This is a genomic window from Baekduia sp., from assembly GCF_035996765.1.
In the GTDB taxonomy this organism is placed as follows: domain Bacteria; phylum Actinomycetota; class Thermoleophilia; order Solirubrobacterales; family Solirubrobacteraceae; genus Baekduia.
The window spans coordinates 1-42,721 of sequence record NZ_DASYJG010000032.1; the positions used below are offsets into that span (position 1 = coordinate 1).

The following is a 42,721-nucleotide window of genomic DNA, read 5'->3' on the forward strand; positions in this document are numbered from 1 at the left end:
CCGCCGGCCAGCAGCGCCTCGCAGATGCGCCCCTGGCGCGCGAGCAGCGCCTTTCGCCGGAACAGCTCGCGCAGAGGCGCGAGGTCGCCGTCGGTCTCACCGGGAAACGCGCCGCCGAAGCCGCTGCCGGCTCCGACCGCCGCGTTTATCTCCGCGCCGGTGTAGTGCCCGTCGAGCACGACCGACACCTCGCCCACCCCGGGGATCGCACGCAGCGCGTCCTGCGCGTCGGCGACCATCAGGAAGGCGAAGTTCGGTGCGCACTGGGGGGTGGGCAGGCGCAGGTGCACGTCGACGTTGCCGTTCTCCGAGACCCGGCATGAGCTCACGAACCGGAGTGCCGTGATTGGTTCGTCGAGCTCGGGATCGTAGACGGCGGAGAGCGCCTCGAGCACCTGCGCCCGCCCGGTCACGCGGCGCCCTCTACGAGCTGCGCCGCGTTGGGGTCGGCGGGGGCGCTATCGGTCTCCGGGAGGCGGAATTCCGGCGGCACCTCGACGCCGTACAGCCGCGCTGCGTTGAGGCCGAGGACCTTCTTCTTCGCCTCGGTCGTCCAGCGCGGGAAGTCGGAGAACGTGTCGTCCGGGTAGTCCCAGTCGACGAGCCCCTCGACCTGCCACTTCGGCTCCCAGATGCCGTAGTCGCTGCCGAACAGCATCTTGTCCTCGCCGACCCAGAACAGCAGCTCGCCCATGACCTTGGCAAAGAAGCGCGGGCGGGCGTGCATCAGGCCGCCGACGACGACCGACAACCCCGCATACACGTTGGGCTCCTGCGTGGCCATGAAGCAGAAGTCCTCGATCCGCGGCAGCCCCACGTGCTCGACGATGAAGTTGAGCTCGGGGAACGAGGTCGCGGCGTGGTCGACGTCTGAGACGTCAAAGGCATCCTTGTCCAGCGGCCAGATCGTCGGCCCCTTGTGCACGTGGATGTTCTTGATGCCCAACTCCACGCAGAGCTCCAGGAACGGCACCGCGTCGGGATCCTTCAGCGTCCATCCCCGAGACGCGCCCAGCCATTCGGCCGTGTAGAGCTTCACGCCCTTCAGGCCATACCGCGCATGGTCCTCGCGCAGCTGGCGCAGACCCGCCTCGCCCTCGCGCGGATCCCAACGGCCGTTGACGATCAACTTGCCCGGGAAGCGCTCCAGCAGCGACGCGTTCTTGGTGATGTCGTTGAACCCGTCGGTGTACCACTGGCGCAGGTAGGTCGACTGAAAGACCGCGTGGTCGACGTAGCCCTCGGTGAAGACGTCCTTCTCGAAGTCCTCGGCCGAGTACTTCATGAAGTGCTCGATCGTCCAGTGCGTCGCCGGCGGCCCCAGGCCCTGGTAGGCGTGGAAGCACTCGATCCAGCCCTTGGCGTACTCCTCCTGGCCCTTGACCCAGTTCTCCGGGCTGGCGTCCCAGAAGTGCAGGTGGCTGTCGAAGATGAAGTACTTCTCTCCATCCTTCTCGTACATGGCTAGACCTCCACCACCGGCAGGTCGAAGCTGATGTACTCGGCCGCGTCCTCGGGGTTGGCGAACATCAGGACGCGGTCGTCCAGCACGACCATGCGGCCGTAGTGGGTGGACATGATCTCCTCGAAGTCGTCCTGACCGAAGTCAGCCCAGCCGAGCGCGTCGGCGATCTCTTGGAAGTCGAAGTCGATCTTGTTAATGCCGTCGACGCGGATCATCGAGGGCAGCTCGCGGATCGTGATGTCCTTCTTGCCGTTCATCACCTGGGCGACGACGTAGCCCACCTGGTTGTTCATCAGGGTGACGCCGGCCTGGTTGGACGAGGTCCTGTCGGACTTGAAGTCGGTCATGCGCGGATCTCCTTGGGGATGTCGAGTGTCAGGTCTTCCAGCAGGTCGGCCATGCGGGCCTTGGAGCGCTGCAGCGAGTCGTCGAAGCGCACGTGCTTCTCGGCGACCTGCGACCAGATCGGCTGCAGCTGGTGGGCGGCCTCAAGGCTCACGGGGATCCACTCGGCCAGCCACTCGTCCATGAGCGCCTTGTTGGCAGCGCCGTGCTCGGGGTCATCGGCGAGCATCCGGAACAGCGCCCGAGCGCCGCGCTGCTCGCGCGCCGTGTCGGCCTCGCCGCAACCCATGACCGTCGGGGTGACGAAGTCGCCCTGCAGTGCCGCGGCCTGCATCACGAAGCCACTGCGGAAGAGCTCGCCGACCAGCGGCTCGAAGACGACCGCGGTCGCGAAGAAGGCTTGCGCCCAATCGCGGATGCCGGTGAGCTTCTCGACGTTGGCGCGCGTGCCCTGCCAGAGCGGATCGTTCTGCCAGACATCGACATGCGCGGAGCCGTCGAAGCCGTCGATCTCCTCGGAGACCTCCAGGTTGTAGAGGATGATGTCCTGGGCGAAGCGCAGCTTGTGCAGCGCGCCGACGGCCAGCGCGTTGTTGATCATGTTGGTCGGCGCGTCGCGTTGGGCCGGCGTGTAGACATGCATACCGAGCCCGTGCTCGACATGCGCCCACGCCGAGACGTGGCGCTCCACGACCTTGGCCCACGAGCGGCTCCACGCGGCATAGGCGCCCGCCGCCTTGGCGTTGGCCAGCGTCTGGCTGATCTGCCGCACCGTGTTGGAGTTGTTGCGGTAGATCGACTGCTCCCACTCCTCGTTGGGATCGAGGAACTCGTGCCAGTTGGCCGACTTCAGCGCGGTCCACTCCTGCGGGTAGCCGGAGGAGCCGTCGGCGAAGGCATAGACCCAGCCCTGGGTGAGGTGGCGCTCGGGGTCGGGCTGCACGTCGACGGTGACGTCCTCATAGACGCTCGCCCGTCGCTTGCGCGGCTCGAAGTAGTTGTAGGACCTGCTGCGCGAGGACGGGAACTCCTTGGCCCCGGCCTCGGCGTCGGTGAACACCGGCTGCGGAACGCTGCGCTTGGGCGTGACGGTCTCTGGGGTCATCGGTGGGCTCCTTGCCGCGGTCAGTCCGCGGTGGTCGTGAACTTGTCGAAGTAGATGCGCGCCTCGGGGCAGCCGCGGCGCTCGAGCAGGGCGATGGCGGCGTCGACCATCGGCGGGGGCCCGCAGAGGTAGGCGTCGACCTCGGTGAGGTCGTCCTCCAGGCGGTCGACGACGTCGGTGATCAACCCCGCTTCGCCGTCCCACCCGTCGGTGCTCTCCGAAAGCGCCGGGACGAACGTCAGATCCGGCAGCGCGCCGGCCAGCCGCTCGAGCTCGTCCAGCACGAAGAGGTCATCGGCGGTGCGCGCGCCGTAGTAGAAGGTCGCCGGGCGCGTCGAGCTCTTCTCCTCCATCGAGCGCAGCAGCGACATGATCGGTGCCATGCCCGCACCGCCGGCGATGAAGACCAACCGCCGCGGCGAGGAGTCGCGCAAGGTGAAGACCCCGTAGGGCCCCTTGCACCTCAGCGCATCACCGACCTTGATGCCGTTGCTGTTGGCGCTCTCGGCCAGCAGCCCGGAGAAGTGGCCGCCCTCGTAGAGCTTGATCATGAACTCGAGGCGATCCGGCTGCCCCGGCGTGTTGGCCATGGAGAACGAGCGGTGCTCGCCTTCGACCCCCGGAATCGAGATGTCCATGTACTGCCCGGCGCTGAACACGAGCGGGTCCGGCAATCTCAGCACCAGCCGCCGGATGTCATGTGTCAGCGCTTCCACCGCCTCGACCTCGGCGGTGGCGGTGACGATCGGCACCCCGCTGCGGATGATCTCCTCGTCGTAGTTGATGAGCTCGATCTCGACGTCGCTCAGCGCATGGGCGCGGCAGAGCAGCGTGTAGCCCTCGGACTCCTCGAAGTCGGGGAGTGCGAACGTCGAGTAGCGGTCGAGATCGACCTCACCATCCAGCAGGAACGACTTGCAGGCCGCGCACTGACCCTCCTTGCACCCGTGCATCAACATGATGCCCTGGCGGAAGGCGGCGTCGAGGATCGTCTCGTCCTCGTCAACCTCCATCTCGATGCCGACCGGCTCGAGGCGTGCGATGTGCTTGTCACCCATGGGTGTGCGCGGCCTGTTCCGTCGCTCAGGCGGCCGCCGGGCGACCGGCCGGGCCGCCGGCCTTGTACTTGGCGACGTGGGCGTCGCGCTCCTCCGGTGACATCTGGTTGAGCAGCACGTTCGGGCTGTTCAACGTGACCCCACGTACCTCGTCCAGCGTCCACATCTTCTTGGGGTCGAGGTCCAGATGCGGCTGCGGGACGAGCGTCTTGCAGTCGTCGCGGACGTACCCGAGGTCCTGCATGATCTCGGCGACGTCCATGCCGTGGTAGAGCGTCTCCCACTCGCGCTTGCCTGACAGCTTGCCCATCGACGGCGTCGCCCGGCCCTCGTACTCGGGCCGGAAGGCCACCGCGTCGGTCCAGTGGCAGGTCTCCGAGCAGTAGGTCCGGACCTGACCGTCGACCTCGTCGACCACCATGTCCTCGCGGATCAGGCACGGCACCATGCACGACCAGCAGCGGTGCGGATACTCATAGCCCGACAGCTCCGGCTCGAACGCGATCGGCTTGTGCCCGTTCTTCTTGGACAAGTCGGCGTAGCGCTCCCACCACTTGCCGTACTTGTCATACCAGCCCGGGTACTTGAACTCGAACCACTCGAAGTCGTCGTCGTCCATCGCATCGATCCGCCAGTAGTTGGCAAACCAGCCGGTGGCGAAGAACTGGGCGACCTCGTGGACGTAGCCCTTGTTCCAGATCCGGTCCCATGCCTCTTCGACGAGGTCATGCGGGATCGTCAGGCCGTACTTCTCCAGCGGGACGAGGTAACTGCGGTAGTAGTCGTCATAGATCCAGCGGCGCCATGACTCGGCATAGCTGTCGCGGTCCTTGCGACGGTCCTTGGTGCCGTACTCGATGAACGTGCCGATCGCCGCGTCGACGACGGCGTGGTTGTTCCACCAGGCGTAGCGCAGGTCGCGCTCCAGCAGCTGCCGATTGCGCTCGTCGGCAAGCGCCATCAAGATGATGGAGTAGCCGTTGGAGATGTGGCGCGACTCGTCGGACTGCACCGAGTGAAAGACCGTCGGCAGCAGGTAGTCGCCGTTGGCCGCCGCCTCGCCGGGCATCGCCACGAACAGGACGTTCGTGAACGCCGTCTCGGCCACGATCGTCAGGTAGACGTTGGCCGCGGTGATCGCGTCACCGGTGATGAACCCTTCGCCAAACTGACGGCCGATCGTGCCGGCGTAGCAGTTGGAGAACGCCTTCTCGGAGATGTCGAACCCGGCGGGATCGATGTAGTGGTTCATGTACAGCCGCTTGAGGTTCATCTGGATCGTCGAGTGGCGCACCTCGTCGATCATCTGGATGGCGAGGCCGTTGTGGACCTCGGGGTTGGGCACCGCGTTGATCGCGAGCGGCATCGCGCGAGCGGCGGAGATCTCCGGGAACGGGATGATGGACAAGAACAGCTTCTGCCATTCCATCCAGCGCTCCTGGACCTGGCGGAACATGTTGCCGCGGATGGCACCGTCCATCGCGCCGAAGACGCGGTTGTCCTTCTCCTCCTCCATCGGGAAGTAGGAGCGCAGGACCTGCTTGAGCGGGTCTTTCTTGGGGGCCTTCTCGAACGTGTAGTCGGTCGGGTACTTGTCGACCGGCTCCACGAACGTCGGGTCCCACGACAGCTCCTGGATCTTGTTGTGGGCCTTCGTGATGCTTGCCCTACTCATGGTGAGAGGTCCTCTCCTTACGACGAGGTCGTGGACACTGCAGTGGACTCCGACACTAGGGTCGGAGGCGCCGGGCGCTCAAGAACGACGGGGTCTTCCGAGATCGCTGGAACGGCGGGGCCTCCGAGGACCTCCGCGGCCTGCTGGGCGACGTCGCGCAGGGTCGCCGAGAGGCTCTCGCGCTCCAGCTCGAAGCAGCGCGCAGACATCGAGATGCCCAGCGCGGCGACCGTCTGGCCGCCGGCCGTCCGCACTGGCGCCGCCAAACAGCAGAAGTCCGCGCCGAACTCTTCACAGTCAAAGGCGATCGCACCCGCGCGGATCTCCGCGAGCTGCTGGCGCAGCAGCTGTGGATCGGTGATCGTGGCGGGCGTGAAGCGCCGCAGGCCGCGAGCGAAGTAGCGCTCCAGCAGGCTCTCGTCCAGCAGCGAGAGCGCGACCTTGCCGAGCGCCAGCGCGTGGGCGTTCTCGCCGATCCGCGCGCCAAGGCCGGGGATCCGCGGCATGCCCTGGCGGCCGCGGGCAAGGGGAATGACCACCTGGCCCGAGTGCGCCGCGGCGAGATAGACCCGCTTATGGGTGCGAGCGAAGAGCTCGTCGAGGATGCCGCCCAAGCCACCCGGCAGATCGCGGCCACGAGCTGCCGGCACGAAGCCCGTCGCCTCGCCGACGAGGTGGTAGGCACCGCTGTCGGCGTGGACGGCAAAGCCCTCCTGACAGAGCGTGTCGAGCAGGTTGTAGGCCGTGGAGGCGCTCTTGCCGAGCGCCGCGGCGACCTCGTCGGCCCGCATGCCAGCCGGCGCGTGGGCCAGCAGCGACAGCAGATGCAGGACGGTACGCGCGGTGCTGACACCGCGGCTGCGCGGTGCCGCGCTCGCAGCGCGACCGACGGGGAGGTGCTCGGTGATGCTCGGCTCCTTCCTGAGGAGACCGCCCGGACTGGGTCCGGTGCTGACCCACCGCTCGCAGGTTGCACAGCGGCACCGTCAAGTGCACCACCGAGGGCGTTACAGGTCCGCTACAGCGCCATCGCCGAAGGAGCGGCGCAGCGCAGCGGTCCGCGCGGCCGCAAGGCTGCGGCGCGGATCGGTGTAGTCCAGCGCGGCGAGCAGCCGGCGCCAGGCGATGAGGTCGTGCTCACCCGAGGGCGAGCGGACCCAGGACCAGAGCGCGTCGGCGTCGTCGGAGGTGATGACCGCCTGGCGCAGCCACGCGTCAAGCTCGTCGCGGGCCCGCTCGATTCCCGGTGCGTTGGAGTCCGGCAGCAGCGGGCCGCCGTAGGCCGCGGCCGCATCGGCGATCGCGTTGCGACCCAGCAGCGCGCGGACCTGACGCACGTCGCTGTCGATCTCGCACGTCAAGTGATATGCCTCGGGCTCGATCGCGCCGTGCAACAGGCGCCGCAGGCGCGACATCTCGACACGAATGCTCGCGGGATGGCCTTCATCACCGTAGAGATCGGCACAGAGCACGTCCGCGCTGGCCCGCCCGCCGTGCAACAGCAGGAGCATGAGCAGCTCGATGTGGCGCGGGCGCAGGTGCAGCGGCGCGCCGTCCAGGCTGATCCGCGGCGGCACGTCGCCGAGGACATGCAGCTCCAGGCGCGGCGGCGCCGGGCTGGCGAAGCGCGCGCGGCTGGGCCGCACGACGTAGAGGTCATCGTCCTCGACCGGCTCGGCGATCGCCTCGATGCCGGACGGCAGGTACAAACGGCCGCCGCCGACCGGGATCGCGGCGACGTCGGTCAGCGACCAGTGCTGCTTGGGATCGAGCAGGACGCGGCCGCTGCCGGTGATCAGCGCGGCGCCCTGGGCCTCGGGACCGAGGCGGTTGCCGTAGCGGGCACGCAGCCGATCGTCGCGCTCCTGCAATCCGCGGCGCAGCAGCTCCTCGACGGCGCGCGCTGTGGCGACGACCACCGAGAGGCTGTGCGGATGCACCGAGCTGATGTCACCCGTCAGGTCGATGACGCCCAGCAGGCGGCCGGTGTCGGGATCGGTGATCGGCGCCGCCGCGCAGGTCCAGCGCTGCACGGGCTCGGTGAAGTGCTCGGCGGCGAAGACCTGGACGGCATGCTCGGCGGCCAGCGCCGTGCCGACCGCGTTGGTTCCGGCGCCGGACTCGCTCCACAGCGCACCCTCGACGAAGTTCATGTCGTCGGCCGCGCGGCTGCGCAACTGCGCGTCGCCGTGGATGCGCAGCAGCATCCCGTCGGCGTCGCTGATGACCAGCAGCTGGTCGGCCTCGACCGACGCCTCGGCCATGCACTGGGCGATCAGCGGCGCAGCGGCCGCGAGCGGATGGGCGTCCCACCGCGCACGGGCGCCCTGCAGCTCGAGCACCGACGGCGCGGCCTGGCGGCCGGTGGGGTCGACGCCGGCGTCGCGCGAGCGCAGCCACGAGTCGGCGATCGGGCCGCGCAGCGGGGGCGTCCCGGCGTCCTCGCTCTCCTGCGCCGGCCGGCCACCGACGAAGTCCTCCCAGGCGTCGCGCAGCTCCCGGGCGCGCTTGGCCGGGATCGTGGTCGCGTCGACCGCTACCCAGGGACTCCGGGACACCCGGAACCCCTCCTTGCTACGAAGTGCCGGCGGTGGGACAAGCCGTTCTCCCCTGACGTGTGCCGCCGCTCCAGCATTGCGGGAAGACGGCGGACTTCTTGGCACGTGGTGTCAAACCACACTAGCGTCGGTGCCCACCGAGGTCGAGGGCCAACCGCCTTGATCGGCAGGTCCCTGCCAGGCGGCATGGTCTCGCGTGTCGACCCGTCCCTTCTTCGTGTGTGAGGAGCCACGTCGCCATGTCCGCTGTCGCCCAGCAGTCGCCGTCCACCCCGAGCCCCGCGGTCGCGGAGCCCGCCGCACCGGCGGCCGTCGCGGCGACCGGCGACCCCGCCGTCCTCGGCCTGCCGATCTTCGTCGTGGGCTCCATCGCGCTGGCGATGGGGCTCGTCGGCTACGTGTCGCCGGCCGCCGCGGGCAGCGCCATCCCGATCATCCTCGCCGCGACGGGCATCGGGCTGTTGATCAGCGCCGTGTGGGCCGCAGCGCTGGGGCAGACGCTGGTGGCGTGCATCTTCGGGCTGTTTGCCGGATTCTGGCTGAGCTACTCGGTGCTCGTCATTGGTCTGAACCACAACTGGTTCGCGATCCCGCCCGCAGACGTCACCCATACGATCGCGTCGTTCCAGATCTCCTGGGCGATCGTGATGGGCGCGCTGACGCTCGCCACCCTGCGGCTGCCGGTCGTCTTCACGGCGATCGTCGGGCTGGTGGTGATCGCCTTGGTGCTGTTGATCTTCGGCACGCTCAACACCGACACGACGCTCACCAAGGCAGCTGGCGTGGTCTCGTTCGGCTTCGCAGCACTTGGCGTCTACGCGTTCCTCGGCGCCGCGTCGGCGGCGACCGGTGGCAAGGCCTACCCGTTGGGTCCGCCGCTGATGAAGTGACGGCGACAGCGGTCCGGCGCCGCCGCGCGCAACTGGTCCTGTGCGGTGCCGCGCTGTCGCAGTACGTTGACGTTCATGAGCCCGCGCGTCGCCCCCGCCACCGGTCTGCAGGCCCGGATCGCCACCTTCTTTGCCCGGCGCCAGTACGGCGCAGAGATCGTCGAGTCGACCGGCATCTACGCCCAGAACCCACGGCTGATGTACTGGTTCGTCGGCTTCAACCGGGCGGTCGAGAAGCCCAAGCGCGTGCCCGAGCGCCTGCGCGAGCTCGCCGTCCTGAAGGCCGCGACGGTCGTCGAGTGCGAGTTCTGCATGGACATCGGCTCGGAGTACGCGCGCCGCACCGGGTGCAGCGACGCCCAGCTGCTCGCACTCCACGACGCCGAGGCCTCGGGGCTCTTTGACGCCGACGAGCTGTTGGTCATCACCTACGCGCGGGCGATGTCGGTCACGCCACCCGAGGTCGACGATCAGTTGGTCGCGGCGCTGCGCGACCGCTACGGCGACCGCGGCGTCCTGGAGCTCACGCACCTCATCGCCTGGGAGAACGGGCGAGCGCGCACGAGCGCCGCCCTGGACATCGGCGCCGGTGGCTTCTCCGAGGGCAAGGCCTGCGCGATCGCCGCGAGCAACGGCGCGGTCCGGGCAACCGTCGGTTAACGAAGAAGGGCCACATCGAGGATGCGGCCCTTCATGCTGCGTGTATCGGGATGCCGAGATTCGAACTCGGGGCCTCTCCGACCCGAACGGAGCGCGCTACCAGGCTGCGCCACATCCCGTACCGGGCCAGTCTACTCAGACGTCCCTGCGACGGCCTTGTAGTAGCGGACCGCCAGACCGGTGACCAAGGTCTGGAAGGCGGCATCGAGGGTCGTCGCCTCGCGCTGCGCCCACCGGGCAAGGCCCTCGTCTTCTATCGCCTGGGCCTCGGCGATCACGTCATCGCACAACTCAGGATGACGGTCGGCGAAGAACGCGCCGATCGAGTAGAGGCCGGTGTCGGTGAGCGAGCCGAGGAGGTCGGCGTCGGTGGGCTGGCTCAACGCCTGCCCGCCCGTCACTTGCCTCCGAGCAGGCCGCCGACCGCGCCGGTAACTCCCTGGGTCACGTTGTCAACGGTACTGCCCACCGCGGCTCCTGTCTGCTTGACCGCGTCGCCCGCCTGGCCGCCGACGGTGTTGCCGACGACGTCGGTGGTTCCCGAGACGACCTGGCCGGCGGTCTGGGGCGGCGGGTTGCCCGACGGCTGGGTCAGCGCGCCGAGGTTGGGGTCGACGAGCGGCGCCGTGGAGCCACCGCCGGTCGCGCCCGTCGCCGTGTCGGTTGCGGTGTTCGCCGCGCCGCTGACCGCGCCCGCGGCCTGCTGGACCGCCCCGCTTGCCGCGCCGCCGCCGGCCGGCTTGCTCGCGGCCGACGTCGTGGCACCGCCGCCCGCGGAAGCCGAAGACGCGCTCTCGCTCTTGCCGGCGCCACTACCGGAGGTTGAGGGCGCCGCCGCGCCGCCACCCGTCCCGCCGGCAGCACCGCTACCACCACTGAAGCCCGAACCGCCGGCGGTGCCTCCCGTCTTCCCCCGACCCTTCCCGCTCGACCCATGACCCGAGCGCGTCGCGCCGGTCGAGGTCGCGATCGTGTGCCGCGCCCCGCTGGTCGTCGTCGAGCCGCTCGCGGTCGGGGCCTTCGCCACGCTGGCGGGCGCCGCGTGCACGATCGGCGCGTCATGGTGCTTGCCACCACGGGCCGCGTGATCGACCGCACCTGCGCCGACACCGGCGATCGCCACCGCGGTCGCAACGGCGGTCACCTTCATCCAGCCCGCCATCGTCGGCTCGCCGTACTGGGCCGCAGCCATCGACATCTGCGCCAGCGCCGGCCCGTGGTGGGCCGCATGCGCAGCGGCGACGTCGCTGCCGCCGTCGCCGCCGAACCACCGCTTGCGCAGGATCGCGGGCAGCGGCAGGAACGCGGCGATCTTCCCGCGCACGGTGCGCCGACCGAGCGCCGCCGCATCCATCCCCGCCATCACCGCGTGCTTGCGGCACGGCTGGCAATGCGAGATGTGGCTGCCCACACGCCGCTGATCGCGCGTGCCCAGCGCGGCCGCCGACAGCGTCGCGCGCTCGATGATCTCCTGGATCCGCAGACACCGCGCACCGGTACGCAGGTCCTGGTACTCCTCGGTCAGGCGGCGGCGGGCACGAAACAGCGTCGACTCCACTGAGGGCCGGCTCATGCCGAGCCGCTCGCCGATCTCGCGATAGGAGAGGCCCTCGAGCTCACGCATCACCAGGATCTGGTGATGGGCGTCTGACAGACCGTCGAAGGCGCCGCAGAGATCGTCGAGCTGCTGCTTGCCCTCGACCGCCGTCTCCGGCGACGGGCTGATCGAAGCGAGCTTGCCGTGGTCGGCCGGCGCGAGACCTTCCTCGGCGTCGATGCTGACCTCCTCGGTGCGCCGAGTGCGCCGGAACGCATCGATGCACGCGTTCTTGGCGATCTCGTAGATCCACGGCTTGAAGGCGATCGGCCGATCGGTCTGGCGCATGCGCCGCAGCGCCGAGACGAAGACCTCCTGCGTGAGGTCCTCCGCGCGGCCGTGATCTTGGACCATGCCGAAGATGTAGGCGCTGATGCGCCGGTCATAGCGGTGGTACAACCGCTCGAAGGCGTGGTCGTCCCCAGCCCGGACGGCCTGCACCAGATCGTGGTCGGTGACGTCGGTGCGACTCCGCGCTGTAGCGGAGATGCCCGGTGCGGCGAGCGTTGCCAAGATCCCGTTCCCTGTCTCTCCCCTTGTACACGGCTCCCACAGCCGCCACACGGGAATGTAGCGTTTCCCTTACCGGTATGCCACAAATCACACAAATCATCGCCTACCTCGATCAGCTGCTCGCGGTCGACGCGTTTCGCGACTATGGCCCCAACGGCCTCCAAGTACCCGGCCGCCAGGAAGTTCAGACCATCGTGACGGGCGTCTCAGCGAATGGACTACTCCTGGACGGCGCGGTAGCCGCCGGCGCCGACCTCGTCCTGGTCCATCACGGCCTCTTCTGGCGTGGCGATCCGCAGCAGATCACGCCGATCCTGCACCGCCGCCTGCAGCCGCTCTTCGCCCACGACATCGCGCTCGCCGCCTACCACCTGCCGCTGGACGCCCACCCCGAGCACGGCAACAACGCGCTGCTGGCCGCGGCGCTCGGCGGCCTCGACCCGCAGCCGTTTGCCGAGATCGGCATCCAGGTGCGCTTCGACGGCGACGGCCTGACGATCGACGAGCTGATCGCGCGATTGCGCACAGCGGTCGGGGACCGTGAGCCGTTGGTCGTCCCGGCCGGTCCGGAGCGGATCCGCACGCTGGGCATCGTCACCGGCGCGGCGAGCGACAGCATGCTCGACGCTGTCGCCCTCGGCCTCGATGCCTTCGTCACCGGCGAGCCCGCCGAGCGCGCGTTCAGCATCGCCACCGACGCGCAGCTCCACTTCCTCGCCGCCGGCCACCACGCGACCGAGACCTTCGGCGTGCGCCGCCTGGGCGAGCTGCTGGAGCGCGAGTTCGGCATCCGGCACACATTCATCGACATCCCCAACCCGATCTAACCGGCGGTGCGCACGAGCTCGCCCAGCGCGCGCACGGCCGGCTCGACCGACGGCTCGGGCAGGTTGGCGTAGCCGAGCAGGACGCGGGCGACGTCGCCGTGTTGGAAGCCGTAGAGCCCGACGCCGTGCTCCCACGCCGCCGCCATCAGCGGCCCCAACGCGACCTCGGCCGGCAGGCGGCCACAGACGTGCAGCCCGGCAGGGATGCCCTCGACCTTCAGCTCGGGCAGCTCATCGGCGAGCGTGGCGATCATCAGGTCGCGACGGCGGCGGAAGCTGCCGCGCATGCGGCGCAGGTGGCGATCCAGCTCGCCGTGTTCGATGAAGCGCGCGAGCGCGAGTTGGTCGACCTGCGGGCTCCCGGAGTCGGCGAGCACCTTCGCCTCGCCGACGGCCTCCAGGAGATCGGGCGCCACGACCATCCAGCCCACCCGCAGCGCCGGCGCCAGCGTCTTGGACGCCGAGCCGAGGTAGGTGACCCGCGCGGGCGCGAGCGCCTGCAGCGCACCGACCGGGTCGCGGTCAAAGCGGTACTCACCGTCGTAGTCGTCCTCGAAGATCCACGCCTCACGCGCCGCGGCCCAGTCCACCAGCGCCGCGCGGCGCTCCGGCGCCAGCGCCATCCCGAGCGGGAACTGGTGAGACGGCGTCAGCAGCACCGCGCCGACGTCGGCGTGGTCGAGCGCTTCGACCACCAGCCCGCCGGCATCGACCGGGATCGGGACCACGCGCAGCCCCTCGCGCGCGAAGACCATGCGATGCAACGGGAAGCCGGGATCCTCGACCGCCACGCGGGCGACCCCCGCGCGATGCAGGGCGCGCGCCAGCAGCGTGATCGCCTGCGTGATGCCCGTGCACACGACGACGTTGCCCGGCTCCGCCGCCACGCCCCGCGCGCGGCCGAGGTAGGCCGCAAGCGTCACCCGTAATGCCGGGGCACCCGACCGGTCGCCGTAGCCGAGGCCGACATCGGGGACGTCGCGCAGCGTCTCGCGCAGCGCGGCCAGCCACGCGCGCCGCGGGAACGCCGAGAGGTCGGCGGCCTCGGTCCGGAAGTCAAAGCGCACCGGCGGCGCGATCCGCTCCTCGGGCGGCTCGGCGGGCTCGTGGCGAGCGACGCTGGCCACCCGCGTCACCGCGCCCGGCCGCGCCACGAGGAAGCCCTCGGCGACCAGTTGCGCGTAAGCCTCCACCACCACCCCGCGCGAGACGCCGAGCTCGCCGGCCAGCGCACGCGTCGAGGGCAACGGCGTGCCGGCGTGCAGCGCGCCGCGACGGATGCCGTCGCGCAGCTGATCCTCGAGCTGAACGCGCAGCGAGCGATCGCCGTCGCGATCGACGCTGACCAGCAGATCGAGGCCGAGGCGCTCGGTGGGCGTCATCATCAGGACTCTTGCATGTGCGCCTCCCGTCGCCTTACGGACCGGAAATTGTGCGTTCGGCCAACAGGCTTGAGGCCGTCCGTGGAGCGCGCTACGTTCCCTCCGTCACCAACTCCCTACATAGGAGGCATGCCGATGGCTATTCACCTGACGCCGACTGAACTGGCTCGCGAGACCGGTCTCGAACGGCGTGACGTCATCGCCAAGTGCATGGAAATGGGCGTTCCGATCTTCCAGGGCCGCATCGACAAGACCCTGTTCCTCGCATCGCTTGAGGACCTTTCCGGAGTCCACGGCACGAGGGCCGAGGCCACCGCCTAGCGCGGGGTCCACAATGCCGCTCGCGCGCAAGGCGCGCGGACCTTAGACTCCTCTGCTGACACGGTGTCAACGCAGCAGGAGGAGCATCATCATGGAGGCTGGCACCACGCCCGCTCGCGGGACCGGGTCGACGACGATCGCCGACCTCTGCGCCCGAGCAGCCGAGCAGTTCGCCGACCAGGTCGCGATCAAGCACAAGGTCGACGGTCAATGGCGAGACGTCACGTTCGCGCAGGTCGGCGAGATCGTCACCGAGATCGGCCTGGGGCTGATCGCGCTGGGCCTCCAGCCCGGCGAGCGCGTCGCCATCCTCTGCAACACCCGCCCGGAGTGGGCCTACGCGGACTTTGCGATCTCCTCCGCCGGTGGAGTCGTCGTCCCGATCTACCCCACCAACTCGGCCGGCGAGTGCGAGTGGGTCGCCGGCAACTCGGAGTCGGTCTTCGTCGTCTGCGAGGACGCCGAGCAGGTGGCCAAGATCGTCGCCGTGCGCGAGCAGCTGCCCGCGCTGCGCAAGATCATCGTGGTCGACCCGTCCGGAGATGTCGCCGATGCGATCTCGCTCGACGACCTGCGCGCCCGCGGCAACCGTCGCGACGCGCACCTGCTCGCCGACCGCACCGCCGCCGTCGGCCCCGACGATCCGTTCACCTTCATCTACACCTCGGGCACCACGGGGCCGCCCAAGGGCTGCGTCCTGACCCACGGCAACTACCGCTCGGTCCTCGACATGGTCGCCGCCCGCGGCCTCTTTGAGGGCGGCGACGACCTCGTCTACCTCTTCCTCCCGCTGGCCCACGCCTTCGCGCTGCTCGTCCAGCTCGGCGCGGTCGACCGCGGCACGGCGATCGCCTACTACGGCGGTGACGCCAAGGCGATCATCGGCGAGCTGATGGAGGTCAAGCCGACCTACCTGCCGTCGGTCCCGCGCATCTTCGAGAAGTTGTACACCTTGGCCCAGCAGCAGCTGAGCGCCGAGGAGCTGGAGACCGTCCGGACGGTCGGCGGCCAGATCCAGGACCTCGAGGTCCGCGGGGCCGCGGTGCCCGACGCGCTGCGCGAGCAGTTCGCCGAGGTGGCGCCGAAGGCCGAGTTCGTCCGGGGCCTCTTCGGCGGCCGGATCCGCGAGGCGGTCACCGGTGCGGCGCCGATCGCCCAGGAGATCCTCGAGTTCTTCTGGGGCTGTGGCATCCCCGTGATGGAGGGCTACGGGATGACCGAGACGTCGACCGTCGCCACGAGCTCACGGCCCGAGGACCACCGGTTCGGCACGGTCGGCAAACCGCTGCCCGGCGTCGAGGTCAAGATCGCCGAGGACGGCGAGTTGCTGATCCGCGGCGCGAACATCTTCGGTGGCTACTACCGCAACGACGACGCGTCGTTCGGCGCGGTGGACGACGGCTGGCTGCACACCGGCGACCTCGGCTCGATCGACGCCGACGGCTTCATCTCGATCACCGGCCGCAAGAAGGACATCATCATCACGGCGGGCGGCAAGAACCTCACGCCGGCCAACCTGGAGAACGACCTCAAGCAGACCCGCTGGGTCTCCCAAGCCGTCATGCATGGCGACCGCCGGCCCTACCCGGTGATGCTGATCACGCTCGACGAGGAGGAGATCGTGCCGTGGGCCGAGGCCCACGACATCGAGGATCGGTCGATCCCGGCGCTCGCCAACGACGCGCAGGTGCGCGCGCTGATCCAGGCCGAGCTGGACGCCGCCAACGCGAAGTACGCGCCGGTCGAGCAGGTCAAGAAGTTCGCGATCCTCGACCACGACCTCTCGCAGGAGACCGGCGAGCTGACGCCGACGTTGAAGGTCAAGCGCAACGTGGTCAACGAGAAATACGTCGGCTTGTTCGACGAGCTGTACAACTGACGCCGGACCCTGAATCGAACCCTGAAGCGGGGCATCTGGCCAACGGCGCGGAACGAGGTCGTACTCTGTAGCTGTGCGCACGGATCCCACCGACAACGGCGGGCTGTTCCTCGGCCGCCGTCCAGGAACGGCGCCGACGAAGTACCGCGCGCTGCCCGAGCGGGGAACGCTGGCACGTCAACGCATCGACCGGGCGCTCGCGCACCTGCTGCTCACGGCCGAGATCGTCATCACGTTGCTGTTCTGGGGCCCGATCCCCGCCGGCGCGCTGTGGATCGCCGGACGTGTCCAGTACTGGACCGGCAACGTCGGCTTCGCGATCCTCGTCGCCTTCGCCGTGATGATCGCGGTGCTCCTGGGCGGCCTGATGCTGCTCAAGCGCGTCGACCGCGCGTGGATCCTCGTGCGCCGTGCCGCAGGCATCGACCAGCGTTCGGGCGTCATGGGGCGCGTCTTCGCGATCACCGCGATCGTCTGCGCGTCGATCTTCCTGTTCTGGTTCTTGATCATCAACGGCCCCGGCTCCTCGAGCTTCTCGGGTCAGGGCGGGTAGATGGCGGGCGAGCGTAGAGGACTTCTCGGCTACTACAAGCAGTTCGAGGGGCTCTCGGAGGAGGAGGTCAACGCCGATTTGCGCGACCAGGCCGCCGAGCGCCGCGCCAAGGCGCTGTCGCGTGTGGAGCCGCTGGACCTGTCGCGCACGACGTGGCCCGATTACCCGCACCCCGCGATCGTCAACGCCATCACCTTCGCCGCGCGGCGCGGGCTGCACCGCTACCTAGATCGCTCGAGCGCCGAGCTGCGCTCCGAGCTGGCCCATCGCCACGGGGTGGCCGAAGGCCGGCTGGTCGTCGGCGATGGCGTCGCGCAGCTGATCTCCGAGGCCGCCGCCGCGCTGCTGGAGCCCGACGACGAGCTGATCACGCCGTGGCCGTCCTACGCGCTCTATCCGGTCGTCGCGCGCCACGCGCGCGGGGTCGCGGTGCCGATCACGAGCTTCTCGGTCGACGGCATCCTCGAGGCGGTCAACGAGCGCACGCGGCTGGTCGCGCTCTGCAACCCGAACGATCCAACCGGCGAGCTGCTCGGGGTCGACGAGCTTGCGCGCCTGCTCGAGGCGCTGCCCGAGCGCACGGTCGTCCTGCTCGACGAGGCGCTGCGCGACTTCGCCGACGCCGAGCCGCTGGACGCGACGCTCGCCCTCTTGGAGCGCTTCCCGCGCCTGCTGATCTTCCGGACGTTCTCCAAGGCGTGGGGGCTGGCCGGGCTGCGCTGCGGCTACGCGCTGGGCGGCCCGGGCGCGGAGCCGCTGCTGGAGCAGCTGGCGCCCGAGCTCGGCGTCAACGAGCTGGCCCAGGCCGGCGCGCTGGAGGCGATTCGCACGGTCGGCGGCGTCATCGAGCGCCGCCGCGCGACGATCGCCGCACACCGCGAGCGGCTCACCGCCGAGCTGCGCGAGCGCGGGCTCGACGTCGGCGCCTCACAGGCCAACGTCCTCTGGCTGCCCGCGCCGGGACCGCACGGGGCCTCGGACCTCGCGACGCGGCTGAGCCACTCCGGCATCGTCGTGCAGACGGGCAACGGCGTCGGCGCCCCAGACCGCGTGCGGCTGACCGTGCCGCACCGGCCCGAGGACGTCGACCGCTTTCTGCGCTCGCTGGACGCCATCTCCGGGTAGCCCCCGGACATGCTCATCGCCGGCGTCCTCGCCCTCTGCATCGTCCTGGCCATCCTCGCGTTCCTCGCGCCACGGCTGTCGCGCCATCCGCAGCGGGGTGCGAGCCGGGCGTTCGGCATGGGCGCGCGCGGCGGGTCCAAGGCGCCGGGCAAGCTTGGCAAGTGGTTCGCCAAGCCGTTTCAGACGTCGCAGAAGGCCGTTAATCGCAGCGCCGAGGGTGGGCGCCGGGGGCGGGGGAAGCTGCCGCTGTAGATGGCCGGGTGGCGCACGCGTCGAGGGCGCTCAGCGCAGGCGTTGGCCGATGGTGCGCAGCGTGGTCTGTCGGCACCGAGGGCGAGAAGCGCTGGGGCTGCGCAACCGCGGCTGGTGTGGCTGGCGCTCGCGGCAGCGCGACCGGGCGATTCGGAGCCGAACCGCTGGTTCCTCGCGAACGACACCGAACCCGCGATATGCGCGGGTTCGATGTCGTCGAGTCCCCCACGAGCCGGGGTGGGCCTGTCTGCGGACGCATGATGTCCGCAAGGAGGCCCACCCCACCGCGAAGCGCAGCGGCCGGCGGACGTGGGCCCGGACACGGACGTATGCCGTCCGCAAACAGGCCCACCGTCCCCTGGCGGAGGCGGACGACCAGCCGACGCAGCGAGCCACACTCCCCGCTCGCTCTCCTCGGTGCCGACAGACCACGCCGCGCACCACCGGCCAACGCCCGCACTGAGCGCCCCCGGCGCCCGGCCCGCCCCGGCCCGGCCCTACCGCCGCCGCGCCCCCACCTTCACGCTGCGCGACGTCCCGCTCACATGCGCGCCACCGTCATGCGGCAGCCCCACCGTCCGAACCACCATCGCCCGCTTGCGCGCACGCAGCGTCACTGAGTAGCGCCCGTCGGCCCCGATGTGCGCCCGGCGCAGCGGCAGCCACTTGCCCGTCGTGCTCTGGCGCTGTAGCGCCGCGATCCCGCGCGAGGTCGCCGGAATCACGCGACCGCGCACCACGACGCGGCCGTCGGCCCGGCGCGTCAGCGACGTGATCCCCGCACGGACCGCGCTGCGGACCACGACCATCTTGCTGATGATCGTCGGCAGGCCATCGGCGATCACCAGCGCACGCACCGTGCGCGTCACCGCCGGCAAGGTGAAGGTGTAGGCCCCCGAGCTCGAGCTCTTCAGCGCGTTGCCGGTGTCGGCAAACGGCGTGTTGAAGGGGAACGCCGTGGTCTGCAGCCGCACGCGAACCCCCGAGACCTTGGAGCCAGCGAGCTTGCCGGTGAGCGTCACGGCGCCGCCGTAGGTGACCGGATCCTTGCCGGCCGTCAGCGTCGCAGCCGTCGGCGTGGACGCCACCACGAACGAGCGGTCCGCACCGCGGGTCGTGCCCAATGAGTTGGTCGCCACGATCCGGTAGTGATAGCGCTTGCCTGCGGTGAGGCCGCTGATGCGCGCGCTGACCGAGCTGGTGCCCGTGCCGGCACCGGCCGACGCGGTCTGCGTCGACGTGCCGTAGGAGGTCGTCAGCCCGTAATCGAACTTGGAGGACGTGCTCGCGCCGTGCGGGCCGACCGACGCCGTCAGCGTCGCCGCCGAGACCGTCACGTCCCGCACGCCGCCGGTGGTCGCGGCAGGTCGCGTGGGCGCGACCGGCACCGCGGCGGTCTTCATCGTCGCATCGGCGCCCTGCACCGTCCCACCATCGCTCGTCGCTACGACGCGGAAGTGGTAGGTCGTGTTGGCCGTCAGGCCCTGAACCGGGATCTCCACGGTGACCGGATCGGTCCCCGCCCCCACGTCCTTGCTCGAGGACTGCAGCCCGTAGGACGTGCTCGTCCCGAGGTCGAAGCGCACGCTGGTGGCCGCGCCGCGCGGCGTGACCTTCGCGGTCAGCGTCGCCTGGGTCTGCCCCACGTCCTTGGCCGCGCCGGTGTCGGCCAGCGGTGGGTCGGCAGCCAGCGCGGTGGCGGCGAAAACGAGCAGCGCGGCTGCGATCAGCAAAGCGACGATCCGTGGCATCTCGCCCTCAGAAAACCGAAGCAGTCGCGAAGTTGCGGCGCAGGCGCCTAGGACCCGGAGTCCGACTGCCTGAGCAGGCTGCCGGTCGTCGAGACGACCTACGTCCCGGAATCCGACTGCCTGAGCAGGCTGCCGGTCGTCTGCTCCAGGATCTTGCGCCACGCCCGAGTCTTCTCCTGCTCGTCGGCGAAGTGCTTGACGACCTTGCGCACGCGCGTCGCGGAGATCTCGATCCCGTGGCGCTCGCAGATGGTCTGGAACCGCTCGTAATCCTCGGCGAGCTTGAGCGTCACCGACTGGAAGCCATGGCGGGCGATGTCGACGCGCTTGGTGAAGTTCATGATCGACGTCTGGAACATCAGCTCGTCGTTGGGCTCGGGCTCGATCAGCACGATGTCGACGCCCGGGTAGCGGTCTTCCCACTGCTTGGCCATCTCGTGCAGCCGCTGGTAAGCCATCAACTTGAACGCCTGATAGCCGATCTGCGGCAGGCCCATGTCGCTCACGTGCCGCGGGCGGGAGCCGAACAGGCCGCTCACCCGCTCGGTGAAGTCGTTGACGTAGGGCACGAGCGGGTTGACCACGACGATGAACTTGGCCCCGGCCTCGACGGCGATGTCGACGTTCGTCGTCGAGACGATGCCACCGTCGATCAGCTCACGATCACGGACCCTGACCGGCTTGTAGACCATCGGCAGCGCCGTCGAGGCGCGGACCGCAGTAGAGATCGGGACGTCGTCCCAGTCGTTGGCGCCGAAGACGATGCGCTCACAGGTATCCAGGTCGGTCGCCGCGAGGTAGAGCTCGGGGTCCAACAGCCGGAAGTCGTCGCTGCGGTCGGGGTCTGACAGCACGGTGCGCATGTAGGACTCCAGGCCAGAGCCGGAGTACACGCCCGACGGCAGCCCCTCGGCCAGGCCGAGCGCGAAGTCCATGACCGACACCTGACCGAGCTGCGGCGCGAGCTCGCGCAGGACCGAGACGGCCTTCCACGGCAAGGCCATGCCCTTGCGCGCGTACTCGACCAGGTTGGGCCGCAGCAGCTGCCCGAGGTCGATGTCGCGAAACGGCGTCGGCACCTGCTGGTTGACGACCCGCATCATCTCTTCGGGCGTCACGCCGTTGGCGGCCAGCGCGGCGACGAAGGAGCCGGCGCTCGTGCCGACGTAGACGTCGAACTGGTTGACCGTGCGGTTGACCGAGAGCAGGTCGAGCGCCCGAAGCGCACCGATCTCGTAGACCCCGCCGGTGAAGCCGCCGCCGCCGAGCACGAGCGCGGTCTTTGACCGGCGCGGGCGCCGGCGCCGAGGCGCGCCCTTGGGCGCCGCGGCAGACTCGAGCTTGACGACCTTGCCCATCAAGGAATCGTACCGGTGCCTGAAACGACACGAGCCATCCGACCGGCCAGGCACGGGCGGGCGGCCGGATATGTGCACCGCTCTGACGGCGCGCCTCGCTACCGTCCCGTGCCGTGCGCCGCCGTCTCCCCTTGCTCGCGCTCGTCGTGGCGCTCGTGCTCACGGTCGTCGCCCCCACCGCCCGGGCCGTCGACCGCGCGGGCCTGCGCTCGACGCTGACCACGCTCCACCACCGCCTCGGTCCGGCCGCCGGGGCCTACGTCGTCGACCTCGCCAACGGGAACGTCCTCTTCAGCCACCGCGACAGCCTCGCGCTGGCGCCGGCCTCCAACGAGAAGCTCTTCACCACCGCGGCCACGCTGCTGCGCTTCGGTGGCGCAGGGACGCTGTCGACCACACTGCAGACCGCGCCCGGCGCCGAGATCGATGCCGACGGCGTCCTGCGTGGCGATGTCTACCTCGTCGGCGGTGGCGACCCGACGCTGGGTGACGCCGGCCTGCAGGCGCTGGCCGACCAGCTGGTCGCCAAGGGCGTGGTGCGCATCGACGGCGGCGTGATCGGCGACGAGTCGCTCTTTGACACGTTGCGCGGCGGCCCGGACTCCGCCTATCGCCCCGATGGCGACCTCGGCGGCTGGCTCACCGCGCTGTCGTGGCGCCACGGGCGCGCCGGCGCCACCGGCCCGGCCAAGGGCGCCGCCACCAAGCTCGCGGCGCTGCTCAAGGCCCGCGAGGTCAGGTACGAGCGCAAGCCGCGCGCCGGCAAGCTCAGCGCGGTGGCCGGCGGCGGCGTGGCGGCTGATAGCGAGCCGCTGGCCACGCTCGCCTCGCCGCCGATCGCCAGCCTGATCGCCCAGACCAACATCCCGTCGGAGAACTTCTACGCCGAGATGCTGGTCAAGGCGCTCGGCGCCCGCTTCGGCTCCGGCGGCACGACGGCTGCCGGCGTCGCTGTCGCGCGCGCGCAACTGGCCACCTTCGGCATCCACCCCAAGATGGTCGACGGCTCCGGCCTCTCCCGGATCGACCGCACGACGCCGCGCGAGATCGTCCGGTTGCTGGAGCGCATGGACGGCCAGGACGCAGCGCCGACCTGGGAGGCCTCGCTCCCGGTCGCAGGCCGGTCCGGGACGCTGCGCGCCCGCATGCGCGCGACAGCCGCCGCCGGACGCTGCGCGGCCAAGACCGGCACGCTCATCGGCGTCAGCGCGCTGTCGGGCTACTGCACGACCACCGGCGGCGTGCGCGTCGCGTTCTCGTTCATCGAGAACAGGGTCTGCAACTACTGCGCCAAGAAGGTCGAGGACCGGATGGTGTCGGTCATTGCGCGGCTGGACGGCTGAGCGCGTTCACTGCGGTTGCAGGTCCCAGACCCACGTCTGCTGCGCCACGCCGCCCGTGGTCACGCCGGCGTTGGTCCCTGCGACCTCGCCGTTGGGGCCCAACGGCTGCTCGGTCGGCGACCAGATCAGTGAGGGCACGCCGGTGGTGACGCCCCAGGTGATGGCGTGGTCGTCGTCGGGGTTGGGGCACTGCGCGATGGTGCCGGGCACGGTCGCCGTCGCCGGGGGCGCGAGGGCGATCGTGAACGTGGCCGGCGGCCCGGCCGTCAGCGTCAGCACGTTGGCCTGCTGGTTGGTGCTGTCGAAGAGCAGGTCGACGGGGCCGTCGGCCAGCAACTGGCAACCACCGACCAGCGTGCCGCCGGCGTGGTAGTGGAAGCTGCCGCTTTCGACGCCGTAGTAGGTCGGCGCCACGATGCCGGGGAACGCCGGGAACGGCGCCGGAATCGGCTTGAGCACCACGCTGCCCGACATCGTCACGTCGACCGGGATCCCACCCGGCTCAGGCCGGAGGTCGGCCGTGGCGCTGAAGGTCCCGGCGAGCTTGCCCGTGCAGGAGACCGCCTGGCGCAGCACCGCCACGCGCGATGAAGCACCGCAGCCGGGCGGAGCGATCGGGACCACGACCGTCGGCGCGGACCCGCGCCGGCTCACCATGCCGACCGTGACCTCGCCCTTGGCGCCACCGACGTTGGTGACGTGGAACACCGTGCCGGTCGCCGGCCCGCGGATGTCGCGATCGGCCAGCGGGGAGATCGTCACGTCGCCCGACCGCACCTGATCCTGCGCGTTGGACGGCAGTGGGCGGTGGTCGTCCAGGCCGCGCACCGTCACCGTGAAGTCTCCGCTCTTGCCCTTGCCGAGCGTCAGCGACGACGGGACCGCCTCGGCCGACACGCACGCGAAGCCCACCATGTTCTTCAAGGTCGCCGCGAACCCGTTGATCGCTCCGATCTCGGCAAACCAGCTCGTTCCGACCATCAACAGGAAGAACGACCCGCCGTCGCTGGCGAAGTCCTCCAACTTGACCGCCCCGCCGCCGCTGAGCGTCATGTCCATGACGATCTTCAGCGGATCCTGGAGCGAGCCGCCAGGGTCCTTGAGCACGCTCTCGCCGATCTCGGTCTGCAGGCCCACGCGCTGAGGATCAGCTGAGCTGGTGCTGACGACCTTGTGCGTGGCGGCGATCTCAACCCGCTTGCGCGTCACGACGACGAGCTCGATCTCGAGATGCAGCGGCGCGCGCAGCGCCATGTCGTCGTTGAACCCGCCCGTCACCGTGGCGGTGTCGCGGTACTCGGTCTCGACGATCGTGCGCTTCCCCCGCTGCTCGATCGCATGGATGTCGGTGTCGATGAAGACGAGCTTGGTCACCACGTTGCCGTCGTAGTCGGGGCACTTGGGGCCGAAGACCGTGTGCTTGGAGGTCGAGGAGTGCGTGTAGCGCACCGTCGAGCGCTCGACGCCCTCCGTGGTCTGCGTTGTCGAGGTGGAGCTGGCCGTCCCCTCGCCGGCCTGGCCGTCGGCCGGCGCGATCACGGTGCTGGTGCTGGTCGTGACCGGATCGCCCGGCTTGGACGCCGCCGCCTTCGCGGTCGCGCCCTGGCGCACCTGGGCCTCACGGGCCCGCGCGAAGGCGCGCTCGAGCTTGCGCGGGAAGCGCGACACCAGCTTGCGCGCCGACTTGGGCAGGAGCCGGCCGGCGCTGACCATGCGCTCCACGGCCACCGCGGCCGCCGCGGGCGTGCGCCCGACCGCCACCATGCGCACGCACAGGAACGCCGGCTTCTTGTGGTGCGCAGCCAGGTAGTGCAGCGCGACCTCGCCCGCCTTGCAGCGCTTCTTGGTCGTGACGGCGCCGGCCGGCTCGGCGAAGGCCGGCAGGAGCACGATCGTGCAAGAGAGCGCAAGGGCGGCATGCGCCCATCGACTCGTGCGGTGGGGGCGTGCCGGCATGGTGAAGCCTTCTGCTCGTGGTGCGGGCCGCCACCATCGCAGCAGCCGACTGCCCTGTCCAGCGTTACTCGACTTCTTGGGCCGCCGGCGCGAGCAGGCGCTGCAGGTCGGCGGCCGACAGCGGCCCGATGCCGTCGTGGTGGGTCAGATCCAGATGCACCGGCGTTACGGCGATGCGCCCGGAGGCGACGGCAACCAGGTCGGTCCCCGGCTCGTCCTCATAGCTCGGCTCGGTGCCGTAGATGAAGTAGGTGCGCCGCGCGCCATCGCCCTCCTGCTCCTGCAGCCGATCGCGGTAGATCCGCTTGCCCAGCCGGGCGACCTCGATGCCGTGGGGCGTCCCGGCCGGCACGTTGATATTCAACAACGTGCTCGGCGGCAACGGGACATCCTCGAGCTCCTCGACCAGGCGTGCGGTGAAGCGCGCAGCGACCTCGAAGTCGTAGTCGACGCCGAGGCGAAAATCCATCTCACGGCTCTCGGACTGCTGAGAGACCGCGATCGCCGGCAGGCCGAGCAGCAGCCCCTCCATCGCGGCGGCGACCGTGCCGGAGTAGGTGACGTCGTCGCCGAGGTTGGAGCCGTGGTTGATGCCGGACACGACGAGCTCGGGCGCCCAGCCCTCGACGAGGCCGAGGCTGGCGAGGCGCACGCAGTCGACCGGCGTGCCGTCGGTCGCGTAGCCGAAGGTGCCGTCGCCGAAGGCGATGCGCTCCACGGCGAGCGCGCGACGGGTCGTGATGCCGCGCCCGATCGCCGAGCGGTTGCCGTCTGGCGCGACCACGGCGAGGTCAACACCAGGCGTGCTCAGCAGCTCGCGCCGGAGTCGCTGCAGCCCTTCGGCATCGATCCCGTCGTCGTTGGTCAGCAGCACGCGCACGCCCCCAGCTTACGTCCCACGCAGGTCACGCCGAGCCACGTCGGCAAGATGCGCATGTTTGACGCAACGGGTCGGGCGGGCACTCCTGATCGCGGGTTGAGAAGTCCCACCGCATCACCCGTCGCCGTCCATCATCAGGAGGAGATCCCCTACATGCTGCTCATCTTGGCCATCATCTTGCTGATCATCGCGATCGCCGGTGGCGTCATCATCCACCCGATCCTGTTCGCGCTGGCGATCGTCGCCCTCGTGCTGTTCTTCAGCGGGCGCCGCGGCGCCGCGGTCTAGGGGAACGCGACCGAGGCGAAGTAGAGCCCGTGAGGCGGGGCCGTCGGCCCCGCCTCCTCGCGTGGACGACCGCTGAGCAGCGCGACGAACGAGTCCAGTGAGCGCCGGCCGGTGGCGACCTGCAGCATCGTCCCGACCAGCACGCGGTTCATGTGGCGCATGAACGCGTCGGCGGTGATCCAGAACTCCAACGTCTCGCCACGGCGATGCCACTCAGCGCTCAGCACCACGCGCTCGAAGCGCACATGCTCGGTCTCGGTCGGCGTGAACGCGGTGAAGTCGTGTCTCCCGACGATTGCCTCCGCGCACGCGGCGAGCAGATCGCGATCGAGCGGGTGCGGCCAGTGCAGCGCCCGACCGACCTCGAACGGCGATGCGATCGGCCGGATGTCAAGCCGAAAGCAGTACGTCCGCGAGAGCGCATCACGGCGCGCGTCGAAACCGTCGGCCGCTACCGCGGAATCCAGCACCGCCACGTCGGCCGGCAGCACGGCATTGAGTCCCTCCAGCGGCACGGGCTCGCCTGGATGCGAGACGATCTGCCCCCAGGCGTGCACGCCGCGGTCGGTGCGCCCGGCGCAGGTCAGCTCCACGCCGCGCCCGCCGCGCAGCGTCGCGATGGCCTCCTCCATCGTCTGCTGGACGGTCCGCAGGCCAGGCTGGCGCGCCCAGCCCGCGAAGCCGGTGCCGTCGTACTCGACGGTGAGCCGCGCGCTCAGGGGACCGCTAGCTCCGGCCGAAGAGGTTCAGCAGTGACAGGAAGATGTTGACGATCGAGACGAAGATCCCGGTCGCGATCCAAATGACGTCGTCTTCGGTCGCCTGGCGGCGCAGGTAGTTGAAGTCGACGATCAGGATCAGCGAAGAGAGCACGAGGACCGCGAAGCTGATCAGCGGGCTGCCGCCCGAGCCGAAGAGCCAGGCGATGAGCGAGATGGCGATGACGCCGAGCAGCGCGTAGCTCAGCGGCCGGATCCAGCGCGCGAGGTCCTTCGACGTCGCCGTGCCGTAGGCGCCCATCCCCACCGTGATCAGCGCCGTGCCGCCCGCGGCCTGCGTGACGGCGGTCGGGTCGCTCTGCACGTAGAACTCGAGCACCGGGCCGAGGCCCAGGCCGAGGATCAGCGCGAAGCCGAACAGCCACGCGATGCCGATCCCGCCGTGGCGCAGCGGCGCCACGAACGACTGCGCCAGGACCATGCCGAACGCCACGAAGCTGAGGATGCGGGCCGTGCCGAACGCGAGGTCACGACCGACGATGGTGCCGACCGCCAGGAACGCGATCGCGATGCCGACCAGGAACATGACCTGGCCGAAGAGGGTCATGGTGCTCGCGCGCGCCGGGGCGCGCGAGCCGGCGTAGCTGCCGTAGAGGTCGCTCATGTGCGCCAGAGTACCTCTTGGCAGGCGGCCCGCAACCGGACATGATCCGAGACGTGCGCAAGCTCCAGACCCAAGGCGTCCACCACATCACGATCACCGGCGCCGGCCGGCAGACGTCGATCGACTTCTGGGAGGGCGTGCTCGGAATGCCGTTCGTCTTCGAGCAGCCAAACCTCGACAACCCGGCCGAGAGCCACCTGTACTTCGACCCGGGCGACGGCCGGCTCATCACGATCTTCACCAACGAGGAGCGCACTGCCGACCCGGCGCGCACTCCCACAGATCCGGGCTGTGTCCACCACCTGGCCTTCGCGGTCTCCAACGCGACCTTCCGCCAGGCCGTCGAGCGCCTCGACGAGCGCGCGATCCACCACAGCGGCGTCAAGGACCGCGGCTTCATGGACTCGATCTACTTCACCGACCCGCTCGGCCTGCTGATCGAGCTCGCCTCCTACCGCTTCGAGCCGCCACACGGCTTCACCCACGCCGAGGTCCTGCTCGAAGCCCACAAGCTCCGCGTCGCCCGTGAGGACTACAACATCGCGCCGGTCCACCTCGCCGACGCGATCGAGGCCCTCACAACGACGTCGCGCGGCTCTCTGTCGCAAGACAGATCGCCGCGCGATCCCTACAACAGCTAGCTCGAACTAGACCAGTTCGATGAAGACCATCTCGGTCGCGTCGCTGCGACGCGGGCCGAGCTTGAGGATGCGGGTGTAGCCACCCGGCCGGTCCACGTAGCGCGGAGCGACCTCCTCGAACAGCTTGTGCACGGTGAACTTGTCCTGGCCCAGGATCGACAGGGCCTGGCGGCGGGCGTGCAGGTCACCCTTGCGGGCGAGCGTGATCAGCTGCTCGACCTCGGGCTTGACGGCCTTGGCCTTGGCCTCGGAGGTCTTGATCCGCTCGTGCTGGATGATCTCCTTGCAGAGGTTGGCCAGCAGGGCCTTGCGGTGCGCGCTGTCGCGGCTGAGCTTGTGACGGGTCTTCTGATGGCGCATGGTGTCTCAGTCCTTCTCAGTCGTCGCGCAGAGCCAGGCCCCGCGCGTGCAGCGTCTCGATGACCTCGTCGATCGACTTCTTGCCGAAGTTCGGAATCGCGGCGAGCTCTCCCTCGGACTTCGAGATGAGGTCGCCCACCGTCTGGATGCCGGCGCGCTTGAGGCAGTTGTAAGAGCGGACGCCGAGCTCGAGCTCCTCGATGAGGATGTCGTGCATCGGGCCCTGGCTGGTGGCGCCGGCGCCGTTGGTGCCGGGCACCTGGCCCGCGTCCAGCGCGCCGCCGGGGCCAGCGCGAAGCTCCTCGATGCGGTCGGCGTCGGTGAAGATCGCCAGCTGGCTGATCAGAATCTCGGCAGCCTCGCGCAGCGCGGCCTGCGGATCGATCGAGGAGTCGGTCTCGATGTCGAGCGTGAGCTTGTCGTAGTCGGTGCGCTGACCGACACGGGCCTGCTCGACCGCGTAAGCGACGCGACGCACCGGCGAGAAGATCGAGTCGATCGGGATGACGCCAATCGGCTGGTCGGGAGACTTGTTCTCCTCAGCGGGGCGGTAGCCGCGGCCGCGGCCGATCGTCATGTACATCTCGAGCTTGGTCTTCTTCTCGAGCGTCGCGATGTGCACATCGGGGTTGAGGATCTCGACGCCCGCGGGCAGGTCGATGTCCTTGGCCGTGATCTCGCCCGGGCCGGTGACGACCAGCGGGGCCTCGATCTCGGTCGCGTCGGAGTGCATCCGGCAGACGATGCCCTTGAGGTTCAGGACGATGTCGGTGACGTCCTCGGTGACGCCCTTGATCGTCGAGAACTCATGGGCGACGCCTTCGATCCGGACGCTGGTGACGGCCGCACCGGCCAGCGAAGAGAGCAGCACGCGGCGCAGCGAGTTGCCGAAGGTGTAGCCGAAGCCGCGATCGAGGGGCTCGATCACGAACGAGCCGCGATGCTCCTCGACGGATTCGCTGGTGATGCGAGGGATCTGGAAGTCGAGCACTGGGAGGTCCTGGTTCTTCGTCGTGGTGCCCGGCGCAGCAGAGCGGGGAGTCGCCGGGCCTCTCGCGCAGCCCTCCCGCCGTCAACGGATGGGAGGGCGCGCGGTCAATCAAGTCCTACTTGGAGTACAGCTCGACGATGAGCTGCTCTTGCACGGGCGTCGTGATCTCACGACGCTCGGGCTTGCGCAGCACCTTCGCCGTCAGACCATCGTGATCGGCCTGCAGCCACGCCGGGACCTGAGCGGTGAGCTCGGTCGCGTCGCGGATGATGGCCTCAGCGCCGGTACCGACCTTGACGGCCAGCACGTCGCCTTCACGCACCTGATAGCTGGGGATGTCGACGCGCCGGCCGTTGATCGTCCAGTGACCGTGGCGGATCATCTGGCGAGCCTGGCGACGGGAAGCGGCGAAGCCGAGCCGCACGACGACGTTGTCGAGGCGGGACTCCAGGAGCATGAGCAGGTTCTCACCCGTGATGCCCTCCTGGCGCGACGCCTTGTCGTAGTAGCGGCGGAACTGGCCTTCGAGCACGCCGTAATAGCGGCGGGCCTTCTGCTTCTCACGGAGCTGCACGCGGTACTCCGACTGCTTCTGGCGGCCACGACCGTGGTCGCCCGGCGGGTACGCGCGGCGCTCGACGCCGCACTTGTCGGTGAGGCAGCGCTCACCCTTCAGGAAGAGCTTCTGCCCTTCGCGGCGGCACTGCTTGCACTGGGGGCCTGTGTCACGAGCCATACGGGATTCCTAGACGCGGCGCCGCTTGCGAGGGCGGCAGCCGTTGTGGGCCTGCGGGGTCACGTCCTTGACGCCCGTCACCTCGAGGCCGGCGGCCTGGAGGGAGCGGATCGCGGTCTCCCGGCCAGAGCCGGGACCCTTCACGAAGACCTCGACCTTCTGGAGGCCCTGCTCGATGCCCTTGCGGGCAGCAGCATCGGCCGTGACCTGCGCGGCGAACGGGGTCGACTTGCGGGAGCCCTTGAAGCCGGCGCCACCGGCGGACTCCCACGCGATCACGTTGCCCTCGCGGTCGGTGAGGGAGACGATCGTGTTGTTGAACGAGGTCTTGATGTGGGCCTGGCCGACGGGAATGTTCTTCTTCGGCTTACGGCGGCCACGGGCCGGGCGCTTGGGTGCGGGCACTACTTCTTCCCAACCTTCTTCTTACCAGCGACCGACATGCGCTTGGGACCCTTGCGCGTACGGGCGTTGTTCTTGGTGTTCTGCCCCCGGACCGGGAGGCCGCGGCGGTGACGCAGGCCCCGGTAGCACCCGATCTCCATCAGGCGCTTGATGTTCTGCGAGCGCTCACGGCGCAGGTCGCCCTCGACGACGAGGTTCTCCACGGCGTCGCGCAGCTTGCTGACCTCTTGCTCGGTCAGGTCGCGGACGTACGTGTCGGGGTTGATCCCGGCAGCGCTCAGCAGCTTGTTCGACGTCGGGCGGCCAATGCCATAGATGTAGGTCAGGCCGACCTCGACGCGCTTGTTCAGGGGGACGTTGATCCCGGCGATTCGTGCCATCAGAAACCTAGCCCTGGCGCTGCTTGTGGCGGGGGTTCTGGCAGATCACGAGCACCGCGCCATGGCGGCGGATGATCTTGCACTTCTCGCACATCGGCTTCACCGACGGTCGTACCTTCATGGTCCCTTTCCAAGAGTTTGGCCCGTTGATGCGCTCTGGCTGCCGCGGGAGCTGCCGCTGCTACATCACGGATGGCGCGCATGCAGGGGCAACGCACACGCGCGGACAATTGAAGATAGCAAAGGGGCGAACTTCCGTGCCGTAAGCTCGTCCCTTCGGGCTTTATAGCGCGCCGTCGCCCTCGTGCCAGGGCGTCAGGATCCGTGGTCCGTCGGCGGTGATGGCGATCGTGAACTCGAAGTGCGCGGCCAGCGAGCCGTCCTGGGCGTAGATCGCCCAGCCGTCGTCGCCCATGCGCACCATGTGGCGCCCGGCGGTGGTCATCGGCTCGACGGCGAGCACCATCCCGGCCTCCAGCAGCGGACCCTTGCCGGCGTCACCGTAGTTCGGGATCTGCGGCTCCTCGTGCATGTCGCGCCCGATGCCGTGCCCGACCAGCGAACGGACGACCGACAGGCCCTCGGCCTCGACGGTCGTCTGGACCGCATGGGAGACGTCGCCGAGGCGGTTGCCGGGCCGGCACTGCTGCACCGCATCGAAGAGCGAGCGCCGCGTGACCTCCAGCAGCTTGTCGGCGACCGGCGTGACCTCGCCCACCGCGAAGGTCACCGCGCCATCGGCGACCCAGCCGTCGTAGGTGACGCCGATGTCGATCGAGATCACGTCGCCCTTGCCGAGGCGATACGGACCGGGGATGCCGTGCACGACCATCGCGTTGGGCGACGCGCAGATCGAGCCGGTGAAGCCGCGATAGCCCTTGAACGACGGGACCGCACCCTGGGAGCGGATGTACTTCTCGGCGGCCTGGTCGAGCTCGGCGGTGCTGACGCCTTCGCGGATCTTGCCGGCGACCAGCTTCATCGTGCGGGCGTGGATGGCGCCGGCGGCGGCCATCTTCTCGATCTCGGCGGGCGACTTCTTGATGATCACGGCGCTGCCTCGGGTGGGTGGGGACGGGCGGGCGGGGCCGGCGGGCGGGGTCGAGTCAGAGCTCGTCTTCGAGGCGCAGCGTCGCCACCGTGGCGCGCACGTGGTCGTGCACCTCGGTGGGCGTGCGCGTGCCGTCGAAGCGACGCAGCAGCTCGCGGCTCTCGTAATAGTCGACGAGCGGTTCGGTCTGGTCGTGGTAGACGGCCAGGCGCTTGCGAATCGTCTCGGGCTTGTCGTCGTCGCGCTGGATCAGCGCCGAGCCGTCGATGTCGCAGCGGTCGGGATGCTTGGGTGGGTCGAAGTCGACGTGGTAGACGCGACCCGACTTGCTCACGCGGCGCCCGGAGAGGCGGCGCACGACCTCCTCGTCGGGAACGTCGATCAGCAGGACCGCGCTGATCTTGCGCCCGGCCTGCTGCAGCGCCTCGCCGAGCGCGTCAGCCTGCGGCACGGTGCGCGGGAAGCCGTCGAGCAGGAAGCCGTTGGCGGCCTCGTCAGAGGCGATCGCCTCGAGGATCACACCGATGATGACGTCGTCGGGCACCAGGCCGCCGGCGTCCATGTGCTCCTTGGCCTGCTTGCCCAACTCGCTGCCGTTGGCCACCGCATCGCGCAGGATGTTGCCCGTCGCGTAGTAGGGCAGCCCGAAGTCCTCGGTCAGGCGCTCGGCCTGGGTGCCCTTGCCGGCACCGGGGGGACCCACCAGGATGAGGTTCAGTTCAGACACGACGGCGATCGCAGGCTCCTTGCGGACCGGGGCTGCAAAGCCACCGGTCCCGGGAAGGTCGGGCATCCTACTTGAGGAAGCCTTCGTAGTTGCGCATCATCAGCTGGGCCTCGAGCTGTTTCATCGTGTCGAGCGCCACGCCGATGACGATCAGCAGCGAGGTCCCGCCGAACTGGAACGAGTTCGTGGCGCCGGTCAGCGCGATCACGATCGTCGGCAGCGCGGCCACCGCCGCGAGATACAGCGCGCCGGGGAAGGTCAAGCGCGCGAGGATGCGATCGAGGAACTCGGCCGTGGGCCGGCCGGGTCTCACCCCTGGGATGAAGCCGCCGTACTTCTTCAGGTTCTCGGCCTGGTCGACGGGATTGAACGTCACCGCCGTGTAGAAGTACGTGAACAAGATGATGAAGATCGACTCGCCGATCACGTACGGCGCCTTCCCGGGGTTCAGGAAGTTCGCGACGCTGTGCGTGGCGGGCGTGTTGATCAGCTGACCGACCGTGGGCGGGAAGGCCATGATCGAGGCGGCGAAGATGACCGGGATGACGCCGGCCATGTTGACGCGCAACGGCAGGTAGGTCTGGCCGCCGCCGCTCATGCGCCGCCCGATCACGCGCTTGGCGTACTGGACCGGGATGCGGCGCTGGCCCTCCTGGATGAAGACGATCGAGCAGACGACCCCAAGTGCCAGGAACGGCATGATCACGACGAAGACCTGGTCGGGGTTGTTCCACCAGGACGAGAGGCCGGACGGCAGCCGCGAGACGATCGACGCGAAGATCATCAGCGAGATGCCGTTGCCGATGCCGCGCTGGGTGATCAGCTCACCCATCCACATCAGCAGGACCGTGCCTGCGGTCAGCGAGACCACGATCAGGAAGACATGGGGCGTGTCGAACTTGGAGATGATCGTCTCGCCCGTCGACGGGCCCAGCGACTTGAAGAGGAACACGTAGCCGATCGACTGCGCGAAGGCCAGACCGACCGTGAGGTAGCGCGTGTACTGCGTGATGCGCGCCTGGCCGACCTCGCCCTCCTTCGACAGCTTCTCCAGCGACGGGACGACCACCGTGAGCAGCTGCAAGATGATGCTCGCCGTGATGTAGGGCATGATCCCGAGCGCGAAGAGCGCGATGCGGCTCAACCCGCCGCCCGAGAACTGGTTGAGCAGGCTGAGGATGCCGCCGCCGCCGAAGGACTCCTGGGCGTCCTTGACCGCCTGGACGTTGACACCGGGAACCGGGATGTGGGACCCGACGCGGTAGAGCGCGAGCAGCAGCGCCGTGAAGGCGAGCTTCTTGCGGATCTCCGGGACGGTGAACGCACTCAGGATGGTCGAGAGCATGAAAGCCAGAGGGTAACCGACGACCGAGGGCCCCGGTCGCCCGGGGCCCTCGAAGCCGACGTGTGGTCGTTGCCAGAGCGGCTAGGACTCGATGGTGACGGCGGTGCCGCCGGCAGCCTCGATGGCCGCCTTGGCCGAGGCGCTGAACTTGTGCGCGTGGACGGTGAGCGGCTTGGTGATCTCGCCCTTGGCGAGGATCTTCACCGGAACGTCTGCCTTCTTGGCCAAGCCGGCGGTCTTCAGCGCGTCGAGCGTGACCTCAGCGCCCTTCTCGAAGCGCGCCTCGAGGTCCTGCACGTTGACGCCTTGGGTCGAGGTGCGGAACATCTCGAACGGCATCGACTTCTTCATATGCGGACCACGCAGCTTGCGCATCCGCATGTGGATCGGCATCTGGCCGCCCTCAAAGCGCGCACGGTCCTTGGCGCCGGAGCGCGAGCCCGCGCCCTTCTGGCCGCGGCCAGAGGTCTTGCCCAGGCCCGAGCCCTCGCCGCGGCCGACGCGCTTGCGCGGGCGGCGGCTGCCCGGGGCGGGCTTCAGGTTGTGGAGCCCGATGGGCTCCTTCTCGATCTCGTCAGCCATGGGGCTAGTCCTCCTCGACCTGGATCAGGTGGCGGACGCGGTGGAGCATGCCTCGGGCCTGCTCGGTGTCCTTGACCTCGACCGTCTGGCCGATCTTGCGCAGCCCCAGCGAGCGCAGCGTGTCGAGCTGCTTCTGGTTGGAGCCGTTCTTGCTCTTGATCTGGGTGACCTTGGGCATTACTCGGCCGTCTCCTCCGCGGGCGCCTCGGCCTCGACCTCCTCGGCGGGGGCCTCCTCCGTCGCGACGGCCACGGCGCCTTCCTCGGCGGCGGGCTCGTCATCGCCGGTCGGGGCGCCCTCGAGCGTCTCGACGGCGCCGGCGGGCTGCTCGTTGCTCAGGCCCAGGACCTCGGCGATCGAGAGGCCGCGGATCTCTGCGACCTCCTCGGGCGTGCGCAGGTCCTGGAGTCCGGCCAGCGTCGCCTTGACGAGGTTGATCGGGTTCTGGGTGCCCAGCGACTTGCTCAGGATGTCGTGGATGCCCGCGAGCTCCAGCACCGCGCGGACGCCGCCGCCGGCGATGACGCCCGTACCGGGCGAGGCCGGCTTGAGCAGCACGCGGCCGGAGCCGAAGACGCCGACCACCGGATGGGTGATCGTCGAGCCGTGCTTGGGCACGCGGTAGAGGTTCTTCTTGGCGGCCTCGACACCCTTCTGGATGGCGATCGGGACCTCGTTGGCCTTGCCATAGCCGATACCGACGACCGACGACTCGTCGCCGACGACCACGAGGGCCGTGAACGAGAAGCGCCGGCCGCCCTTGACGACCTTGGCGACGCGGTTGATCTCGACGACCCGCTCCTGCAGGTCGAGGCCGACCGGCGAGACGACGCGGTCAGCGAAGCTGTCGTGCTTCATACGGCAAGTCCTCCCTCGCGGACGCCATCGGCGAATGCCTTGACGCGTCCGTGGTACTGGTAGCCGCCGCGGTCAAACACGGCGCGCTCGATGCCGGCGGCCTTCGCGCGCTGCGCGAGGAGCTCACCGGCCTTGCTGCTCTGCTCCGAGCGCGGGAGGTCCCGCAGCTCGGCCTCGGTCCACTGCACCGCGGCCAGCGTCTTGCCGGCGACGTCGTCGACGAGCTGGGCGGCGATGCCGCGGTTGGACCGGAACACGGAGATGCGCGGACGCTCGGCCGTGCCGTTGACCTTCGCGCGGACGCGACGGCGACGGCGCAGACGGCGCTTTTCAGGGGTGGTGGTGCTCATGCTCGCTTACCGACCTTGCGGGCGACGTACTCGCCCTCGTAGCGAATGCCCTTGCCCTTGTAGGGCTCCGGCGGACGCTGCTTGCGGATGTTGGCGGCGATCTCGCCGACCAGCTGCTTGTCGATCCCGCGCACGATGACGCGCGTGGGCTGCGGGACCTCGAAGTCGATGCCGTCCGGCGCCTTGATCGACACCGGGTGGGAGTAACCGAGGGCCAGCTCCAGGTCACGGCCCTTGAGGGCCGCGCGGTAGCCGACGCCCTGGATCTCCAGCGTCTTGGCGTAGCCCTCGGTGACGCCGATGACCATGTTGGCCACGAGCGAGCGGTACAGGCCGTGCATGGCACGGTGCTCGCCGCGGTCGGTCGGGCGCGTCACGGTCAGGACGTCGTCGTTCTGCTCCACCGTGATGTCGCGGTGGATGCGCTCGACGAGCTCGCCCTTGGGTCCGTTGACGCGGACCGACTCGGGCTCGATGGCGACGGTGACCCCTGCGGGCACTGAAATGGGCTTGCGACCAATGCGGCTCATGAGGTGATCACCAGACCTTTGCGACGACTTCGCCGCCGATGCCTCGGCGGCGTGCCTCGTGGCCGGTCATGACGCCCTGGGACGTCGAAACGATGGCGGTGCCCATGCCGCCGAGCACCTTGGGGATGCCGGTGGCGGGCACGTAATAGCGCTGGCCCGGACGAGACGCCCGCTGCAGCCCCGACACCACGGACTTGCGGTCCTCGGTGTACTTGAGCTGAATGCGGATGAGCTCGGCGGGACGCTCGGCCGACGGGGCCTCGGTCTCCCACGCCTCGATGTAGCCCTGCTCAGCGAGGATGCGGGTCATCTCACGCTTGAGCCGGGAGGCGGGGATCTCGACGACGTCGTGCTGAGCCCGGATCGCGTTGCGGATCCGGGTCAGGTAGTCGGCGACAGGGTCGGTCATCGACATGGCGCTACCAACTCGACTTCGTCATGCCGGGGACAAAGCCGTTGTGGGCCAGGTCGCGCAGGCAGATACGGCACACGCCGAACTTGCGGTAGACCGCGCGCGACCGACCGCACTTGCGGCATCGGGTGTACTCCCGGGTCTTGTACTTGGATCCACGCTGCTGGCGGACCCGCTGGGACGTCTTAGCCACGGTCTAGCTCTCCTGGGTGCCGTCGTCGGCGGTCACGTACGGGTTGCCCTCACGACTGAAGGGCATGCCGAACGCCTCGAGCAGTGCGTAGGTCTCGGCGTTCGACGTGCCCGTCGTGGTGATGGCGATGTCGAGGCCGCGCACATTGTCGATGGCGTCGTAGTCGATCTCGGGGAAGATGATCTGCTCCTTGAGGCCCATCGAGTACGAGCCCCGGCCGTCGAAGGCCGTGGGCTTGAGCCCGCGGAAGTCACGCACCCGGGGGAGCGCGACCGACACGAGGCGGTCGAGGAACTCATACGCCCGGTCGCCGCGCAGCGTCACGCTGACGCCGACGGCCATGCCCTCACGGAGCTTGAACTGGGCGATGGACTTGCGCGCGCGCCGGATCGACGGCTTCTGGCCGGCGATCGTCGCGAGCTGCTCGGCGGCCGCGTCGAGGACTTTGGAGTCCTGCTTGGCGTCGCCGACACCCATGTTGAGGGTGATCTTGATGAGCTTGGGCGCCTGCATGTAGCTCGAGTAGCCGAACCGCTCGATGAGGGCGGGGCGGATCTTCTCGAGGTACTGCGTCTTGAGGCGTGCGGTCTGGGTTGCGGCTTCCATGATTCTCTGCCGGACTAGTCGAGCTTGGTCCCGGACGCTCGCGTCACACGGTTGCGGTTGCCACCCTCACGGGTGACGCCGACGCGCGTGGGCTTCTTCGTCTTGGGATCGATGAGCTGGACGTTTGAGATGTGGATGGGGCCCTCACGCTCGATGACGCCGGCCTCGATCTGAGGAGCGTTCGGCTGGGGGCGCTGATGGCGCTTGACGATGTTGATGCCCTCGACGGTGACCCGCGACTTCTTGGGGTCGACCCGCAAGACCTTGCCGATCTTGCCGCGGTCCTTGCCGCTGATGACGATGACCTCATCGTCGCGGCGGATCTTCAGTGCGGCCATGGCTAGAGCACCTCCGGGGCGAGCGAGATGATCTTCATGTAGTTGCGATCGCGCAGCTCGCGGGCCACCGGCCCGAAGATGCGCGTCCCGCGCGGGTTGCCGGTCGCATCGATGATGACGGCGGCGTTCTCGTCAAACGAGATGTAGGTCCCGTCGTCGCGCCCGAACTCTTTCTTGGTGCGCACGACGACCGCCTTGACGACCTCGCCCTTCTTGACCGTGCCCTGCGGATTGGCGGCCTTGACCGTCGCGGTGATCACGTCGCCGACGTGCGCGTACTTGCGGCGCGAGCCGCCCTGCACGCGGATGACGAGGATCTCGCGGGCGCCCGTGTTGTCGGCGACCTTGAGGCGTGACTCGTTCTGGATCACTTGGCACGCTCCAGGATCTCGACGAGGCGCCAGCGCTTGGTGGCGCTGAGCGGACGCGACTCGATAATGCGGACCGTGTCGCCGGCGTTGGCGTCGTTGGTCTCGTCGTGGGCGTGCAGCGTCGAAGAGCTGCGCACGATCTTCTGGTAGCGGCGATGCCGGCGCGCGGTGTCGATGCGGACCGTGATCGTCTTGTCGGCCTTGTTGGACACGACGATGCCAAGGCGCTCCTTCGGGGCGCCCGGACCGTGCTCGACCGGCGACTGCGTCTTGGCGGGGCCGGTCTCCGCACGGGCGGCGCGATCCTTCTCGCGCTTCTTGGTGCGGTAGCGCGAGCGCGCGGCGGCCTTGGCCTTGCGCGTCTCGGCGCGCTCCTCGGGCGTCGCGCCGCGACGGGCGCCACGGCGGGCTCGCGAAGCGACCTTGCGCTCCTTGGGGGTCAATGCGACGACCGGTGCGGCGGGCTCGGCGGCGGGCTTGCTCTCTGCCGCAGGGGCAGCAGCAACCTCGGCCTGCTCGGCAGGGGCGGTCTCCTCCGTCGTCTCGGACGTGGTGACCTGCTCTTCGGTCGTCTCAGGGGTCTCGTCGTCAGCCATGGCTACTTGCTCGTGTCGATCCCGCGCTGGCGGGCGATGGTCAGGGCGCGAGCGAGGTCGCGCTTACCGGTCTGGAGGCCTGCGGTGTTCTCCAGCTCGCCGGTGGCGTGCTGGAACCGGAGGCCGAAGAGGTCGCGACGGACCGTCTTGATGTGCTCGACCAGCTCGTCGTCGCGCAGGTCGCGGATCTCCTTGGTGTTCATCAGGCGTCGTCCTCCGCCGTCACGATCTTGGTGCGGACAGGGAGCTTCATCCCGGCGAGGCGCATGGCCTCACGGGCGAGCGGCTCCGGCACGCCGGCAAGCTCGAACATCACGCGGCCGGGCTTGACGACCGCGACCCAGCCCTCGGGCGAGCCCTTGCCGGAGCCCATGCGGGTCTCGGCGGGCTTCTTGGTGACCGGCTTGTCGGGATAGACGTTGATCCACACCTTGCCGCCGCGCTTGATCTTGCGCGTCATGGCAATACGTGCGGCCTCGATCTGACGGTTGGTCAGCCAACCGGCGTCGAGGGTCTTGAGGCCGAACTCGCCGAACTGGACCTTGGTCTGGCCGCGCGAGAGGCCGGGCTTGCGCCCGCGGTGCTGCTTGCGGTGCTTGACGCGCTTCGGGGAAAGCATCTAGCGACCGCCTCCGCCGTACCCGCCGCCGCCACGAGAGCCGCCGCCCCCGCCACCGCCGCCATAGCCTCCGCCGCCACGACCGCCGCCACCGGCACCGCCCGGACCACCCGGACCGCGCCCACCGCCGCCGCCCTGGCCACCACGGCCACCACGGCCGCCGCCGGCACCGCCCGGACCACCCGGACCGCGCCCACCGCCGCCGCCCTGGCCGCCACGGCCGCGGCCGCCACCGGCGCCGCCGCCGCGACCGTCACGGCCACCGCCCGGTCCGCCGCCGCGACCACCACGGTCGTTGCCGCGGTCCATGCCGGCAGCCTGCGGGGCCTCGATCTCGGTGAGGTCGGAGCCGCCGTAGCCCTCGGGCATGATCTCGCCCTTGTTGATCCACACCTTGCAGCCGATGCGGCCGAAGGTGGTGCGGGCCTCGTAGAAGCCGTAGTCGATGTCGGCGCGCAGCGTGTGCAGCGGGACACGACCATCGGAGTACATCTCGGTGCGCGCCATCTCGGAGCCACCGAGGCGGCCGCCGACCTGGATCTTGCAGCCCTTGGCGCCAGAGCGCATCGCGCTGGTCAGCGCGCGCTTCATCGCACGGCGGAAGGCCACGCGATTCTGCAGCTGCTCGGCGATCGACTGCGCCACGAGCTTGGCGTCGAGCTCAGGCCGCTTGATCTCGAGGATGTTGACCTTGATCTGCTTCTTGGTGATCTTGTGCAGATCACGGCGCAGGGCGTCGACCTCGGAGCCGGACTTGCCGATGACGATGCCGGGACGCGCGGTGTGGATGTTGACTTCCACCTCGTTGGCGTCCTTGCGGATCGTGATGTCGCTCAGGCCGGCGTGCGCGAGCTTGTTGGTGATGTGGCCGCGAATGGCGACGTCCTCGGCCAGATAGTCGCTGAAGTCACGCTCGGTGAACCAGTTCGACTTCCAGTCGTGGATGTAGCCCACGCGCATGGACTCGGGGTGAACCTTCTGTCCCATGCTCTTACTGCTCCTTCGGCGTGAGCGCGATCGACAAGTGCGAGGTGCGCTTGCGAATGGCCGAGGCGCGCCCCATGGCGCGCGGTCGGAAGCGCTTGAGGGTCGGACCCTCATCAGCGGTTACGGACAAGATCTTGAGATCCTCACCGAGCAGCTCGTGGTTGTGCTCAGCGTTGGCGACGGCCGAGTTCAGGAGCTTCTCCCAATCTTCGGCAACCGCGCGGGGGGTGTGCGCCAGGATGGCGCGCGCCTCGATGACGGACTTGCCGCGGATGTGGTCGCAGACCAGCCGCGCCTTGCGGGCGGACGTGCGGACATACTTGGCGTGGGCCTTGACGACGGGGCGGCCGTTGCTCGACGCCACCGGCTTGGCGACAGGCTTGGGCTTCTCGGCCGGGGGCTCTTCGGCCTTGGGCTCAGCCGGCTTCTTGGCGCGAGACGCGCGCTTGGGCTTGGCCTCGGCGCCCTCGTCGTCGGCCTTCTCGGCAGCGGCAGCCTTCTTCGCAGCAGGCTTCTTTTTGGCCGGCTTCTCCTCGGCGGCCTCCTCCGGGGTGGCGTCGGCCTCCGGCTCGACCGGGACCTCCTCGAGCGTCGTCTCGTCGACGACCTCGGTCTCGACCTCCGGCGTCTCCTCCGGCTTCTCGTCGTCCGGACTCATCGCTTCTTCCCGGTATCAACGTGACCGCGGTAGGTGCGCGTCGGAGCGAACTCGCCGAGCTTGTGGCCGACCATCGACTCGCTCACGAACACGGGCACGTGCTTGCGCCCGTCGTGAACGGCGATCGTGTGGCCCACCATCTCGGGGAAGATCGTGGACGCCCGCGACCACGTCTTCACCATCTGCTTCGTTCCCGCGGAGTTCATCCGCTCGATCCGCCCGATCAGGCGCTCCTCGACCCACGGGCCCTTCTTGGAAGATCTAGACATAGACGATTACCTCTTGCCCTTCCCGCGCCGCCGCCTGCGCACGATCATGCGGTCGGACGGCTTGTTCTTCTTGCGCGTGGGGTAGCCGAGCGTCGGGACGCCCCACGGAGTGACCGGGTGGCGGCCCGCCGTGGTCGAGCCCTCGCCGCCGCCGTGCGGGTGGTCGACGGGGTTCATAGCCGTGCCGCGCGTCTGGGGGCGGATGCCCTTGTGACGGCTGCGGCCGGCCTTTCCGATCGTGATGTTCTGGTGCTCCGCGTTGCCGATCGAGCCCACGGTGGCGCGGCAGTCGCTCGGCACCATCCGCATCTCGCCGGACGGCAGGCGCAGGGTGGCGCGGTTGCCCTCCTTCGCGACGAGCTGGATCGAGGTGCCGGCGGAGCGGCCCATCTGGCCGCCGCGGCCTGGCGTGATCTCGACGTTGTGCACGGTGGTGCCCGTCGGGATGGCGCGCAGCGGCAGGCAGTTGCCGACGGTGATGTCGGCGCGCTCGCCCGACTCGACCGTCATGCCCACGCGCAGGCGGTTCGGCGCGAGGATGTAGCGCTTGTCGCCGTCGGCGTAGTTGACGAGCGCGATGTAAGCGGTGCGGTTCGGGTCGTACTCGATCGCGGCCACGCGCGCGGGCACGCCGTCCTTCTGGCGCTTGAAGTCGATCATGCGGTACTTGCGCTTGGCGCCGCCGCCGCGGTGGCGCGACGTGATGCGGCCATGCGTGTTCCGCCCGCCGGATTTCTTGAGGCCGGTGGTGAGGGCCTTCTCGGGCTCGCTCTTGGTCACCTCGGCGCGGTCGCTCCAGGTGGCGAACCGGCGGCCGGGCGAGGTCGGCTTATGACGCTTGACGGCCATCGGCTACTCCCCTATTTCCTGGCCCTCGAAGAGCTCGATGTGGTCGTCCGGGTGCAACTCGACCACGGCCTTCTTCCACGACCGGCTCTTGCCCGACGTGTAGCCGCGCCGCTTCGGCTTCGACTTCACGCTCATCGTGCGCACCTCGAGCACCCGCACGCCGAAGATCTCCTCCACGGCCTGGCGGATCTGCGTCTTGTGCGCACGGTCGTGCACGCGGAACGTGTACTTGTTGGCCGAGAGCAGCGCGTAGCTCTTCTCGGACACGATCGGGCGGATGATCACCGTGCGCGCGTTCATGCCGTGGCTGCCTCCCGCTCGGGCTTGCGCGCGATGGTCGTGAGGTACTCGACGGCGGCGGGCGACAGCACGAGCCGCTGGGCGCCGATGATGTCGGCCACCCCCACGGCGTCCTGCGCGTGCACCGCGACGCCCTTCAGGTTGCGGAACGACTTGAAGCAAGTGTCCTCGCCCTCGCGGCCGAGCACCACGAGCGTGCGGCCGGGCTCGCCGAACGCCGCAAGGCCCTCGGCCGCGCGCTTCGCCGACGGCGTGTCGAAGTCGGTGGCATCGATCACGGCGAGCGAGCCGCGCCGCTTCGGCTTCGACTTCACGCTCATCGTGCGCACCTCGAGCACCCGCACGCCGAAGATCTCCTCCACGGCCTGGCGGATCTGCGTCTTGTGCGCACGGTCGTGCACGC

Annotated in this window: 54 protein-coding genes, 1 tRNA gene and 2 pseudogenes; 11 read left to right on the top strand and 46 right to left on the bottom strand. The window is 69.4% G+C overall.

Translation table 11 applies throughout. From position 1 onward, the window contains the following. The 8 genes from VGO10_RS06780 to VGO10_RS06815 all read right to left on the bottom strand — a co-directional run. The coding region (locus VGO10_RS06780) for an iron-sulfur cluster assembly protein (RefSeq protein ID WP_327466497.1) at positions 1 to 413 on the bottom strand (413 nt) is incomplete at its 3' end. Beyond that, positions 410 to 1,462 carry an amidohydrolase family protein gene (locus tag VGO10_RS06785; protein WP_327466499.1) on the bottom strand — a complete coding sequence of 351 codons (1,053 nt, stop codon included), beginning with the start codon at positions 1,460 to 1,462 and terminating at the stop codon, positions 410 to 412. The genes VGO10_RS06780 and VGO10_RS06785, both read right to left, overlap by 4 nt. A 2-nt stretch (positions 1,463 to 1,464) precedes the next feature. After that, positions 1,465 to 1,812: a propane 2-monooxygenase effector subunit MimD gene (mimD, locus tag VGO10_RS06790; protein ID WP_327466501.1), complete on the bottom strand. Its 348-nt coding sequence runs from the start codon at positions 1,810 to 1,812 to the stop codon at positions 1,465 to 1,467. After that, positions 1,809 to 2,915, bottom strand: coding sequence for a hypothetical protein (locus VGO10_RS06795; protein WP_327466503.1), 1,107 nt, complete (start codon positions 2,913 to 2,915; stop codon positions 1,809 to 1,811). Before VGO10_RS06795 ends, mimD begins: the two co-directional genes overlap by 4 nt. Before the next feature lie 20 nt (positions 2,916 to 2,935). Further along, the gene (locus tag VGO10_RS06800; RefSeq protein ID WP_327466505.1) at positions 2,936 to 3,973 is read right to left on the bottom strand and encodes a 2Fe-2S iron-sulfur cluster binding domain-containing protein; all 1,038 of its coding nucleotides are present in this window, start codon (positions 3,971 to 3,973) and stop codon (positions 2,936 to 2,938) included. 25 nt (positions 3,974 to 3,998) lie between these two features. Continuing rightward, entirely contained in the window at positions 3,999 to 5,648 is a 1,650-nt protein-coding gene (locus VGO10_RS06805) for a hypothetical protein (RefSeq protein WP_327466507.1), read from the bottom strand. A 17-nt stretch (positions 5,649 to 5,665) separates the two neighbouring features. After that, a complete protein-coding gene (locus VGO10_RS06810; protein WP_327466604.1) occupies positions 5,666 to 6,556 on the bottom strand; it encodes an IclR family transcriptional regulator in 891 nt (296 codons plus the stop codon). Positions 6,557 to 6,655: 99 nt separating this feature from the next. Further along, the gene (locus VGO10_RS06815; protein WP_327466509.1) at positions 6,656 to 8,206 is read right to left on the bottom strand and encodes a GAF domain-containing protein; all 1,551 of its coding nucleotides are present in this window, start codon (positions 8,204 to 8,206) and stop codon (positions 6,656 to 6,658) included. Between the two features lie 239 nt (positions 8,207 to 8,445). Between VGO10_RS06815 and VGO10_RS06820 the strand changes: the two genes are divergently transcribed. Together VGO10_RS06820 and VGO10_RS06825 are read left to right on the top strand one after the other, a co-directional pair. Further along, positions 8,446 to 9,096 (top strand): GPR1/FUN34/YaaH family transporter, encoded by a 651-nt coding sequence (locus VGO10_RS06820; protein ID WP_327466511.1) that lies wholly within the window; start codon positions 8,446 to 8,448, stop codon positions 9,094 to 9,096. Positions 9,097 to 9,171: 75 nt separating this feature from the next. Further along, positions 9,172 to 9,756 carry a carboxymuconolactone decarboxylase family protein gene (locus VGO10_RS06825; protein WP_327466513.1) on the top strand — a complete coding sequence of 195 codons (585 nt, stop codon included), beginning with the start codon at positions 9,172 to 9,174 and terminating at the stop codon, positions 9,754 to 9,756. A gap of 45 nt (positions 9,757 to 9,801) precedes the next feature. Here VGO10_RS06825 and VGO10_RS06830 read toward each other — a convergent pair. The 3 genes from VGO10_RS06830 to VGO10_RS06840 all read right to left on the bottom strand — a co-directional run bounded on the left by VGO10_RS06830 (position 9,802) and on the right by VGO10_RS06840 (position 11,866). After that, positions 9,802 to 9,875, bottom strand: a tRNA-Pro gene (locus tag VGO10_RS06830). 12 nt (positions 9,876 to 9,887) lie between these two features. Continuing rightward, entirely contained in the window at positions 9,888 to 10,139 is a 252-nt protein-coding gene (locus VGO10_RS06835) for a hypothetical protein (RefSeq protein ID WP_327466515.1), read from the bottom strand. A 14-nt stretch (positions 10,140 to 10,153) separates the two neighbouring features. After that, positions 10,154 to 11,866 carry a sigma-70 family RNA polymerase sigma factor gene (locus VGO10_RS06840; RefSeq protein WP_327466517.1) on the bottom strand — a complete coding sequence of 571 codons (1,713 nt, stop codon included), beginning with the start codon at positions 11,864 to 11,866 and terminating at the stop codon, positions 10,154 to 10,156. 77 nt (positions 11,867 to 11,943) lie between these two features. On the opposite strand from VGO10_RS06840, the gene VGO10_RS06845 reads away from it, so the two are divergent. Further along, complete coding sequence (locus VGO10_RS06845; protein WP_327466519.1) at positions 11,944 to 12,693, top strand: Nif3-like dinuclear metal center hexameric protein; 750 nt, start codon at positions 11,944 to 11,946, stop codon at positions 12,691 to 12,693. Here the strand turns inward: VGO10_RS06845 and VGO10_RS06850 are convergent. Next, positions 12,690 to 14,078: a PLP-dependent aminotransferase family protein gene (locus VGO10_RS06850; RefSeq protein WP_327466521.1), complete on the bottom strand. Its 1,389-nt coding sequence runs from the start codon at positions 14,076 to 14,078 to the stop codon at positions 12,690 to 12,692. The two genes, VGO10_RS06845 and VGO10_RS06850, sit on opposite strands and share 4 nt — an antisense overlap. A gap of 132 nt (positions 14,079 to 14,210) precedes the next feature. Here VGO10_RS06850 and VGO10_RS06855 point away from each other — a divergent pair, with 132 nt between their 5' ends. The 5 genes from VGO10_RS06855 (at position 14,211) to VGO10_RS06875 (ending at position 18,205) form a co-directional block, all read left to right on the top strand. After that, on the top strand, positions 14,211 to 14,396 hold the full coding sequence (locus VGO10_RS06855) for a hypothetical protein (protein ID WP_327466523.1): 186 nt from the start codon (positions 14,211 to 14,213) through the stop codon (positions 14,394 to 14,396). Positions 14,397 to 14,487: 91 nt separating this feature from the next. After that, positions 14,488 to 16,275, top strand: coding sequence for an AMP-dependent synthetase/ligase (locus tag VGO10_RS06860; RefSeq protein WP_327466525.1), 1,788 nt, complete (start codon positions 14,488 to 14,490; stop codon positions 16,273 to 16,275). 73 nt (positions 16,276 to 16,348) lie between these two features. Further along, positions 16,349 to 16,828 carry a hypothetical protein gene (locus VGO10_RS06865; RefSeq protein WP_327466527.1) on the top strand — a complete coding sequence of 160 codons (480 nt, stop codon included), beginning with the start codon at positions 16,349 to 16,351 and terminating at the stop codon, positions 16,826 to 16,828. Beyond that, positions 16,829 to 17,953, top strand: a complete 1,125-nt coding sequence (locus VGO10_RS06870) for a pyridoxal phosphate-dependent aminotransferase (RefSeq protein WP_327466529.1) — start codon at positions 16,829 to 16,831, stop codon at positions 17,951 to 17,953. It begins immediately after the preceding gene. 9 nt (positions 17,954 to 17,962) lie between these two features. Then, positions 17,963 to 18,205 carry a DUF6411 family protein gene (locus VGO10_RS06875; RefSeq protein ID WP_327466531.1) on the top strand — a complete coding sequence of 81 codons (243 nt, stop codon included), beginning with the start codon at positions 17,963 to 17,965 and terminating at the stop codon, positions 18,203 to 18,205. 497 nt (positions 18,206 to 18,702) lie between these two features. Here VGO10_RS06875 and VGO10_RS06880 read toward each other — a convergent pair whose 3' ends face one another. Next, entirely contained in the window at positions 18,703 to 19,956 is a 1,254-nt protein-coding gene (locus tag VGO10_RS06880) for a hypothetical protein (protein WP_327466533.1), read from the bottom strand. A gap of 98 nt (positions 19,957 to 20,054) precedes the next feature. After that, positions 20,055 to 21,314, bottom strand: coding sequence for a patatin-like phospholipase family protein (locus tag VGO10_RS06885; RefSeq protein ID WP_327466535.1), 1,260 nt, complete (start codon positions 21,312 to 21,314; stop codon positions 20,055 to 20,057). Between the two features lie 113 nt (positions 21,315 to 21,427). On the opposite strand from VGO10_RS06885, the gene dacB reads away from it, so the two are divergent. Then, positions 21,428 to 22,657 (top strand): D-alanyl-D-alanine carboxypeptidase/D-alanyl-D-alanine endopeptidase, encoded by a 1,230-nt coding sequence (gene dacB / locus VGO10_RS06890; protein WP_327466537.1) that lies wholly within the window; start codon positions 21,428 to 21,430, stop codon positions 22,655 to 22,657. A gap of 6 nt (positions 22,658 to 22,663) precedes the next feature. Here the strand turns inward: dacB and VGO10_RS06895 are convergent, their stop codons facing one another. Continuing rightward, positions 22,664 to 24,613: a hypothetical protein gene (locus VGO10_RS06895; RefSeq protein ID WP_327466539.1), complete on the bottom strand. Its 1,950-nt coding sequence runs from the start codon at positions 24,611 to 24,613 to the stop codon at positions 22,664 to 22,666. A 64-nt stretch (positions 24,614 to 24,677) separates the two neighbouring features. Continuing rightward, positions 24,678 to 25,493, bottom strand: a complete 816-nt coding sequence (surE, locus tag VGO10_RS06900; RefSeq protein ID WP_327466541.1) for a 5'/3'-nucleotidase SurE — start codon at positions 25,491 to 25,493, stop codon at positions 24,678 to 24,680. Between the two features lie 96 nt (positions 25,494 to 25,589). Between surE and VGO10_RS06905 the strand changes: the two genes are divergently transcribed. Further along, positions 25,590 to 25,781 carry a hypothetical protein gene (locus tag VGO10_RS06905; protein WP_327466543.1) on the top strand — a complete coding sequence of 64 codons (192 nt, stop codon included), beginning with the start codon at positions 25,590 to 25,592 and terminating at the stop codon, positions 25,779 to 25,781. Here VGO10_RS06905 and VGO10_RS06910 read toward each other — a convergent pair. Next, on the bottom strand, positions 25,778 to 26,500 hold the full coding sequence (locus tag VGO10_RS06910) for a tRNA pseudouridine synthase A (protein ID WP_327466606.1): 723 nt from the start codon (positions 26,498 to 26,500) through the stop codon (positions 25,778 to 25,780). The genes VGO10_RS06905 and VGO10_RS06910 overlap by 4 nt on opposite strands. 7 nt (positions 26,501 to 26,507) lie before the next feature. Beyond that, positions 26,508 to 27,164: a Bax inhibitor-1 family protein gene (locus VGO10_RS06915; protein WP_327466545.1), complete on the bottom strand. Its 657-nt coding sequence runs from the start codon at positions 27,162 to 27,164 to the stop codon at positions 26,508 to 26,510. Between the two features lie 53 nt (positions 27,165 to 27,217). On the opposite strand from VGO10_RS06915, the gene VGO10_RS06920 reads away from it, so the two are divergent. Then, entirely contained in the window at positions 27,218 to 27,805 is a 588-nt protein-coding gene (locus VGO10_RS06920) for a VOC family protein (RefSeq protein WP_327466547.1), read from the top strand. Between the two features lie 6 nt (positions 27,806 to 27,811). Here VGO10_RS06920 and rplQ read toward each other — a convergent pair whose 3' ends face one another. The 28 genes and pseudogenes from rplQ to rplD all read right to left on the bottom strand — a co-directional run. Further along, positions 27,812 to 28,165, bottom strand: coding sequence for a 50S ribosomal protein L17 (gene rplQ / locus VGO10_RS06925; RefSeq protein ID WP_327466549.1), 354 nt, complete (start codon positions 28,163 to 28,165; stop codon positions 27,812 to 27,814). Between the two features lie 16 nt (positions 28,166 to 28,181). Continuing rightward, on the bottom strand, positions 28,182 to 29,156 hold the full coding sequence (locus VGO10_RS06930; RefSeq protein WP_327466551.1) for a DNA-directed RNA polymerase subunit alpha: 975 nt from the start codon (positions 29,154 to 29,156) through the stop codon (positions 28,182 to 28,184). A gap of 115 nt (positions 29,157 to 29,271) precedes the next feature. Then, entirely contained in the window at positions 29,272 to 29,892 is a 621-nt protein-coding gene (gene rpsD, locus VGO10_RS06935; protein ID WP_327466553.1) for a 30S ribosomal protein S4, read from the bottom strand. A 9-nt stretch (positions 29,893 to 29,901) separates the two neighbouring features. After that, positions 29,902 to 30,297 (bottom strand): 30S ribosomal protein S11, encoded by a 396-nt coding sequence (gene rpsK, locus VGO10_RS06940; protein WP_327466555.1) that lies wholly within the window; start codon positions 30,295 to 30,297, stop codon positions 29,902 to 29,904. Next, positions 30,297 to 30,677, bottom strand: coding sequence for a 30S ribosomal protein S13 (rpsM, locus tag VGO10_RS06945; RefSeq protein WP_327466557.1), 381 nt, complete (start codon positions 30,675 to 30,677; stop codon positions 30,297 to 30,299). The genes rpsK and rpsM overlap by 1 nt, the downstream gene beginning before the upstream one ends. Positions 30,678 to 30,684: 7 nt before the next feature. Continuing rightward, positions 30,685 to 30,798, bottom strand: a complete 114-nt coding sequence (gene rpmJ / locus VGO10_RS06950; protein ID WP_037400725.1) for a 50S ribosomal protein L36 — start codon at positions 30,796 to 30,798, stop codon at positions 30,685 to 30,687. A gap of 162 nt (positions 30,799 to 30,960) precedes the next feature. After that, a complete protein-coding gene (gene map, locus VGO10_RS06955) occupies positions 30,961 to 31,728 on the bottom strand; it encodes a type I methionyl aminopeptidase (RefSeq protein WP_327466569.1) in 768 nt (255 codons plus the stop codon). A gap of 55 nt (positions 31,729 to 31,783) precedes the next feature. Continuing rightward, complete coding sequence (locus VGO10_RS06960; protein ID WP_327466571.1) at positions 31,784 to 32,521, bottom strand: adenylate kinase; 738 nt, start codon at positions 32,519 to 32,521, stop codon at positions 31,784 to 31,786. Position 32,522: 1 nt separating this feature from the next. After that, positions 32,523 to 33,800 carry a preprotein translocase subunit SecY gene (secY, locus tag VGO10_RS06965; protein WP_327466573.1) on the bottom strand — a complete coding sequence of 426 codons (1,278 nt, stop codon included), beginning with the start codon at positions 33,798 to 33,800 and terminating at the stop codon, positions 32,523 to 32,525. 81 nt (positions 33,801 to 33,881) lie between these two features. Next, on the bottom strand, positions 33,882 to 34,382 hold the full coding sequence (rplO, locus tag VGO10_RS06970) for a 50S ribosomal protein L15 (protein WP_327466575.1): 501 nt from the start codon (positions 34,380 to 34,382) through the stop codon (positions 33,882 to 33,884). Between the two features lie 4 nt (positions 34,383 to 34,386). Next, positions 34,387 to 34,560 (bottom strand): 50S ribosomal protein L30, encoded by a 174-nt coding sequence (gene rpmD, locus VGO10_RS06975; RefSeq protein WP_327466577.1) that lies wholly within the window; start codon positions 34,558 to 34,560, stop codon positions 34,387 to 34,389. A 161-nt stretch (positions 34,561 to 34,721) separates the two neighbouring features. After that, positions 34,722 to 35,240: pseudogene (gene rpsE, locus VGO10_RS06980) on the bottom strand (30S ribosomal protein S5); the annotation flags it as partial. Then, the gene (rplR, locus tag VGO10_RS06985) at positions 35,237 to 35,590 is read right to left on the bottom strand and encodes a 50S ribosomal protein L18 (RefSeq protein ID WP_327466579.1); all 354 of its coding nucleotides are present in this window, start codon (positions 35,588 to 35,590) and stop codon (positions 35,237 to 35,239) included. The pseudogene rpsE and the gene rplR, both read right to left, overlap by 4 nt. Then, positions 35,587 to 36,120 carry a 50S ribosomal protein L6 gene (rplF, locus tag VGO10_RS06990; protein WP_327466581.1) on the bottom strand — a complete coding sequence of 178 codons (534 nt, stop codon included), beginning with the start codon at positions 36,118 to 36,120 and terminating at the stop codon, positions 35,587 to 35,589. The genes rplR and rplF overlap by 4 nt, the downstream gene beginning before the upstream one ends. Before the next feature lie 7 nt (positions 36,121 to 36,127). After that, positions 36,128 to 36,535, bottom strand: coding sequence for a 30S ribosomal protein S8 (rpsH, locus tag VGO10_RS06995; RefSeq protein WP_349258924.1), 408 nt, complete (start codon positions 36,533 to 36,535; stop codon positions 36,128 to 36,130). Positions 36,536 to 36,539: 4 nt separating this feature from the next. Continuing rightward, positions 36,540 to 36,725, bottom strand: a complete 186-nt coding sequence (locus VGO10_RS07000; RefSeq protein WP_327466585.1) for a type Z 30S ribosomal protein S14 — start codon at positions 36,723 to 36,725, stop codon at positions 36,540 to 36,542. A gap of 3 nt (positions 36,726 to 36,728) precedes the next feature. Continuing rightward, positions 36,729 to 37,331: a 50S ribosomal protein L5 gene (rplE, locus tag VGO10_RS07005; protein ID WP_327466587.1), complete on the bottom strand. Its 603-nt coding sequence runs from the start codon at positions 37,329 to 37,331 to the stop codon at positions 36,729 to 36,731. A gap of 14 nt (positions 37,332 to 37,345) precedes the next feature. Next, positions 37,346 to 37,669 carry a 50S ribosomal protein L24 gene (rplX, locus tag VGO10_RS07010; protein WP_349258925.1) on the bottom strand — a complete coding sequence of 108 codons (324 nt, stop codon included), beginning with the start codon at positions 37,667 to 37,669 and terminating at the stop codon, positions 37,346 to 37,348. 2 nt (positions 37,670 to 37,671) lie between these two features. After that, entirely contained in the window at positions 37,672 to 38,040 is a 369-nt protein-coding gene (gene rplN, locus VGO10_RS07015; RefSeq protein WP_327466590.1) for a 50S ribosomal protein L14, read from the bottom strand. Beyond that, positions 38,037 to 38,357: pseudogene (gene rpsQ / locus VGO10_RS07020) on the bottom strand (30S ribosomal protein S17); the annotation flags it as partial. The pseudogene rpsQ and the gene rplN, both read right to left, overlap by 4 nt. Before the next feature lie 281 nt (positions 38,358 to 38,638). Then, positions 38,639 to 38,839, bottom strand: coding sequence for a 50S ribosomal protein L29 (gene rpmC / locus VGO10_RS07025; RefSeq protein WP_327466592.1), 201 nt, complete (start codon positions 38,837 to 38,839; stop codon positions 38,639 to 38,641). Further along, the gene (gene rplP / locus VGO10_RS07030; RefSeq protein WP_327466594.1) at positions 38,839 to 39,255 is read right to left on the bottom strand and encodes a 50S ribosomal protein L16; all 417 of its coding nucleotides are present in this window, start codon (positions 39,253 to 39,255) and stop codon (positions 38,839 to 38,841) included. The genes rpmC and rplP overlap by 1 nt, the downstream gene beginning before the upstream one ends. Further along, the gene (gene rpsC, locus VGO10_RS21735; protein WP_349258926.1) at positions 39,256 to 40,242 is read right to left on the bottom strand and encodes a 30S ribosomal protein S3; all 987 of its coding nucleotides are present in this window, start codon (positions 40,240 to 40,242) and stop codon (positions 39,256 to 39,258) included. A gap of 4 nt (positions 40,243 to 40,246) precedes the next feature. Further along, positions 40,247 to 40,606 (bottom strand): 50S ribosomal protein L22, encoded by a 360-nt coding sequence (gene rplV / locus VGO10_RS07040; RefSeq protein WP_327466610.1) that lies wholly within the window; start codon positions 40,604 to 40,606, stop codon positions 40,247 to 40,249. Positions 40,607 to 40,896: 290 nt separating this feature from the next. Next, on the bottom strand, positions 40,897 to 41,169 hold the full coding sequence (gene rpsS / locus VGO10_RS07045; protein ID WP_327466596.1) for a 30S ribosomal protein S19: 273 nt from the start codon (positions 41,167 to 41,169) through the stop codon (positions 40,897 to 40,899). Positions 41,170 to 41,175: 6 nt separating this feature from the next. Continuing rightward, on the bottom strand, positions 41,176 to 42,018 hold the full coding sequence (gene rplB / locus VGO10_RS07050) for a 50S ribosomal protein L2 (protein ID WP_327466598.1): 843 nt from the start codon (positions 42,016 to 42,018) through the stop codon (positions 41,176 to 41,178). A 3-nt stretch (positions 42,019 to 42,021) separates the two neighbouring features. After that, positions 42,022 to 42,318 (bottom strand): 50S ribosomal protein L23, encoded by a 297-nt coding sequence (gene rplW, locus VGO10_RS07055; protein WP_327466600.1) that lies wholly within the window; start codon positions 42,316 to 42,318, stop codon positions 42,022 to 42,024. Beyond that, on the bottom strand, positions 42,315 to 42,721 hold a 407-nt coding region (gene rplD / locus VGO10_RS07060), incomplete at its 5' end, for a 50S ribosomal protein L4 (protein ID WP_327466602.1). The genes rplD and rplW, both read right to left, overlap by 4 nt.

Excerpts from the sequence above, each read along its gene's own strand:
- secY (WP_327466573.1), bottom strand. The coding sequence starts at position 33,800 with ATGCTCTCGACCATCCTGAGTGCGTTCACCGTCCCGGAGATCCGCAAG.
- rplF (WP_327466581.1), bottom strand. The coding sequence starts at position 36,120 with ATGAGCCGCATTGGTCGCAAGCCCATTTCAGTGCCCGCAGGGGTCACC.
- VGO10_RS06820 (WP_327466511.1), top strand. The coding sequence starts at position 8,446 with ATGTCCGCTGTCGCCCAGCAGTCGCCGTCCACCCCGAGCCCCGCGGTC.
- rpsH (WP_349258924.1), bottom strand. The coding sequence starts at position 36,535 with ATGTCGATGACCGACCCTGTCGCCGACTACCTGACCCGGATCCGCAAC.
- rpmJ (WP_037400725.1), bottom strand. The coding sequence starts at position 30,798 with ATGAAGGTACGACCGTCGGTGAAGCCGATGTGCGAGAAGTGCAAGATC.
- rplB (WP_327466598.1), bottom strand. The coding sequence starts at position 42,018 with ATGGCCGTCAAGCGTCATAAGCCGACCTCGCCCGGCCGCCGGTTCGCC.
- rplR (WP_327466579.1), bottom strand. The coding sequence starts at position 35,590 with ATGAGCACCACCACCCCTGAAAAGCGCCGTCTGCGCCGTCGCCGTCGC.
- rpsD (WP_327466553.1), bottom strand. The coding sequence starts at position 29,892 with ATGGCTCGTGACACAGGCCCCCAGTGCAAGCAGTGCCGCCGCGAAGGG.
- VGO10_RS06795 (WP_327466503.1), bottom strand. The coding sequence starts at position 2,915 with ATGACCCCAGAGACCGTCACGCCCAAGCGCAGCGTTCCGCAGCCGGTG.
- VGO10_RS06845 (WP_327466519.1), top strand. The coding sequence starts at position 11,944 with ATGCCACAAATCACACAAATCATCGCCTACCTCGATCAGCTGCTCGCG.
- VGO10_RS06855 (WP_327466523.1), top strand. The coding sequence starts at position 14,211 with ATGGCTATTCACCTGACGCCGACTGAACTGGCTCGCGAGACCGGTCTC.
- VGO10_RS06800 (WP_327466505.1), bottom strand. The coding sequence starts at position 3,973 with ATGGGTGACAAGCACATCGCACGCCTCGAGCCGGTCGGCATCGAGATG.
- VGO10_RS06875 (WP_327466531.1), top strand. The coding sequence starts at position 17,963 with ATGCTCATCGCCGGCGTCCTCGCCCTCTGCATCGTCCTGGCCATCCTC.
- VGO10_RS06850 (WP_327466521.1), bottom strand. The coding sequence starts at position 14,078 with ATGATGACGCCCACCGAGCGCCTCGGCCTCGATCTGCTGGTCAGCGTC.
- mimD (WP_327466501.1), bottom strand. The coding sequence starts at position 1,812 with ATGACCGACTTCAAGTCCGACAGGACCTCGTCCAACCAGGCCGGCGTC.
- VGO10_RS06880 (WP_327466533.1), bottom strand. The coding sequence starts at position 19,956 with ATGCCACGGATCGTCGCTTTGCTGATCGCAGCCGCGCTGCTCGTTTTC.
- rplW (WP_327466600.1), bottom strand. The coding sequence starts at position 42,318 with ATGAACGCGCGCACGGTGATCATCCGCCCGATCGTGTCCGAGAAGAGC.
- VGO10_RS06785 (WP_327466499.1), bottom strand. The coding sequence starts at position 1,462 with ATGTACGAGAAGGATGGAGAGAAGTACTTCATCTTCGACAGCCACCTG.
- VGO10_RS06885 (WP_327466535.1), bottom strand. The coding sequence starts at position 21,314 with ATGGGCAAGGTCGTCAAGCTCGAGTCTGCCGCGGCGCCCAAGGGCGCG.
- VGO10_RS06960 (WP_327466571.1), bottom strand. The coding sequence starts at position 32,521 with ATGCCCGACCTTCCCGGGACCGGTGGCTTTGCAGCCCCGGTCCGCAAG.
- rplE (WP_327466587.1), bottom strand. The coding sequence starts at position 37,331 with ATGGAAGCCGCAACCCAGACCGCACGCCTCAAGACGCAGTACCTCGAG.
- rpmC (WP_327466592.1), bottom strand. The coding sequence starts at position 38,839 with ATGAACACCAAGGAGATCCGCGACCTGCGCGACGACGAGCTGGTCGAG.
- rplX (WP_349258925.1), bottom strand. The coding sequence starts at position 37,669 with ATGGCCGCACTGAAGATCCGCCGCGACGATGAGGTCATCGTCATCAGC.
- rpsM (WP_327466557.1), bottom strand. The coding sequence starts at position 30,677 with ATGGCACGAATCGCCGGGATCAACGTCCCCCTGAACAAGCGCGTCGAG.
- VGO10_RS06895 (WP_327466539.1), bottom strand. The coding sequence starts at position 24,613 with ATGCCGGCACGCCCCCACCGCACGAGTCGATGGGCGCATGCCGCCCTT.
- VGO10_RS06825 (WP_327466513.1), top strand. The coding sequence starts at position 9,172 with ATGAGCCCGCGCGTCGCCCCCGCCACCGGTCTGCAGGCCCGGATCGCC.
- rplP (WP_327466594.1), bottom strand. The coding sequence starts at position 39,255 with ATGCTTTCCCCGAAGCGCGTCAAGCACCGCAAGCAGCACCGCGGGCGC.
- rpsS (WP_327466596.1), bottom strand. The coding sequence starts at position 41,169 with ATGTCTAGATCTTCCAAGAAGGGCCCGTGGGTCGAGGAGCGCCTGATC.
- rplQ (WP_327466549.1), bottom strand. The coding sequence starts at position 28,165 with ATGCGCCATCAGAAGACCCGTCACAAGCTCAGCCGCGACAGCGCGCAC.
- VGO10_RS06860 (WP_327466525.1), top strand. The coding sequence starts at position 14,488 with ATGGAGGCTGGCACCACGCCCGCTCGCGGGACCGGGTCGACGACGATC.
- VGO10_RS06805 (WP_327466507.1), bottom strand. The coding sequence starts at position 5,648 with ATGAGTAGGGCAAGCATCACGAAGGCCCACAACAAGATCCAGGAGCTG.
- rpsC (WP_349258926.1), bottom strand. The coding sequence starts at position 40,242 with ATGGGACAGAAGGTTCACCCCGAGTCCATGCGCGTGGGCTACATCCAC.
- rpmD (WP_327466577.1), bottom strand. The coding sequence starts at position 34,560 with ATGCCCAAGGTCACCCAGATCAAGAGCAAGAACGGCTCCAACCAGAAG.
- rplO (WP_327466575.1), bottom strand. The coding sequence starts at position 34,382 with ATGGCTGACGAGATCGAGAAGGAGCCCATCGGGCTCCACAACCTGAAG.
- VGO10_RS06915 (WP_327466545.1), bottom strand. The coding sequence starts at position 27,164 with ATGAGCGACCTCTACGGCAGCTACGCCGGCTCGCGCGCCCCGGCGCGC.
- VGO10_RS06870 (WP_327466529.1), top strand. The coding sequence starts at position 16,829 with ATGGCGGGCGAGCGTAGAGGACTTCTCGGCTACTACAAGCAGTTCGAG.